This window comes from Streptomyces sp. NBC_00223 (assembly GCF_036199905.1).
GTDB lineage: Bacteria > Actinomycetota > Actinomycetes > Streptomycetales > Streptomycetaceae > Actinacidiphila.
This window is the reverse complement of record NZ_CP108109.1, coordinates 3,982,553-4,040,223: the sequence shown is the minus strand read 5'-3', so window position 1 is coordinate 4,040,223 and position 57,671 is coordinate 3,982,553. Positions and strand designations below refer to the sequence as shown.

The 57,671-nt window shown below is 72.3% G+C and carries 49 protein-coding genes, 1 tRNA gene and 2 pseudogenes (2 of these 52 running past the window's edge); 21 read left to right on the top strand and 31 right to left on the bottom strand.

Annotation, left to right across the window (positions count from 1 at the left end; all coding sequences use genetic code 11):
- Positions 1–115 carry the 5' portion of a LacI family DNA-binding transcriptional regulator gene (locus OHA30_RS17000; RefSeq protein ID WP_328914691.1) on the bottom strand. It extends 992 nt beyond the left edge of the window, so 115 of the gene's 1,107 nt are visible here — the first part of the coding sequence; its start codon is at positions 113–115; the stop codon falls past the left edge of the window.
- A 403-nt stretch (positions 116–518) separates the two neighbouring features.
- On the opposite strand from OHA30_RS17000, the gene hisC reads away from it, so the two are divergent.
- The 4 genes from hisC to cydD all read left to right on the top strand — a co-directional run bounded on the left by hisC (position 519) and on the right by cydD (position 7,929).
- Complete coding sequence (gene hisC / locus OHA30_RS16995; RefSeq protein ID WP_405785563.1) at positions 519–1,595, top strand: histidinol-phosphate transaminase; 1,077 nt, start codon at positions 519–521, stop codon at positions 1,593–1,595.
- 218 nt (positions 1,596–1,813) lie between these two features.
- Positions 1,814–3,352 (top strand): cytochrome ubiquinol oxidase subunit I, encoded by a 1,539-nt coding sequence (locus OHA30_RS16990; RefSeq protein ID WP_328914689.1) that lies wholly within the window; start codon positions 1,814–1,816, stop codon positions 3,350–3,352.
- Between the two features lie 25 nt (positions 3,353–3,377).
- The gene (gene cydB, locus OHA30_RS16985; protein ID WP_328914688.1) at positions 3,378–4,376 is read left to right on the top strand and encodes a cytochrome d ubiquinol oxidase subunit II; all 999 of its coding nucleotides are present in this window, start codon (positions 3,378–3,380) and stop codon (positions 4,374–4,376) included.
- A gap of 34 nt (positions 4,377–4,410) precedes the next feature.
- A complete protein-coding gene (gene cydD, locus OHA30_RS16980; RefSeq protein ID WP_328914687.1) occupies positions 4,411–7,929 on the top strand; it encodes a thiol reductant ABC exporter subunit CydD in 3,519 nt (1,172 codons plus the stop codon).
- Positions 7,930–7,992: 63 nt separating this feature from the next.
- On the opposite strand, the gene OHA30_RS16975 is transcribed toward cydD, so the two are convergent.
- The 3 genes from OHA30_RS16975 to OHA30_RS16965 form a co-directional block, all read right to left on the bottom strand.
- Positions 7,993–8,883: a Cof-type HAD-IIB family hydrolase gene (locus OHA30_RS16975; RefSeq protein ID WP_405785564.1), complete on the bottom strand. Its 891-nt coding sequence runs from the start codon at positions 8,881–8,883 to the stop codon at positions 7,993–7,995.
- A 583-nt stretch (positions 8,884–9,466) separates the two neighbouring features.
- Positions 9,467–9,868, bottom strand: coding sequence for a DUF6344 domain-containing protein (locus tag OHA30_RS16970; protein ID WP_328914686.1), 402 nt, complete (start codon positions 9,866–9,868; stop codon positions 9,467–9,469).
- A 208-nt stretch (positions 9,869–10,076) separates the two neighbouring features.
- Entirely contained in the window at positions 10,077–11,303 is a 1,227-nt protein-coding gene (locus OHA30_RS16965) for a helix-turn-helix transcriptional regulator (protein ID WP_328914685.1), read from the bottom strand.
- Positions 11,304–11,493: 190 nt separating this feature from the next.
- On the opposite strand from OHA30_RS16965, the gene OHA30_RS16960 reads away from it, so the two are divergent.
- Positions 11,494–12,060: a hypothetical protein gene (locus OHA30_RS16960; RefSeq protein WP_328914684.1), complete on the top strand. Its 567-nt coding sequence runs from the start codon at positions 11,494–11,496 to the stop codon at positions 12,058–12,060.
- A gap of 313 nt (positions 12,061–12,373) precedes the next feature.
- Here the strand turns inward: OHA30_RS16960 and OHA30_RS16955 are convergent, their stop codons facing one another.
- On the bottom strand, positions 12,374–13,270 hold the full coding sequence (locus OHA30_RS16955; protein WP_328914683.1) for an LLM class flavin-dependent oxidoreductase: 897 nt from the start codon (positions 13,268–13,270) through the stop codon (positions 12,374–12,376).
- Between the two features lie 157 nt (positions 13,271–13,427).
- Here OHA30_RS16955 and OHA30_RS16950 point away from each other — a divergent pair, with 157 nt between their 5' ends.
- From OHA30_RS16950 to OHA30_RS16935, 4 genes are read left to right on the top strand one after another with little or no spacing between them, the layout of a single operon-like run.
- Positions 13,428–15,032 carry a TIGR02677 family protein gene (locus OHA30_RS16950; protein ID WP_328914682.1) on the top strand — a complete coding sequence of 535 codons (1,605 nt, stop codon included), beginning with the start codon at positions 13,428–13,430 and terminating at the stop codon, positions 15,030–15,032.
- Positions 15,025–16,293: a TIGR02678 family protein gene (locus OHA30_RS16945; protein ID WP_328914681.1), complete on the top strand. Its 1,269-nt coding sequence runs from the start codon at positions 15,025–15,027 to the stop codon at positions 16,291–16,293. Before OHA30_RS16950 ends, OHA30_RS16945 begins: the two co-directional genes overlap by 8 nt.
- The gene (locus OHA30_RS16940; protein WP_328914680.1) at positions 16,290–20,405 is read left to right on the top strand and encodes a TIGR02680 family protein; all 4,116 of its coding nucleotides are present in this window, start codon (positions 16,290–16,292) and stop codon (positions 20,403–20,405) included. The genes OHA30_RS16945 and OHA30_RS16940 overlap by 4 nt, the downstream gene beginning before the upstream one ends.
- 2 nt (positions 20,406–20,407) lie before the next feature.
- On the top strand, positions 20,408–21,661 hold the full coding sequence (locus tag OHA30_RS16935; RefSeq protein WP_328914679.1) for a TIGR02679 family protein: 1,254 nt from the start codon (positions 20,408–20,410) through the stop codon (positions 21,659–21,661).
- A gap of 66 nt (positions 21,662–21,727) precedes the next feature.
- Here OHA30_RS16935 and OHA30_RS16930 read toward each other — a convergent pair.
- From OHA30_RS16930 to OHA30_RS34000, 6 genes and pseudogenes are all read right to left on the bottom strand, one after another.
- Positions 21,728–21,952 (bottom strand): annotated as a pseudogene (locus tag OHA30_RS16930) (LLM class flavin-dependent oxidoreductase); the annotation flags it as partial.
- Positions 21,953–21,968: 16 nt separating this feature from the next.
- Positions 21,969–22,592, bottom strand: a complete 624-nt coding sequence (locus OHA30_RS16925; protein ID WP_328914678.1) for a hypothetical protein — start codon at positions 22,590–22,592, stop codon at positions 21,969–21,971.
- Positions 22,589–22,915, bottom strand: a complete 327-nt coding sequence (locus OHA30_RS16920; protein WP_328914677.1) for a hypothetical protein — start codon at positions 22,913–22,915, stop codon at positions 22,589–22,591. The genes OHA30_RS16925 and OHA30_RS16920 overlap by 4 nt, the downstream gene beginning before the upstream one ends.
- A gap of 46 nt (positions 22,916–22,961) precedes the next feature.
- Entirely contained in the window at positions 22,962–23,267 is a 306-nt protein-coding gene (locus OHA30_RS16915) for a hypothetical protein (protein ID WP_328914676.1), read from the bottom strand.
- Positions 23,268–23,270: 3 nt separating this feature from the next.
- Positions 23,271–24,794 (bottom strand): putative T7SS-secreted protein, encoded by a 1,524-nt coding sequence (locus OHA30_RS16910; protein ID WP_328914675.1) that lies wholly within the window; start codon positions 24,792–24,794, stop codon positions 23,271–23,273.
- Positions 24,795–24,977: 183 nt separating this feature from the next.
- Positions 24,978–25,095, bottom strand: a pseudogene (locus tag OHA30_RS34000) (LLM class flavin-dependent oxidoreductase); the annotation flags it as partial.
- A gap of 59 nt (positions 25,096–25,154) precedes the next feature.
- Between OHA30_RS34000 and OHA30_RS16905 the strand changes: the two are divergent.
- Together OHA30_RS16905 and OHA30_RS16900 are read left to right on the top strand one after the other, a co-directional pair.
- Complete coding sequence (locus OHA30_RS16905) at positions 25,155–25,403, top strand: hypothetical protein (protein WP_328914674.1); 249 nt, start codon at positions 25,155–25,157, stop codon at positions 25,401–25,403.
- A complete protein-coding gene (locus tag OHA30_RS16900; protein ID WP_328914673.1) occupies positions 25,400–25,801 on the top strand; it encodes a PIN domain-containing protein in 402 nt (133 codons plus the stop codon). The genes OHA30_RS16905 and OHA30_RS16900 overlap by 4 nt, the downstream gene beginning before the upstream one ends.
- 214 nt (positions 25,802–26,015) lie before the next feature.
- Here OHA30_RS16900 and OHA30_RS16895 read toward each other — a convergent pair whose 3' ends face one another.
- Entirely contained in the window at positions 26,016–26,987 is a 972-nt protein-coding gene (locus OHA30_RS16895) for a MerR family transcriptional regulator (RefSeq protein WP_405785565.1), read from the bottom strand.
- A gap of 18 nt (positions 26,988–27,005) precedes the next feature.
- Entirely contained in the window at positions 27,006–28,994 is a 1,989-nt protein-coding gene (locus OHA30_RS16890; RefSeq protein ID WP_328914671.1) for an SDR family oxidoreductase, read from the bottom strand.
- Between the two features lie 259 nt (positions 28,995–29,253).
- On the opposite strand from OHA30_RS16890, the gene OHA30_RS16885 reads away from it, so the two are divergent.
- The 5 genes from OHA30_RS16885 to OHA30_RS16865 all read left to right on the top strand — a co-directional run bounded on the left by OHA30_RS16885 (position 29,254) and on the right by OHA30_RS16865 (position 33,781).
- The gene (locus tag OHA30_RS16885) at positions 29,254–30,291 is read left to right on the top strand and encodes an ABC transporter ATP-binding protein (RefSeq protein WP_328917891.1); all 1,038 of its coding nucleotides are present in this window, start codon (positions 29,254–29,256) and stop codon (positions 30,289–30,291) included.
- 4 nt (positions 30,292–30,295) lie between these two features.
- Complete coding sequence (locus OHA30_RS16880) at positions 30,296–31,207, top strand: ABC-2 transporter permease (RefSeq protein ID WP_405786087.1); 912 nt, start codon at positions 30,296–30,298, stop codon at positions 31,205–31,207.
- Positions 31,204–32,121 (top strand): ABC transporter ATP-binding protein, encoded by a 918-nt coding sequence (locus OHA30_RS16875; protein WP_328914670.1) that lies wholly within the window; start codon positions 31,204–31,206, stop codon positions 32,119–32,121. Before OHA30_RS16880 ends, OHA30_RS16875 begins: the two co-directional genes overlap by 4 nt.
- Positions 32,122–32,134: 13 nt before the next feature.
- The gene (locus tag OHA30_RS16870; RefSeq protein WP_328914669.1) at positions 32,135–32,905 is read left to right on the top strand and encodes an ABC transporter permease subunit; all 771 of its coding nucleotides are present in this window, start codon (positions 32,135–32,137) and stop codon (positions 32,903–32,905) included.
- Positions 32,906–33,073: 168 nt separating this feature from the next.
- Entirely contained in the window at positions 33,074–33,781 is a 708-nt protein-coding gene (locus tag OHA30_RS16865; protein ID WP_328914668.1) for a rhomboid-like protein, read from the top strand.
- Between the two features lie 35 nt (positions 33,782–33,816).
- Here OHA30_RS16865 and OHA30_RS16860 read toward each other — a convergent pair whose 3' ends face one another.
- The 9 genes from OHA30_RS16860 to OHA30_RS16820 form a co-directional block, all read right to left on the bottom strand.
- Entirely contained in the window at positions 33,817–34,647 is an 831-nt protein-coding gene (locus OHA30_RS16860; RefSeq protein WP_328914667.1) for an HAD family hydrolase, read from the bottom strand.
- Positions 34,644–35,927: a serine--tRNA ligase gene (gene serS, locus OHA30_RS16855; protein WP_328914666.1), complete on the bottom strand. Its 1,284-nt coding sequence runs from the start codon at positions 35,925–35,927 to the stop codon at positions 34,644–34,646. Before serS ends, OHA30_RS16860 begins: the two co-directional genes overlap by 4 nt.
- A 555-nt stretch (positions 35,928–36,482) precedes the next feature.
- Complete coding sequence (gene pheA / locus OHA30_RS16850) at positions 36,483–37,412, bottom strand: prephenate dehydratase (protein ID WP_328914665.1); 930 nt, start codon at positions 37,410–37,412, stop codon at positions 36,483–36,485.
- A 101-nt stretch (positions 37,413–37,513) separates the two neighbouring features.
- Positions 37,514–38,854, bottom strand: coding sequence for an iron uptake transporter deferrochelatase/peroxidase subunit (efeB, locus tag OHA30_RS16845; protein ID WP_405785566.1), 1,341 nt, complete (start codon positions 38,852–38,854; stop codon positions 37,514–37,516).
- On the bottom strand, positions 38,851–40,980 hold the full coding sequence (locus OHA30_RS16840; protein ID WP_328914664.1) for a copper resistance CopC/CopD family protein: 2,130 nt from the start codon (positions 40,978–40,980) through the stop codon (positions 38,851–38,853). The genes efeB and OHA30_RS16840 overlap by 4 nt, the downstream gene beginning before the upstream one ends.
- 58 nt (positions 40,981–41,038) lie before the next feature.
- Positions 41,039–41,578 (bottom strand): copper chaperone PCu(A)C, encoded by a 540-nt coding sequence (locus OHA30_RS16835; RefSeq protein WP_328914663.1) that lies wholly within the window; start codon positions 41,576–41,578, stop codon positions 41,039–41,041.
- On the bottom strand, positions 41,575–42,237 hold the full coding sequence (locus OHA30_RS16830) for an SCO family protein (protein WP_328914662.1): 663 nt from the start codon (positions 42,235–42,237) through the stop codon (positions 41,575–41,577). Before OHA30_RS16830 ends, OHA30_RS16835 begins: the two co-directional genes overlap by 4 nt.
- Positions 42,238–42,284: 47 nt before the next feature.
- The gene (locus OHA30_RS16825; RefSeq protein WP_328914661.1) at positions 42,285–43,058 is read right to left on the bottom strand and encodes a YcnI family copper-binding membrane protein; all 774 of its coding nucleotides are present in this window, start codon (positions 43,056–43,058) and stop codon (positions 42,285–42,287) included.
- Positions 43,059–43,272: 214 nt separating this feature from the next.
- Positions 43,273–44,121, bottom strand: a complete 849-nt coding sequence (locus OHA30_RS16820; RefSeq protein ID WP_328914660.1) for a hypothetical protein — start codon at positions 44,119–44,121, stop codon at positions 43,273–43,275.
- A 207-nt stretch (positions 44,122–44,328) separates the two neighbouring features.
- On the opposite strand from OHA30_RS16820, the gene OHA30_RS16815 reads away from it, so the two are divergent.
- A complete protein-coding gene (locus OHA30_RS16815) occupies positions 44,329–44,772 on the top strand; it encodes an ATP-binding protein (RefSeq protein ID WP_328914659.1) in 444 nt (147 codons plus the stop codon).
- 82 nt (positions 44,773–44,854) lie between these two features.
- On the opposite strand, the gene OHA30_RS16810 is transcribed toward OHA30_RS16815, so the two are convergent.
- Together OHA30_RS16810 and OHA30_RS16805 are read right to left on the bottom strand one after the other, a co-directional pair.
- On the bottom strand, positions 44,855–46,387 hold the full coding sequence (locus tag OHA30_RS16810; RefSeq protein WP_328914658.1) for an aminopeptidase P family protein: 1,533 nt from the start codon (positions 46,385–46,387) through the stop codon (positions 44,855–44,857).
- Between the two features lie 95 nt (positions 46,388–46,482).
- Positions 46,483–47,952 carry a PP2C family protein-serine/threonine phosphatase gene (locus OHA30_RS16805; RefSeq protein ID WP_328914657.1) on the bottom strand — a complete coding sequence of 490 codons (1,470 nt, stop codon included), beginning with the start codon at positions 47,950–47,952 and terminating at the stop codon, positions 46,483–46,485.
- Positions 47,953–48,525: 573 nt separating this feature from the next.
- Here OHA30_RS16805 and OHA30_RS16800 point away from each other — a divergent pair.
- Together OHA30_RS16800 and OHA30_RS16795 are read left to right on the top strand one after the other, a co-directional pair.
- Positions 48,526–49,212 (top strand): bifunctional DNA primase/polymerase, encoded by a 687-nt coding sequence (locus tag OHA30_RS16800; protein ID WP_328914656.1) that lies wholly within the window; start codon positions 48,526–48,528, stop codon positions 49,210–49,212.
- Between the two features lie 218 nt (positions 49,213–49,430).
- Positions 49,431–49,736 (top strand): hypothetical protein, encoded by a 306-nt coding sequence (locus OHA30_RS16795; RefSeq protein ID WP_328914655.1) that lies wholly within the window; start codon positions 49,431–49,433, stop codon positions 49,734–49,736.
- A gap of 378 nt (positions 49,737–50,114) precedes the next feature.
- Here OHA30_RS16795 and OHA30_RS16790 read toward each other — a convergent pair whose 3' ends face one another.
- From OHA30_RS16790 to OHA30_RS16780, 3 genes are all read right to left on the bottom strand, one after another.
- The gene (locus OHA30_RS16790; RefSeq protein ID WP_328914654.1) at positions 50,115–51,086 is read right to left on the bottom strand and encodes a DUF5926 family protein; all 972 of its coding nucleotides are present in this window, start codon (positions 51,084–51,086) and stop codon (positions 50,115–50,117) included.
- 226 nt (positions 51,087–51,312) lie between these two features.
- Positions 51,313–51,903, bottom strand: a complete 591-nt coding sequence (locus tag OHA30_RS16785) for an ATP-binding protein (protein WP_328917888.1) — start codon at positions 51,901–51,903, stop codon at positions 51,313–51,315.
- Positions 51,904–52,287: 384 nt separating this feature from the next.
- Positions 52,288–53,121, bottom strand: a complete 834-nt coding sequence (locus tag OHA30_RS16780) for a glycerophosphodiester phosphodiesterase (RefSeq protein WP_328914653.1) — start codon at positions 53,119–53,121, stop codon at positions 52,288–52,290.
- A gap of 469 nt (positions 53,122–53,590) precedes the next feature.
- Here OHA30_RS16780 and OHA30_RS16775 point away from each other — a divergent pair, with 469 nt between their 5' ends.
- Complete coding sequence (locus tag OHA30_RS16775) at positions 53,591–55,177, top strand: S1C family serine protease (protein ID WP_405786089.1); 1,587 nt, start codon at positions 53,591–53,593, stop codon at positions 55,175–55,177.
- A 53-nt stretch (positions 55,178–55,230) separates the two neighbouring features.
- Positions 55,231–55,317, top strand: a tRNA-Ser gene (locus OHA30_RS16770).
- A 162-nt stretch (positions 55,318–55,479) separates the two neighbouring features.
- Here OHA30_RS16770 and OHA30_RS16765 read toward each other — a convergent pair.
- From OHA30_RS16765 to OHA30_RS16750, 4 genes are all read right to left on the bottom strand, one after another.
- Positions 55,480–56,802 carry a tyrosine-type recombinase/integrase gene (locus OHA30_RS16765; protein WP_328914651.1) on the bottom strand — a complete coding sequence of 441 codons (1,323 nt, stop codon included), beginning with the start codon at positions 56,800–56,802 and terminating at the stop codon, positions 55,480–55,482.
- 136 nt (positions 56,803–56,938) lie between these two features.
- Complete coding sequence (locus tag OHA30_RS16760; protein ID WP_328914650.1) at positions 56,939–57,166, bottom strand: helix-turn-helix transcriptional regulator; 228 nt, start codon at positions 57,164–57,166, stop codon at positions 56,939–56,941.
- Positions 57,163–57,534, bottom strand: a complete 372-nt coding sequence (locus tag OHA30_RS16755; protein WP_328914649.1) for a hypothetical protein — start codon at positions 57,532–57,534, stop codon at positions 57,163–57,165. Before OHA30_RS16755 ends, OHA30_RS16760 begins: the two co-directional genes overlap by 4 nt.
- 88 nt (positions 57,535–57,622) lie before the next feature.
- Positions 57,623–57,671: the final stretch of a DUF6303 family protein gene (locus tag OHA30_RS16750; protein WP_328914648.1), read on the bottom strand. The gene runs 263 nt beyond the window's last position; the window shows 49 of its 312 coding nt (coding positions 264–312); its start codon lies off the right edge, out of view; it ends in the stop codon at positions 57,623–57,625.

Here is a 57,671-nt window from a genome sequence, read left to right as displayed (position 1 = left end):
CGTCGGAGACAGTCGTGATCGAGACGCCGGCGGCGGCGGCGACATCTCTGATCCCCGCTCGCTCCAGCCGGCGTCCGATGGGTCGGCTCGCCTGGTGATTCCCTGCTGCTGTCATGGCGTGCCGATAGTAGGGCGGTGCTGGTCCGTCCGGCTTCTGTAGGGGGAACCCCCCTGATGAACGGTTTCTGCAAGATCGAATCCTGTATGCAAGGTGGAATATGCAGGCGGCAGCCCTTGGCGCGTGGTCGATGAGGGCACGGGCGCGGCGATCTCCCGGCCATTGGCTCTGCGCCACCAATATCGCCAACTCACTCCTATGGGGGATGCGCGCCACCGCGCGCGCCACCCGGGCACGGAACGGAGCCGGCCGGGGGTCCCGCGGGATGTGCTCCGGGGGCGCCGCAAGGGGCGCTTCACGCGGTCTCCGGCCCCGGGCCGGAGAGGGTGCCGAAGGGGGTGCCTGACGGGGTGACGTACCGCACCTCCCCAGCCGGACGGCCCCCTCATAGGGTGTGGCCATGAGTACCCCGAAACTGCGCGCGGAACTGGACGGCATCCCGACGTACAAGCCCGGGCGACCCCCGGCCGCCGAGGAGGGCGTGCCCGCCTTCAAGCTGTCCTCGAACGAGAACCCGTATCCCCCGCTGCCCGGTGTCCTGGAGGCGGCCACCGCCGCCGCGGCCACCTTCAACCGCTACCCGGACCTGGCCTGCTCGGAGCTGACCGCGGAGCTCGCGGAGCGCTTCGGCGTGCCCGCCGAGCATGTCGCCACCGGTACGGGATCGGTGGGCGTCGCGCAGCAGCTGCTGCAGGCCACCTCCGGACCCGGCGACGAGGTGATCTACGCCTGGCGCTCCTTCGAGGCATATCCGATCATCACCCGGATCAGCGGCGCCCGGGCGGTGGAGGTCCCGCTGGACGCGGCCGAGACGCACGACCTGGACGCGATGGCGGACGCGATCACCGAGCGGACCCGGCTGATCTTCGTCTGCAACCCCAACAACCCGACCGGAACGGTCGTGCGGCGGGCGGCGCTCGAGCGCTTCCTCGACCGGGTGCCGTCCGATGTGCTGGTGGTACTGGACGAGGCGTACCGGGAGTTCATCACCGACGCGGACGTGCCCGACGGTGTCGACCTCTACCGGGACCGTCCGAATGTGGCCGTGCTGCGGACCTTCTCCAAGGCGTACGGACTGGCCGGGCTGCGGGTCGGCTTCGCGATCGCGCACGAGCCGGTGGCGGCGGCGCTGCGCAAGACGGCGGTGCCGTTCGGGGTGAGCCAGCTCGCCCAGGACGCGGCCGTCGCGAGCCTGCGGGCCGAACCGGCGCTGCTCGAACGGGTCGCCGGCCTGGTCACCGAACGCACCCGGGTGGTCGAGGCGCTGACCGCCCAGGGTTGGACCGTCCCCGAGACCCAGGCGAACTTCGTCTGGCTGCGGCTGGGGGAGCGCACGGCCGACTTCGCCGCGGCGTGCGAGCGGGCCGGTGTGACGGTCCGGCCGTTCGCCGGCGAGGGGGTCAGGATCTCGATCGGCGAGACCGAGGCGAACGACCTGATGCTGCGGACCGCGGAGACCTTCCACAAGGAGCTGTAGCCGGCTCGCGCGGTCTGCCCGCGCACCCTGTCCCACCTGCGTATTCGCCCTCTGACCACCCCCGGTGGCAGGGGGCGATTCGCTATGCGCGATACTACTTTGTGAATGTATTCACGTTCACAAGCGCGTCTCATGGCGTTCCTATACGTCATGACTCGTCGGGTGAAGACAGGCGAAGCCAGGCGGAAACACCGCCGCAGTGGAAAAGGAGACGGATCGTGCAGCTCGCGCTGGAGCCACTGAACGTCGCCCGTTGGCAATTCGGCATCACCACCGTCTACCACTTCCTCTTCGTCCCGCTGACGATCTCGCTGTCCGCGCTCACCGCCGGACTGCAGACCGCCTGGGTGCGGAGCGGGAACGAGAAGTATCTGCGGGCCACCAAGTTCTGGGGCAAGCTCTTCCTGATCAACATCGCCATGGGTGTGGCGACGGGCATCGTCCAGGAGTTCCAGTTCGGGATGAACTGGTCGGACTACTCGCGCTTCGTCGGCGATGTCTTCGGCGCCCCGCTCGCCTTCGAATCCCTGATCGCGTTCTTCTTCGAGTCCACCTTCATCGGCCTGTGGATCTTCGGCTGGGACCGGTTGCCGAAGCGGATCCACCTCGGCTGCATCTGGATGGTCTCGATCGGGACGGTCCTGTCCGCGTACTTCATCCTGGCCGCCAACTCCTGGATGCAGCATCCGGTCGGCTACCGCTACAACCCGAAGACCAAGCGCGCGGAACTCACCGACTTCTGGGCGATGCTCACCCAGAACACCGCGCTCGCCCAGTTCTTCCACACCATGTCCGCCGCCTTCCTCACCGGCGCCGCGTTCATGATCGGCATCGCCGCCTACCACCTGGCCCGCAAGCGGCACATCGCCGTGATGCGCTCCTCGCTGCGTCTGGCCCTGGCCGTCGCGGTCGTGGCCGGCGCCCTCACCGCGATCAGCGGCGACACTCTCGGCAAGGTCATGTTCAAGCAGCAGCCGATGAAGATGGCCGCGGCCGAGGCCCTGTGGGACGGCCAGAAGGGCGCGCCCTTCTCGATCTTCGCGGTCGGCGACGTCAACAAGGGCCACAACAAGGTCGCCATCGACGTGCCCAACCTGCTCTCCTTCCTCGCCGACGACACCTTCACCAGCTATGTGCCCGGCATCAACGACGTGAACAAGGCCGAGCAGGCCAAGTACGGCCCCGGCGACTACCGCCCCAACATCCCCACCGCCTACTGGGGCTTCCGCTGGATGATCGGCTTCGGCGTGGTCTCCATCGGGGTCGGCGCGGCCGGGCTGTGGCTGACCCGCCGCCGCTTCTGGCTCGCCCCGGATCACCGCACGGGCGAGGACGAGGTGCCGTACCTCATGCTGACCCGCGACACCCGGCTCGGCGACAAGCTCTCCCGCTGGTACTGGCGGATCGCCCTGCTCACCATGGTCTTCCCGCTGCTCGCCAACTCCTGGGGCTGGATCTTCACCGAGACCGGCCGTCAGCCGTGGGCGGTCTACGGCGTGCTCCGCACCCGGGACGCGGTCTCCCCCGGGGTCTCCACCGGTGAGGTCCTCACCTCGCTGACCGTCTTCACCCTGCTCTACGCCCTGCTCGCCGTCGTCGAGGTACGGCTGCTGGTGAAGTACGCCAAGGCCGGTCCGCCCGAACTCACCGACGCCGACCGGCGGTCCCCCACCCGGATCGGCGGCTTCGGCCCGGGCGACGGGGACGGCGGGGACGCCGACGCCGACGCCGACCGGCCGATGGCCTTCTCGTACTGATCCCCTCGCACGGAAGGAGCGCGACATGCACCTGCACGACGTCTGGTTCGTACTCATCGCCGTCCTGTGGACGGGCTACTTCTTCCTCGAAGGGTTCGACTTCGGGATCGGTGTCCTCACCAAGCTGCTCGCCCGCGACCGCACCGAGCGGCGCGTCCTGATCAACACCATCGGGCCGGTCTGGGACGGCAACGAGGTGTGGCTGCTCACCGCGGGCGGCGCCACCTTCGCCGCCTTCCCCGACTGGTACGCCACGCTCTTCTCCGGCTTCTACCTGCCGCTGCTGGCCATCCTGGTCTGCCTGATCCTGCGCGCGGTCGCCTTCGAGTACCGGTCCAAGCGGGAAGGCGAGCGCTGGCAGCGCAACTGGGAGCACACGATCTTCTGGACCTCGCTGCTGCCCGCCGTGCTGTGGGGTGTGGCCTTCGCGAACATCGTGCGCGGGGTGAAGATCGACGCGAGCAAGGAGTACGTCGGCGACCTCTTCGACCTGCTCAACGGATACGCGCTGCTCGGCGGCCTGGTCACCCTCACGCTCTTCACCTTCCACGGCGCGGTGTTCGCCGCGCTGAAGACGGTCGGGCCGATCCGGGACCGGGCCAGGGCGTTCGCCACGCGGATCGGACTGGTCACGGCCGTACTGGCGGCGGGCTTCCTGGTCTGGACACAGGCCGACAGCGGCAACGGACGCAGTCTGCCCGCGCTGATCCTGGCCGTGGCGGCGCTCTGCGGGGCGCTCGCGGCGAATCTGGCCGGGCGCGAGGGCTGGTCGTTCGCCCTGTCGGGGCTGACGATCGCGGCCACCGTCGCGATGTTCTTCCTGTCGCTCTTCCCCGACGTCATGCCGTCCTCGCTCGACAGTGCCTGGAGCCTGACGGTCGGCAACGCCTCCGCGACCCCGTACACACTGCGGATCATGACCTGGTGCGCGGGCATCGCCACCCCGCTGGTCCTGCTCTACCAGGGGTGGACGTACTGGGTGTTCCGCAAGCGGATCGGTACGCAGCACATCGCCGCGCACTGATGTTCCACGTGAAACACGAAAGGGGATGTTCCACGTGAAACCTGTCGATCCCCGACTGCTGCGCTACGCCCGTACGACACGGGTCTTCCTTGCCGGGTCGGTGCTGCTGGGCCTGACGGGGGCCGGGCTCGTCATCGCCCAGGCGGTGCTCATCGCCGATGTGGTGGTCGGCGCCTTCCAGCAGGGGAACGGTGTCGGTGATCTGCGCGGCGACCTGCTGGGACTCGCCGGGGTCGCCGTCGGGCGGGCGCTGGTCGGCTGGCTGACCGAGCTGTGCGCGCACCGGGCGGGAGCCGCGGTGAAGTCGCAGCTCAGGCAGCGGCTGCTGGAGCACGCCACCGCGCTGGGCCCCGGCTGGCTGACGGGACGGCGCAGCGGTGAACTCACCACGCTCGCCACCCGTGGCGTCGACGCGCTCGACGACTACTTCGCGCGGTATCTGCCGCAGTTGGGGCTCGCGGCGGTGGTGCCGGCCGTCGTCCTGGCGAGGATCGCTTCCGCGGACTGGATCTCGGCGCTGACCATCGCGCTGACACTGCCGCTGATCCCGCTCTTCATGGTCCTGGTCGGCTGGGCCACCCGGGAGCGGATGGACCGTCAGTGGCGGCTGCTGGCCCGGCTGTCCGGGCACTTCCTCGATGTCGTCGCGGGCCTGCCCACGCTCAAGGTCTTCGGCCGGGCGAAGGTCCAGGCGGAGAACATCCGGGCCATCACCGCCGACTACCGCCGGGCCACCCTGCGGACCCTGCGGATCGCCTTCCTCTCCTCCTTCGTACTGGAACTGCTCGCGACGATCTCGGTGGCCCTTGTCGCCGTCGGCATCGGGATGCGGCTGGTGCACGGCGAGCTCGACCTGCGCACCGGGCTGCTGGTGCTCGTGCTCGCCCCCGAGGCGTATCTGCCGCTGCGGCAGGTCGGCGCGCAGTACCACGCGGCCGCCGAGGGGCTGGCCGCCGCCGAGGAGGTCTTCGCGGTGCTGGAGACCGCGCCCGCGAGGGCCCGCGGCACGCGGCCCGCGCCGGATCTGCGGACGGCGACGATCAGCGTCGAGGACCTGGAGATCCGGCGGGACGGCCGGCTCGGCGCCACCACCTTCACACTCGCGCCCGGCGAGGCGGTGGCCGTGACCGGGCCCAGTGGGGTCGGCAAGTCCACGCTGCTCCACGCGCTTCTGGGGTTCACCGCCCCTGCCGCCGGACGGATCGATGTCGGCGGAACCGATCTCGCCGACATCGACCCCGCGTCCTGGCACCGCCAGATCGCCTGGGTGCCGCAGCGGCCGCATCTGTTCGCGGGCACGGTCGCGGAGAACGTCCGGCTGGCGCGTCCGGACGCCGGGGAGGCGGAGATACGGGCCGCCCTGGACGCGGCGGGCGCCGGCGGGTTCGCCTCCCCCGAGGACGTCATCGGGGAGGACGGGGCCGGGCTCTCCGCCGGACAGCGCCAGCGGCTCGCCCTGGCCCGCGCCTTCCTCGCCGACCGGCCGCTGCTGCTTCTGGACGAGCCGACCGCGAACCTCGACGGCGACACGGAGGCGGAGGTGATCGCGGCTCTCCGTGAGCTGGCGCGTACGCGTACGGTCCTCGTCACGGCGCATCGGCCGGCCCTGCTTGCGCTGGCCGACCGGGTGCTGGCGCTGGAGTTCGCCGCGGAGGCTGCGCCGTCGCTTGTGCCGTCGTCCGGGCCGTCGTCCGGGCCTTCGCCCGCGCGGGCGGACGAGCGCGGGCCCGGGAGTCGGGACCACGCTTCTCCGGCCGCCAGTGCTCCCGTCGTGGACGACCCCGCTCCGCGCGGCCGTACCGGCCGGGCCGCGGGCTGGGCGTCGCTCGGCGGGCTGGTGCGGATGCCCGGCTTCTGGGGGCGGTTCGCCGCGGCCTGCGCGCTGGGCGTGCTGGCCCTGATCAGCGCGGTGGGCCTGATGGCGACCTCCGGGTGGCTGATCAGCCGGGCCGCCCAGCAGCCGCCCGTGCTGTATCTGATGGTGGCCGTCACCGCGACCCGGACCTTCGGCATCGGCCGGGCCGTCTTCCGCTACGGCGAGCGGCTGGTCGGGCACGACGCGGTGTTCCGGGCGCTGGGCGGGGTCCGGGTGGCGGTCTTCCGCCGGCTGGAACGGCTGGCGCCCGCGGGCCTCGGCGGCACCCGGCGCGGCGATCTGCTGTCGCGGCTGGTCGCCGACGTGGACGGGGTGCAGGACTACTTCCTGCGGTGGCTGCTGCCCGCCGTGACCGCGGGGATCACCGTGCTGGCGGCGGCCGTGTTCACCGGCTGGCTGCTGCCCGCCGCCGGGGTGATCCTCGGAACCGGGCTGCTCGCGGCGGGTGTCGGCGTGCCCGCGCTGTCCGTGGCGGTCGCCCGGCGCACCGAGAACCGGGTCGCTCCGGCCCGTGGCGAGCTGTCCGCGCGGGTCCTCGGGCTGTTCACCGGGACCGCCGAGCTGACCGTGGCGGGCGCACTGCCCGAGCGGCGCGGCGCGGCCGCGCGGGCGGACCGCACGCTGCGGCGGATCGCCGCCCGCTCGGCCGCCGCCACCGCCCTGGGCGCCGGACTGACCGCCCTGATCAGCGGTCTGACGGTGACGGCCTGCGCCTACGTGGGCGTACGCGCGGTCGCCGGGCACGAACTGCGCGGCGTCACGCTGGCCGTGCTCGTGCTCACGCCGCTGGCCGCCTTCGAGGCGGTGGCCGGGATGCCGCTCGCCGCGCAGCAGCGGCAGCGCGCTCGCCGGGCCGCCGAACGCGTACGGGAGGTGCTGGACGCGCCCGTGCCCGTACAGGAGCCGGATGCCCCGCGCGCGGCGCCCGGGACCCCGTATCCGCTGGTCGTCCGGGGGTTGACGGCCCGTCACCCCGGGCAGCGGGCGAAGGCTCTCGACGGGGTCGACCTCACGCTGACGCCCGGCCGCCGGATCGCTGTCGTCGGCCCCTCGGGCGCGGGCAAGACCACGCTCGCGCACGTACTGCTGCGCTTCCTGGACACGGAGGCGGGCACGTACACCCTGGCCGGGCAGGACACGGCGGAGCTGGACGGTGACGACGTACGGCGCCTGGTGGGCCTGTGCGCCCAGGACGCGCATGTCTTCGACAGCACGGTCCGGGAGAATCTGCGGCTGGCCCGCCCCGGCGCCGCGGACGACGAGCTGCGCGAGGCGCTGGCCGCCGCCCGCCTGGACATCGACCTGGACGCGGCGGTCGGCGAGCACGGGGCCCGGCTGTCCGGCGGTATGCGGCAGCGCCTCGCGCTGGCCCGCGCGCTGCTCGCCCGCTTCCCCGTACTGGTCCTGGACGAACCGGCCGAGCACCTCGACCTCCCCACGGCCGACGCGCTGACCGCCGATCTGCTGGCCGCCACCCGGGGCCGTACGACGCTGCTCATCACCCACCGGCTCGCGGGCCTGGCGGGCGGGGCGGTCGACGAGATCGTCGTCCTGGACCGGGGCCGGGTCGTGCAGCGCGGTACGTACGAGGGGCTGGCCGCGGTGGACGGGCCCTTCCGGCGGACGTTGGAGCGGGAGCGGGTCGCCGACGGAGGGGCGGTGCGGGTCGCCGTGTGAGCGCGCGGTGGGCCCACACGGCGGCGGGCTCGCCCGGGCGGTGGGCTCACCCGGCGCGTGGGCTCAGCGGAGGTGGGCGGCGACGACGCGTTCGATGACGTCGGCCACGCCGTCCTCCTCGTTGGAGCCAGTGCGGTAGGCGGTGGCGGCCAGCACGTCCGGGTGGGCGTTGGCGACGGCGTACGACGTACCCGCCCAGTCCAGCATCGCCAGGTCGTTGGGCATGTCGCCGAAGGCCACCACCTCCGAGGCGGTCACCCCGCGTTCCGCGCAGCACTTGGCGAGGGTGGTGGCCTTGCTGACGCCCGCGCCGCTGACCTCCAGCAGCGCGGTCTCGCTCGACCGGGTGATCTCGCCGTGCCGGCCCGCGACGGCGAGCGCGGTGGCCAGGAAGTCGTCCGGGTCGAGGGAAGGGTGCTTGGCCAGCATCTTCAGCAGCGGCTGGTCGCGGTCCTCCGCGAGCAGGTCCTCGATCGCCGCCTGAGCCCCCGGGCCGTCCGGCTCGAAGGGCTGGTACCCGGGCTCGCGCCGGAATCCGAACGCGCGCTCCACGGCGAAGGTCGTGCCGGGCACGGCTTCCCGCAGCGCGTGCGCCACGGCGAGCGCGTCCCGTTCGGGCAGCGGGAACGCCTCGATCAGCGTGCTGGTGCGCAGGTCGTACACGGCGGCGCCGTTGGCCACGATCGCCAGGCCGTGCCCGGCGAGGTGCGCGGCGACGACCCCCATCCAGCGGATGGGTCGGCCGGTGACGAAGAACACGTCGACCCCGGCGGCTTCGGCGGCGGCCAGCGCGGCGATCGTCCGCTGCGAGACGGTCTTGTCGTCACGCAGCAGGGTGCCGTCGAGGTCTGTGGCGATCAGTCGTGGCGCGGGGTCGATGAAGGCCGGGCCGGGCAGGGCGTGCGGGTGCCCGGTGGGCTGGGAAGGGTCGGCTGGCGCGTGGGCTGAGGTCACGGCCCCATCCTCCCGCACGGCAACCTTGTTCCTCCGCGGGGTGCGTCCCTCCGCGGGGTGCGCGGGCACGGGCTCGACGACCCTCGTCCGGTGCGGACGGGGCCGTGCGGTGTGCGGGCGCGGTGGTCGTGCCGCGCGGGCCTACGGGTGCGTGCGCGTTGCTCGTGCGTGCGGGGCCGGGGCGCGCGTGCCCTGCCGGTGGGGCCGGGACGTCGGCTGCGGCGCGGTGTCGGGGAGCGGGCGCGGTACGGTCACGCGCCTGGTGTCCGCGCGGTGGGCGCGGGGTCGGCTCCTGGCGTTGCGGACGCTGCCGGCGTGCGGGGCACGCAAGTGTGAGGGGGCCTGCCGGGGTGCTTCGTACGGTGGGGCTGGGGCTGTGGCTGTCTCTGTACGGCTGGGGCTGTGCGGTCCGTGCGGTCTGCGGGATCTGTGCTGTTGGTGCGGGGTTCTCCGGCGGTACGGGTCTGTCGTCGTCGAGGCGAGGGGCCTCGGGGTCGTACCGCTGTGCGGGGTGGGGCTGTTACGGCTCCGACGTTTCCCACGTCGCTACGGCTGGTGGTGCGCAGCCGCGAACGCCCGGCGTTCAGGCGCACAGGGCCATACGGTCGCGACGGGCGGGCGCGGGGATCACGATGCCGTCGGTGAGGTCGTCGGCCGGGATGCTGCGGGCGCTCGGTGAGGCGCCGTGGGCTTCGGCGCGGATGCGCTGCTTCATCGTGGGCGGCAGCTTGCGGTCGCGCTCGCGGCGCAGCGGTGCGTAGGCGCGGGGTGCGGGGATCCGGTACGGGCTCCCGGCGCGGCGACCGGCGACCGGCGCGACGCCCGTGCCGTCCACGATCCGAGCCGGAACGTCGGCGGCGGCCTGAGCCTGCGGGCCGACGGCGGCGAACTTGGCCGGGGTGGCGAACCCCAGCGCGGCGATGCACTTGAGCAGCACGCTGATCAGCGCGCTCCAGAACGTCCTGACGTCTGCGGTGGCAGCCATGACCTGTGACCTCTCGCTTCTTCGTGATGCGGTGAGCTGACAAGTCCGATCATGCGGACGCGAGCACGAAATGTGCTGATCCGCACCTCGAAATCGGCGATATTCACATCAACGCCACTCGGGTGGCGCAACCGGAGCGTCTTCGCGCCCGGGCGGACCCCCGGGCAGACCCCCTCCTCTCGGCAGCGGAAGATCCGGGCAGGAGCTGTCAGCCCCCGGTGCTCAGGGGTCTGCCGGTCGCTGAGCGATGCCGTGCGGCCTCCCCCGTCTGCGCGGTGCTCCCGCCCTCTCCCGGATCGGGCGCGGTCAGCAGGGCGGACAGCTCGCGGCGGCTGCGTACTCCTACCTTGTCGAACGCCGCCGTCAGGTGGTCCTGCACCGTGCCCGGCGCCACCGACAGTGTTTCCGCGATGCCCCGGGTGCTGCTGCCGCGCAGCATCTCCTTGACCACTTCCTGTTCCCGGCGCGTCAGCCCCCACAGCATCAGCCGCAGCGGCGTCAGCTGGCCGGGCAGGGCCGCCGAGGCCACGACCGACACCCGCCCGTCGGGCCGGCCGTCCAGCAGCGACGCGTAGAGCATCAGCCACCCACGCCTCGGGACCAGGACCCGGGTGTACGCCGACTGGTCCGGCGCGGTACGGGCGAGTTGCGCCAGCATCTGGAGGGCGGTCGCCGCGGGCGCGGGGGACGCCAGGACCCGGACCGTCCCGTCCGGTGCGACGTGAGCCGCGTCCACTCCCACGCCCGGAGGCCGGTCTTCCGGGCGGTTCCGTACCGGGACCGGCCGCTCCACGGCGTCGCAGAGCGCGGCGAGCAGTTCCTCGCCGCGCCTGTCCGCGCCGACCGGCTGGTTCATCGGACCGAGGATCACCAGGGCGGGCCTCTGCGAGGGGTCCGTCTCGCCGTCGGGTCGGTACGAGGTCCGCAGGGCCGAGGCGATCTCGCGGGCACAACGCTCGACCAGGCGGACTTCCTTATCGGTGAATGGCGGGCGGTCCTGCCCGCGCAGCAGGACCGCGGTGCCCCAGCGTCCGCCGAACGCGTCGAAGTTGATGCGCAGTTCGTCGCCGAACCCGTGAACGGCCAGCAGCCTGCGGTAGCGGTGACTGCGCTCGGGCCGTCCGTGCGTGGCCCGGTGCAGGGTGTCCACGGTCCTCCCGTCCGCGCGCAGCCGCGCGGAGGTCAGTACCTCGTCCGCGCGTAACTCGATCCGGATGGCAGTCGGCAGACTGCGCAGGTCCAGCCCGTACGACCTGGTCGAGGTGGGGAACCCGGTGACCGGGTCGGCGGTGTGCCAGCAGCTCGCGTCGGCCCCGACCGCGCCGCCGAGTACATCGCCGAGCTGTGCGAACAGGGCGTCGGAATGCAGCCCGGCACCGGCCATGTCCCGGATGCCGTCGACGACGGAGTGCGTCGCTTTCCCATGATTGATCATGCACAGATCATATGAACGGCCCCTGGCGTGGATATCCGAGATTTCTGGGATTGGCCGGTTCCCGAACTCCTGTGACGATGAGTGAGTCAGGAGGAACCAGAGGCGAGTGAGGTCAAGTTCTCGCTCGACCGGCATCGGCAACTGTCCATCACTCGCCCCGCGCGACGGGGCGACGAGCACGAGGAGAAGCATGTCCGTACTCGCTTGGGTCAGGTCCGCCGCACGACACCGCAAGACCGCGGTCACCACCGCGGTGCTCACGGTGGTGGCCGCGTCCGTCGCGGTCACCGCCGGCTCGCCGGCCGGGGCCGTAACGCAGGCCACCCACACCGGTCTCACCTGGCGCGTGCTCGACCAGCGCGCCAATGGTGAGGTGCACGTCGGTGGGGACAGCCTGTCCGACGCGTACACCGGCGACACGCCCGCGTCCGCCTCGCTGCCGGTGCTCTGTCTCTACGTCAACGGCAGCGCGGCACCCTCCGACATCACCCCCGACTTCTACGACGGCTGGGCGCGCGGCTGGGTGGGACTGACCCCCGCGGTCTCCGGCACCTCGCTGAACAGCCGGGCAGCGGCGGACGCCCTGTGCGCGGCCAACTTCGGCGCCGGATGGCGCGAGGCGGAGTTCCACGACGGCCGTTACGGTTCGGGGCTGGCCTCGGCCGGCGGGTGGTCGTTCTGGGCGAACGGGGCGATCCCGTCGGGCACCCGCTTCTGGACCGCCATCAGCGACCAGCCGGCGAATCCCTGGAACTGACCGTGCGGCTCGGGGAGGCGCCGCTTCGCCGAGCCGGCAGCGCGGCTGCCCGGCTGCCCGGCAGCCCGGCGGGCTGACGTGCTGACGGCTTGATGTTCTGACGGAGGGGGTATCCGTCAGGACTCTCTCCGCCGCCCGCGGAAGGGGACGGCGCCGACCGACCCGGGGTCGGTCGGCGCCGGTCGGGCGGGCTGGGCTGGTCGGGCGGGCTGGGCCGGTCGGGCGGGTCGGGCAGGCTGGGCCGGTTCCGCGACGACCGTGCCGGGGACTCGGGGCCCCTGGCCGACCGCGGCGGGAACCACCTGCTCGACCCTCAGCCGAGTTGGGCCGCCGCCTCGGTGGCGATGCGTTCGAAGACCTTCTGGTCGGTCGCGAAGTCCGAGTCCGGGATCGGCCAGTGGACGACGATCTCCGTGATGCCGGCCTCCCGGTGCTGTCCGGCGAAGTCCACGAACGCGTCCAGGGATTCCAGCGGACGGTTCGGCTGCGGGGTGAAACCGGTGAGCATGATCTTCTCCAGCTCCTCCGCGTCCCGGCCGATCTCGGCGCACGCCGTGCCGAGCCGTTCGACCTGGCCGCGGATCGCCTGGAGCGACTGCTCGGGCGTACCCGTCTCGAACAGCTTCGGGTCGCCCGTGGTCACCCACGCCTGGCCGTAGCGGGCGGCGAGCTTCATCCCGCGCGGTCCGGCGGCGGCCACCGCGAACGGCAGCCGGGGCCGCTGCACACAGCCCGGGATGTTGCGGACCTCGGAGGCGGAGTAGAACTCGCCCTCGTACGAGACGACGTCCTCGCGCAGCAGCCGGTCCAGCAGCGTGACGAATTCCGCGAACCGGTCGGCCCGCTCGCCCGGCGTCCACGGCTCCTGCCCGAGCGCCGTGGCGTCGAAGCCGGTCCCGCCGGCCCCGATCCCCAGGCTGACCCGCCCCCCGCTCACGTCGTCGAGCGTCAGCAGGTCCTTCGCAAGCGTGACGGGATGCCGGAAGTTGGGCGACGTCACGAGGGTGCCGAGCCGGATCCGCTCCGTCGCGGCCGCGGCGGCGGTCAGTGTCGGAACGGCCCCGAACCAGGTGCGGTCCCGGAAGGTGCGCCACGACAGATGGTCATACGTATACGCGCCGTGCAGCCCCAGCTCCTCAGCCCGCCGCCACACCTCCCGCCCCTCGTCGGCCCAGCGGTAGATCGGCAGAATCACAGTGCTCAGACGCATGCCCCCGACCATACGGTGAGCCCGGCGGCGTCTGCGCTGTCGTCACCCCGTAAGGGGCCGCTCCGGGGCGGGGCGAGGATACGTGGACGGCGGCAGTGGCGTCAGCCGTTCGGCGGAGTGGGCCAGAGGGCAGCCCGGGTCCTGCACAATGGTGAGCGTGAGCAGCACCGACCGTCCGCACGCGCATCCGCCGGCCGCCGGTGCCGGTGAGGAGGGCGGGCGGTACCAGCCGTTCGCACACCTCAACACCGAGTACTGCGCCCTCTACCGCCAGGTGATGGGGTCCTTCGTCCTGGCCAAGCAGGAGTTCACGGTCCATCTGAGGCCGGAGGACGTGTACCTGGGGCTGCCGGCGGAGGGTCGTCCTTCGCTGGACGCGGTGGCGACGGCGCTGGAACGGCTCGCCAGATGGGGCAACCTGCGGGCCGACCCGGACACCAGCCGCGTGACGGCTCTGGAGGACTTCTACCGGGCCCGGCACATCTACCAGCTCACCCGCGAAGGTGAAGCGGCCGAGGAGGCGCTGGCCGCCTACGACTCGGCGCTGGGCCGCCGCGGTGAGTTGCAGGCGGTGGCGCTTGCCGACATCGCGGTGCAACTGCGGGCGCTGCTGGCGATGGCCGGACGGGCTGAGAAGGACCCGACGCTGGTTCACCTCTCCCTGCTGGCGCTGGTCGACCGCTTCGCCGGGCTGGCTGAGAACGCCCGGGCGTTCATGAGCTCGCTCCAGCGGACGGTCGATCTGCACGAGGCCGAGGTGGAGGTCTTCCTCGCCTACAAGCAGCGGCTGATCGAGTACCTGGAGAGGTTCATCGAGGACCTGGTCACCCGGGGCGCCGAGATCGCCGGCCTGCTGGGGGAACTGGGCGGGCCGCCGGACGGCCCGGTCGGGCCGCTGCTGCGGCTGGCCGCCGAGCGTGAGACGTCCGACGCGGCCCCTGACCTCGCGGCCGAGGCCCTGGCCTCCGCCGAGGTCCGCTGGCAGGGGCGCTGGGAGGGGCTGCGGGCGTGGTTCGTGAGCGTGCCGGGCCGCAATTCCCAGGCGAAGCTGCTGCGGACGGCCGCACGCCAGGCGATCCCGCAGCTGCTCTCCGTGGTGAGGGCGTTGAACGAGCGCCGGGCCGGCCGCTCGGACCGCTCCGTCGACTTCCGGGAGCTGGCATGCTGGTTCGCCGAGGCCCCGGATGACGCGGCCCGGCACCGGTTGTGGCGTTCCGCCTTCGGCCTGTACTCCGCACGGCACCTGACGATCGACCAGGACTCGCTGGCCGCACAGGAGTCGGAGCCGGTGCCGTCCGCCACGTCGTGGTACGACGCGCCGGGCGTGCGGATCAGCCCGCACCTGCGCCGTACCGGCTCGTACGAGCGGCGCGGCCGGGCCAGGTCCGTACAGGATCGGTCACAGGCCAAGGCGTACCTCGCGGAACTGGCGCACAAGCAGGCCGAGCAGACCGCGGCGGCCAGGGCGCGGCTGGCGACCTCGGGCACCGTACGGCTCAGCGAACTCGGCGAGCTGGACCGGGACGCCTTCCGGCTGTTCCTGCTGCTGCTCGGCGACGCCCTGGCAGGGTGGCGGCCCGGCAGTGACACGGTGTCGGCCACCACCAACGACGGGACGATGGAGATCAGGCTGACGAGAGCGCCCGGCGAAGGGGCGGCCGAGATCCGCACCTGCGACGGCGTCCTGCGGGGACCCGAGCACTACGTGGAGATCGTGGACCTCACGGCGGTACCGCAGGCGGTCGGTGCGGGTCGTGAGTGACGACCGGCTGGGCGCCGCGCTCGCCGCGCAGCGGGCCGAGGAGATCCGACGGGGTGCGCGGGCGCTGCTGCGCCGCCCGCTGCTGCGCGCCGGCAGCGAGGAGTTCCGGACGGTCCGGCAGCACGCCGCCGAGCTGCGTACGTGGTTCGAGCGCAACACGGGCTGGGTGCTGCTGGTGGACGCGGAGGTGGCCCGGCTGCGCCGCGAACCGGGAAGGGACACCGACCCCACCCACCCGGCTCGGGACCAGCGCACCGGTCTGCCCTTCTCCCGGCGCCGCTACGTGCTGGTCTGCCTGTGCCTTGCGGTGCTGGAGCGCGCGGAGCACCAGATCGCACTCGGGCGGCTGGCGGAGCAGGTGGTCCTGGCGGCGGCCGATCCCGCGCTGGTCAAGGCAGGAGTCGTCTTCACCCTGACCGACCGGGAGCAGCGCACCGACCTGGTGGCGGCGGTCCGGCTGCTGCTGGACTGGGGCGTGCTGGCCAAGGTCGCCGGTGACGAGGACGCGTTCCTCAAGTCGGCCGGCGACGCCCTCTACGACGTGGACCGCCGGGTGCTGGCCGGGCTGCTGGTCTCCCGGCGCGGCCCGAGCACCGTGCGCGCGGCGGACTTCGAGGAGCGCCTCGCCGAACTGGGCGCCGAGGTGCTGCCTGACAGCGACGAGCTGCGCAACCGGGCGCTGCGGCACACCCTGACCCGGCGTCTGCTGGACGATCCGGTGCTGTACTCGGACGAGCTGTCCGACGCCGAGTGTACGTACCTGACCACTCAGCGGGGCGCCCTCACCCGCAGGATCAGCGAACTGACCGGGCTGGTGGCGGAGGTGCGGGCCGAGGGCGTCGCCATGGTGGACCCCGACGACGAGCTCACCGACCTGCGGATGCCCGAGCAGGGCACCGACGGCCATGTCGCCCTGCTGATCGCCGAGCACCTCGCGGGCCGGGGCGGCACCGTGGCACGGGACGAGTTGCACCTCCTGGTGACCGGCTGGGCTCTGGAGCACGCCGGGTTCTGGCGGCGCAGCGCGGGCATTCCGGGCGCCGAGGTCGAACTGGTCGAGCAGGCGGTGGCCCGGCTCACCGCTCTGGGCCTGGTGTGCGAGGACGGTGCGGGCGCGGTCCGGGGCCGTCCGGCGCTCGACCGCTACCGGGTGGGCGAGACCGTTCTCCTGGAGCCGGGGCAGAGCGCCCCTCGGAGGAAGCGGCAGAAGCCCGCGAAGAGCACGAAGCCGGGGAAGAACACGGAAGGCACGAGGACGTGACGAGTTCAACAGTCGGGACACCGCTGCCCACCCCCGCCTGCTCCCGCTGGCAGCCGCAGCGGATCGGTCTGGTCGACCTCTTCTACTACGACGTGGAGGAGTTCCATTTCCGGGACGGCCGCCTGCTGATGCGGGGGAACAACGGCACGGGCAAGTCCAAGGTGCTCGCCCTGACCCTGCCGTTCCTGCTGGACGGCGACATGGCCTCGCACAGGGTGGAGCCGGACGCCGACCCGAAGAAGCGCATGGAGTGGAACCTCCTGCTCGGCGGTGAGCACCCGCACCCCGAGCGGCTCGGCTACACCTGGGTCGAGTTCGGCCGCCTGGACGAGGACGGTACCGCCCGCTACACCACCCTCGGCTGCGGTATGAAGGCTGTGGCCGGTCGCGGTATCGCCCGGCACTGGTTCTTCGTGACGGACCAGCGGGTCGGTGCGGACCTGCGGTTGCTGGACTCCACCGGCGCCGCGATAGGCCGTGAGCGGCTGGCCGACGCGCTGGACGGCCGGGGGCTGGTGTACGACTCGGCGCGCTCCTACCGCCGGGCGGTGGACGAGGCGCTGTTCGGGCTGGGCGAGCAGCGGTACGCGGCCCTGGTGGACCTGCTGATCCAGCTGCGCCAGCCGCAGCTGTCCAAGCGGCCCAGCGCGAAGGCGCTCTCCCAGGCGCTCACCGAGTCGCTGCCGCCGATGGACCAGGCGGTCGTCGCGGATGTCGCCGAGGCGTTCCGCTCCCTGGACGAGGAGAAGGACCAGCTCGCGGTCATGGCGGCCGCCGAGCGCGCCGCGGCCGCCTTCCTCCAGCACTACCGCCGGTACGCGCGGGTCGCCGCGCGCCGCAAGGCCCGTGCGCCGCGGACCCAGCACTCCCGTTACGAGGCGCAGCGCGCCGAACTCAACGCCGCCGAGCAGGAGTTCGAGGTGGCCGGAGCCCAGCTCGCCACGGCCGACGCCCGGGCGGAGGAGCTGGAGCACCGACGCGTCGCCCTGCGGGCCCACGACGAGGCGCTGCGGGCAGGGCCCGAGATGCGCAGTGCCCGTGAGCTGGAGAGGACCGCCGAGGCCGCCCGCCGTACCGCGCGGGACGCGGAGCGCGCCGAGTCCGACGGCCTCCGGGCGGAGAGCGAACTGGCCAGGGTCGCTCACCGCCTCGGCGCGGCCCGCTCCCGTGCAGACGCGGCCGACCGGGCCTCGCGGACGACCCTCGACGGTACGGGTGAGGCGGCGGCGGTCGCCGGGCTGGGGCGCGAGCACGCCGACCGGGTGGTGTCCGAGCTCTCCCAGGGAGGGGAGCCGGAGACCGCGCGGCACGCCGCGAACGAGTTCACGGACCGCCGGCTGCGGTCGATCGCGCTGGTCGAGAAGGAGGCGGCCGTCGCGCAGGAGGCGTGGCAGGAACTGGACCGGGCCCGGCGTCGGCTGGAGGACGCGGACGGTGAGCTGGCCCGGCGCGCCGACCTGCGGGCCGAGGCCGAGGAAGGGGCGATCGGGGCGGGCCAGGAGTACCTGGCGGCGGTCCGCGCGCACTTCACCGCATGCTCGCTGCTGCGTCCGCCGCACATCGAAGGCGTGCTCGACGAACTGGCCCGGTGGGTCGAGACGCTGGCCGGCGCGGACCCCGCACGGGCGGTGGCCCACCAGACGGCTGCGGAGGTCGGCGCGAAGACGGCACGGCGGCTGGCCGAGCTGGAGAGCGAGCAGCAGCGGGTGGGTGAGCACCGCGGCCGGCTGCGGGCGGAGCTGGCCGAGCTGAGGGCGGGCGGCCAGCGAGGCCCGCTCCCTCCGCACACCCGCGCCGCCGAGGCCCGGCGGGACCGTCCGGGCGCGCCGCTGTGGCGGCTGGTGGACTTCGCCGACGACTCCCTGACCGCGGGCCGGCGGGCCGGACTCGAGGCGGCACTGGAGGCGTCCGGCCTGCTCGACGCCTGGGTCGGCCCGGACGGGGCGGCGGTCCACGTCGGCAGCGGCGACACCCTCGCGACCGCGGGGGCGCCGGTGGACGGTCCTTCGCTGGCCGAGCTGCTGCGCCCCGCGGTGGACAGGGCGGACCCGGCCGCGTCCGGGCTCACCGACGAGATCGTCGTCCGGCTCCTGGCCGGAATCGGCTTGGTGGGCCCGGACGACCCGCTTCCCGACTCCGGCACATGGCTCGGGCCCGACGGCCGCTTCCGCCTCGGTGCCCTCACCGGCGCCTGGTCCAAGCCCGCCGCCGAGTACCTGGGCGAGGGCGCCCGCGAGCAGGCCCGGCGGGCCAGGATCGCTGACGTCGAGGCGGAAACGGCACAGGTCGAGGAACGGCTCGCCGAGCTCGCGGCCCGCGGCGAGATCCTGGAGGCGCAGCTGCGCACCCTCGCGGAAGAGCAGGACCGGCTGCCCGACGACTCCGCCCTGCGCGACGGGCACGCCGCCGTGACCGCCGCCCAACGCGAGTACGCCCGGGCCGCCCAGCGGCGCGAGGAGACCGGTCAGGCGGCGGAAGAAGCGGCTGCCGGGGCGGAACGGGCAGCGGGCGAACTGCACGCTCTCGCCGAGGAGCTGGCCCTCCCGAGCGGCCTCGGCGCCCTGCGCGAACTGCGGGACGCCGTCGCCGGCTACCGCGAGAGCCTCGCCTCGCTGTGGCCGGCGGTACGGGAGGCCCGTTCCGCGCTCGCGGCCGTCGCCGCCGAGGAAGCCGACCACGCCCGGGCAGCCGAGCATGCCGAGGAGCTGGCCGAACGCTCCCGCACCGCCGCCCGTGAGGCAGTCGCCGCTCAGGAGCGCCACGAGACCCTGACCGCGACGGTCGGAGCGGCCGTGGCCGACTTGCAGCGCCGGCTCGACGAGGTGGCCGCCGCACTGCGGGACTGCGACGAGGCCGAGCGCGCCACCCGTCGGAAACATGACGACGCCACCCGCCGCCAGGCCGCAGCCGACGCACTGCGTACCCGTGTGCGTATCGAGATCGAGGAGACGGTACGGACACGGGCCGAGGCCGTCGACACGCTCCGCCGCTTCGCGGCGACCGGCCTGCTCGCCGTCGCACTGCCCGACCTGGAGATCACCTCCGACTCCTGGGCGCCCGATCCCGCGGTCCGCCTCGCCCGCGCCGTGGAACGCGAACTGGAAGCCGTGGACGACTCCGACCCGGCCTGGGACCAGGTGCAGCGCAAGATCACCGAGGAGCTCAAGGACCTCTCCGACGCCCTTTCCCGCCACGGCCACTCGGCCGCCGCCAGGATGCTGGAGGACGGCCTTGTCGTGGACGTCGTCTTCCAGGGGCGCGAGCGTTCCGTCCCCGAACTGGCCGCCGCCCTGGCCACCGAGGTCGACGACCGCAGCCAACTGCTGTCCGCCCGTGAGCAGGAGATCCTGGAGAACCACCTGATCACCGAGGTCGCCGGCACCCTCCAGGAGCTGGTCAGCGCCGCCGAGCAGCAGGTGCTGCGGATGAACGAGGAGCTCAGGGACCGCCCGACCAGCACCGGCATGCGGCTGCGGCTCGTCTGGCGGCCCGCCCGCAACGCCCCCGGAGGACTGCGGGCCGCCCGCGACCGCCTGCTGCGCCAGTCGTCGGACGCCTGGACGGCCGCCGACCGCGCCGCGCTCGGCGAGTTCCTTCAGGCCCAGATCGAACGCGCACGTACCGAGAACCCGGCAGGCACCTGGCTGGAACACCTCACCGACGCGCTCGACTACCGTGCCTGGCACGAGTTCGGCATCGAACGCCACCAGCACGGCAAGTGGCAGTCGGCCACGGGGCCGGCGTCGGGAGGCGAGCGGGTTCTGTCCGTCTCCTTGCCGCTGTTCGCCGCAGCCTCCTCCCACTACGCCTCGGCGGGCAACCCGCACGCCCCTCGCCTGGTCACGCTCGACGAGGCGTTCGCCGGTGTGGACGACGACTCCCGGGCCAAGTCCCTCGGCCTCCTGGCCGCGTTCGACCTGGACGTGGTGATGACGTCCGAGCGCGAATGGGGCTGCTACCCGCAGGTTCCCGGCCTGGCCATCGCACAGCTGTCCCGGGTGGACGAGATCGCCGCCGTCCTGGTCACCCGCTGGGAGTGGGACGGCGCGCGGCGCGTCCGGGTCCCTGAACCCGCGGTGCCGGGCCAACGCCAGGACGGACAACAGGCCTGACCATGGACCTGCCGCGCCTGCGACGTCTGCTCGGCGTTCCGGAGACCGCCTGGCTCGTGGAGCGCGTCCGGGACCGCCTGGCCGCCGGACGCCCGCTGGACACCTCGGCGACACTCAGGCCCGCGACCCCCGAGCAGCGCCGCGCGGCGGAGTCGCTGCTGGGCCGCCGACTGCGGTCGGGCGTCTCCCTGACCGTGCCCTTGGCGGAGGTCGATCGCATCTTGCGCGAATCCCTCGCCAGCCCGGACGGTCTGGCAGCTGCGGTCGTCGCACTCACCGGGCCGGTCGCGGACAAACGGGCGCAGGAGGCCGCGCTCGCCGCTTCCTGGCGGCAAGCGCTGGCCGAACTGGACCAGCCCACCGTCACGGGCCGGTCGGCGCTGGCGCCCTGGCCGGCCATGGTGGCGTCGACCGGTCTCCTCAAACGGCTCTCCGGCGGCGACCCCGCGACCGCGCGGCGACTGGCCGCCGACGCCGTACGGGTCCTCACCCGGCTCCCGGCCGACGGCCTCGCCCTCCCGGTGCTGGCCGCCCGCACCGTCGGCGACGCCCACGCACTGGACGACGGGCGCCCGCTCGTTGCGCTCGTGCTGTCCGCCGTCCGCTACCTCGCCGACCTGCCCGCCGCGGCTACCGCCGAGCCCGATGGCCGGCGGGCCGCCTGGGCCGCCGTCGGGGTCGCGCGGGACGTCCTCTCCTCACGCGTCCTCACCTTGGGCCTGCCCGGCTCCGACAGCGGGGCCCTCGGCCGGATGCTCGCTGCTGCCCGCGACGAGGGGGAACCTGCGGTCCTGACGCTGCGCCAGCTGACCCGCCGGGTTCCCGACCTGGGAGTCCACGACCACCTGGTGCGGGTCTGCGAGAACCCGGCGGTGCTCGCCGCGGCGGCCGACGAACTCGGCCCTGGCTGCCCCCCGCTGATCTGCACGGAGGGTGCCCTCTCCGCCGCGGCGCGCAGCCTGCTGCGGCACCTCCTCGACGGGGGCTGCCGCCTGGCCTTCCACAGCGACTTCGACTGGGGCGGAGTCCGCATCGCCACCAGCCTTCTGCGCCTCTTCGACGCCACACCGTGGCGCTACGACGCCGCCTCCTACCTGGCCGCCGTCGACCGAGGCCTCGGCACCCCGCTCACCACCGGCTCCCCGGCCCGCACCCCATGGGACCCGCCCCTCGGCGATGCCCTCGGGCACCACCGCGTCCGAGTCGAGGAGGAACACCTCATCGACGAACTGCTCGGCGACCTGCGCGCGCAGTAGCGGCCGGTCGTCCGGGGACACGCGGACCCTCGCAGGTCAGGTCGTGATGCGTGAATGAGGCTTGACCGACGTCACGAGGGTGCCGAGGCGGATCCGCTGCGTCGCGGCCGCGGCGGCGGTCAGTGTCGGAACGGCTCCGAACCAGGTGCGGTCCCGGAAGGTGCGCCACGACAGATGGTCATACGTATACGCGCCGTGCAGCCCCAGCCCCTCGGCCCGCCGCCACACCTCCCGCCCCTCGTCGGCCCAGCGGTAGATCGGCAGAATCACAGTGCTCAGACGCAGACTCATGCGCCCGAGCCTACGGTTACCCGATGAAGCGGAAGGTGGAGGTCACCGCGTCGAAGATGTCGTGCAACGCTTCGGCCAGGTCGAGGACGGGGGAGGCGCCGGAAATCACGACGACCTCCTCCGGGCGGCCGGGGATGGGGACGTAGGTCTGGGTGAGGGCCATCCTGATCGTGCGGGAGTCGCCCTGCTCCACGGGCACGTCCTCGACGCCGTAGGTGCGGGCGCACAGGCCGACATCGGGGATCTCCACGGTGGTCACCTTGCGCCAGGCGTCGCCGTTGCGCCGAGGTGTGATTGTCTTCATGCTGGCTGCGATGGCCCGCGGGTCGGTGGACAGCGCCACGCCCTGCGCGTCCGCGGCGCCAAGGACCGTCACGGTCACTGTCGCGGTCAGCGGCACCCCCTCGAAGTTCTCGGCCATGCAGCCCAGGTAGAGAGCCCCCGAGTCGTAGGCGTCCCGCGCCATCCGCCGCAGCAGAGTGGCGAGGTCGTTGCGGTACGGGGCCAGCTCCGGCAACGCCCGCGCCCGTTCGTCGACGAGCCGACGAACGGTCGCCTCGCGTCCCTCGGGGCGGATGTCGAACTCCCACCAGGACTCGGGCACGGCGAGCGACACCCCGACCGGCGGCGCGGCGGTCACTGCGCGTCCCCGTCGCCGACGGCGGGCGCCTGGGTGGACTGTGCGAGTTGTCGCGCGAGGTCCGTATCGACCTTCCGCATCTCCCGCACCACCGTGTTCGCCATCTTTTCCAGCCCTGTCAACTGCTTGTGGATGTCCCCGCGCCCGTCTTTCCAGTTGTGCTCGAAGTGGTCGAGCGCATCCACCACGGACCCGTCTCCCATGTCCTCCTCGAACGCCCGGAACACCGCCTTCGTCCCGTCCAACCGCGCCACGATCGACCCGAGCCGCTGCGCGAAGTCCTCCAGCAGATTGATGGGAACCGCCAGGCGATCACTCGTCATGAGTTCTCTGCACCTCCCCGGTTAATTCGTTCGACTGCGTTGTGTATCAGGAGAAGAATTTAACGATCTCAGCAGGGGCGGCACCCGTTTTACGCCACCGGCTGAGCAGGTGTGCGGAAGCCATGGTGAATTTTTCTGCTTCTACCGGGTCATCGACCGGGTTTTCCACGTTTCCCGTTCCGGCGCGTAGCATCATGTCTCCTATCGGATTCCCTTGTCCATCGCAGACTTGTACCGTTCCTGTGGCTTCGTCGAGCAGCAGGAACGACGGCACATCCTGGCCGTATGTGGCGCTGTAGACATGGGCGCTCTCCGAACTCTTCACGAGAAGAAGTTGAAACGAATGGGGCATACGTCATTCCTCCGCGCTGGGGCGTCGCCCGAAACCATCGCGTGCGGCCGCCGCCGGGTCCCAGGTATGTCCGGCGTCGATTGTAGCCCGATGGGCGGCCTGGTAACTCTGACTGCCTGTCTCTCTCATATAGTTCGACTCGTGCAGTTCGTGGCGCAGCAGATCGATATCGGCAGGGTGCGGGCTGCCGTTCTTGAGGCGAATCCACGCCTCGGCGATTCTGGGGTTGGCGTCGAAACGCGCTACAGACGCGTGACCATAGCTGTCCAGCAGATGTTCCTCGTTGAAAAGGTGGTCCTTGATCTGCTGAATGTCCATAGGAGTGAATCCGTGTTCCGCTGCCGTCGCGGCCACGGACCCGACATCGTCGGTCGCCCGGATGGAGTCGTAGGCGTCGTCCGCCCACTCGGTGAAGAAGTCCGCGTCTCCCCGCACGCGTCGCAGTTCCCCGCCGGTTTGCAGGACCCGATCGACCGCGGTAAATCCTTGGCGGCCGGCCCGCAGGGCAGACGGGATCTCGCCAAGGGCACGGAAGGCAGCGGCCATGGTCTTGAGCCCGGCGCTCATGCTCTTGACGCTTTCGGCGCCGATGCGCAGCAGGCCGCCGGCCTTGTACAACTCGCTCAGCCTGCCCAGCGAGGTGAGGCCCTTGGTCATGGGGATGCAGTCGAGGGCGGCGAAGAGGACGGCCCATAAACTGGCTTTGCCCTGGATGTATTGGGAGACGGTGTCGGCCAGCACGATGAGGGCGGCTGCGACCACCAGCCAGGCGAGCGGGCCGCCGAGGATCATGACGACGATGCCGAGGATGGCGACGATCCAGCGGCAGACGGTGACGATCTCGTCCCAGTGGTCGGCGACCCAGTGGACCGCCTTCTCCCACCAGTGCCGGTTCTTGATCCCGGCGTCGGATGCCTCGTGGAGTTTGGTGACGGTCCGGCGGGCGGCGTCCTCCCGCATCGAACGGGCCTGCTCCGCCAGCCTTTTCGCCGCGTCCAGCGCGGACTGCGCGGAGGTCACGGCCTGCTGGGCGTGCGCCTGCCGGGCCTTGGCGGCGGCCAGGTCGCGGGTGGACTGACGGACCTTGTCGGAGTCCGGCGGTGGGACCGACGCGCCCGGGTGCTTCGAGGGGTCGTACGTGTCCGCCGTCGACGTAGCCGTGTGCACCCAGTCCTGCGCGCCGCTCAGACCACTTTGCGCCGACGTCAACTGCGCGTGCGCGGTACGCCCGTCGGACAGCGCCCGGTCCGCCTGGTACTGGGCGTGTTCCAGGTCCGGCCAGTACGCCTCCAGCGCGTCGGCGGCCAGCCGGTACGAGGTGTGCAGTTTGTCGAGGTTCTTCGGGGCCGACCCGAACTCGTCCCGGAACGCGTCCGCCGACAGCCCCGCCCAGGCCAGGATCGCGTCCTCGGACTGCATCCCTTTCACCAGCCGTAGCGCCGATTCCACATCGTCGGCGAAGTCGTGCAGCTGGATCGACAGCGCCTTCACCCGCGACGGATCACCCGGCGTCGGGTCACGGTCCATATCGAGTACATGCCAGTCCCCCGGCCGCCCCATCCGTCTCCCCCCGGGTTCCCACTCGCTCTCACGTCAACGACGCGCTGACCATCGTCAGCAGTTCCCCCACCGCGCCGACAGAGCGCTCCCGGTTCCCCTGGCCACAGCCCGCTCAGAAACCCCCGCTCAGCCCGTGATGCGCGAACTAGGGTTGACCGACGTCATGAGGGTGCCGAGCCGGGAGCCGTTCCGTCGCTGTGGCGGCGGTCAGCGTCGGAACGGCCCCGAACCATGTGCGGTCCCGGAAGGTGCGCCACGACAGATGGTTGGCCCGGACCTCCGGCCGACCATTTCCCAGGTGATTGCATATCGGAGTATGCTACCTCCATGGCTGACACGACGCGGATCACGGTCACACTGCCGACAGAGCAGGTCGCGGAGCTGAAGAAGCTCACGGACAACGTCTCCGGCTACGTGGCCGAGGCGGTGGCGCGCCAGATCAGACACCAACTGCTCGGGGCTGACCTGCGGGACCACGAAGCCGAGCACGGAGCCTTCAGCGACGAGGAACTGGCCGAAGCCCGTGCCCGTATCTTCGGCACGACGGACGCCGTGGGTGGCGCGAGCGCCGCGTGAATCAGCACATCGAAACGGTGGTTCTCGACAGTGAGGGCCTGTCCGCGTGGATTGTTCAGGACCGGAAATTCCTCGCCCTGCTCAAGATCTTCCACGAGATGGGCGCGGACTTGGTGATCAGCGCGAACACCATCGTGGAGGTCAGTCACTCACGCGTGAACATGCCGCGCCTTCAGTGGGCTCTGTCCAGGGTCAAGGTGGAGCCGGTGACCGAGCAGACGGCCAAGGCCGCGGCGAAGCTGCTCAAGGCTGCCGGCCTTCACGGCCACAAGTACGCGATCGACGCGACAGTCGCTGAAGCGGCCCTACGGCAGATCGGCCCCGTCGCCATCCTCACGTCCGATGTCGACGACATGACTCGGCTCTGCGGCCAGCACATCGGAATCATTGGCATCTGACCGCCATTTCCGCAGGCCGGGCCGCGATGCGCGAACGAGGGTTGACCGACGTCATGAGGGTGCCGAGCCGGGAGTCGTTCCGTCGCCGTCGCAGCCGCCGTTACCTCCGGTCCGGGTGCTGCGGGCGGTGGGCCCAGGGGGAACGCCGGCCGGCTGCCGGCGAAGGGCCGGTGAAGCAGAGCCGGAGGGGCGTGGTGGGCCTGCGGCCTGGGGGTCAGGGGTGGGGGGTGGTGAGGGCGTTCATACGGCGGGCGGCGACTTCGCGGTCGGCGGCCGCCGCGACGAAGGCCGGGACGTGTTCCGGCCCGACCAGGGCCCGGACGGCGGTCACCGTGCGGGCCGGCAGCAGGACCGGCACCTCGGCGGAAGCGGAAGCGGAGGCGGAAGCGGTCGCCGGGGCCGGAGCCACGTCCGAAGCGGGGAGGACCGCGGCGCCGAGATGGCGCCGTACGTGCTCCGTGGCCCGCGCCCGCATGGCCCGGGCCAGCTCCGCGTCGACCGTCTGCTGGGCCAGCGGCCGCAACCTCCGTACCAGGTCCGCGGCCTCCGCCGCCTCCGCGTCGGTCGGCGGGTGCTGGAGGAACCGTTGGAAGACGTATTCCGTGGTGAACTCCAGGAACCGCTCCGAGATGTGCTCGACCTGCCCTCGCAGCTCGCGCAGATGCCCGGTGATCGCGGCCAACGGCACCCCGGCGGCGTGGAGTTCGACGGCGACGGCCAGCTCCTGCGGGCTCGGCACGAGGAATTCGTCGTCGCTGCCGGGCACCGCCTCCAGGATGCCGAGTCGCAGCGCCTCCTCCACCGCCGAGAGGTCCAGGACGCCGCCGAAGGACTCCATCAGCTCGGGCAGGCCGATCCGCGCGGGTGTCTCGTCCGACCAGGGCCGGTCCACCTCGCCGACCAGGCCGAGCACACCGCCGAGGCCGGTCCCGGCGTCCCACGCGGCCAGCAACTCCTTGATGCTGGCCAGCGTGTAGCCGCGTTCCAGCAGGTCGGCGATCTGCCGCAGCCGGGCGAGATGCGTGTCGCCGTAGACATTGGCCCGGCCGCGGCGCTCCGGCTTGGGGAGCAGCCCGCGGTCGGTGTAGGCGCGGATCGTCCGGACCGTGGTGCCGCTCAGGTGCGAGAGGTCCTCGATCCGGTACACGCGCTGCTCGGCGGCGGCGGTCACGCCTTCACTCCTCATGGGTCAGGTGACGGTGGGTCAGGAGGCCGCGGTACGTCGCCGTGACGCCTCGGCCGCGGCGGTACGGCTGCGGTCGGCGCGGGACCGGAGCGGCGGGTCGATACGGGCCAACGTCCGCAGCGCGCCGGGCGAGAGCCGGGACAGCAGCCGAGCGCCGCGTGCCTCGGGAGTGACTGGTACGACGGCGGTGTCGTGCCGCACCGCCCGCAGGATCGCCCGGGCGACCTTCTCCGGCGGGTAGTTGCGCAGCCGGTAGAGCTTGGCGCTCCTCTCCCGGCGGCGCTCCTGCTCCTCCTCGTCGACCCCGGTGTGCCGGGCGCTGCCGGTGATCGGCGTGTTGACGATGCCGGGGCAGATCGCGCTCACCCCGATGCCGTGCGGGGCGAGTTCGGCCCGCAGGCACTCGCTGAGCATCAGCACGGCCGCCTTGGACGTGCTGTACGCGGGCAGCGCGCGGGACGGCTGGAAGGCGGCGGCCGAGGCGGTGTTGACGATGTGGCCGCCGCGTCCGCGCTCCACCATCTGCCGGCCGAAGAGCCGGCAGCCGTGGATGACGCCCCACAGATTGACGTCGAGCACCTGCTTCCAGTCCTCGGGGGTGGTGTCGAGGAAGGGGCCCGCGAGACCGATCCCCGCGTTGTTCACCACCACGTCGGGCACGCCGTGGCTCTCCGCGGTACGCGCGGCCAGTTGCTCCATCGCCTCGGCGTCCGAGACGTCGACGGCCTCCGGCCAGGCACCGGACGCTCCGGCCCGCAGCGCCGCCTCGGCCGTACGGGCGGCGCCCTCGGCGTCCCGGTCCACCACGACGACCCGGGCGCCCGCCTCCGCGAACGCCAGCGCGGTGGCCCGCCCGATGCCGCTGGCCGCACCGGTGACCAGCACCAACTGCCCGCCGAACCGCTCCCGCGCGTCGGCGAGCGCCTTCCCCAGGACGGCGCCGACCTCGACCGAGGAGCCTGCCCCCGAGCCCCCGGAGGCCCCCGACGCCTCGGAGGACGCGGCAGCCGCCGAGACCCCCGAAGCCGAGACCCCCCAATCCGAGGCCGCCGAAGCCGACGCCCCTCCCTCCACCCCCGCCGCGAACTCCGCGACCCACTCCGCCACCTGCTCCGGCCGCGACCGCGGCACCCAGTGCTTGGCCGCCAGCCTCCGCCGGGTCAGCCGCGGCGCCCACCGGTCGAGGTCGTCGTAGAGCCGCTCGGACAGAAAGGCGTCGCCGGTCGGCAGGATGAGCTGAACGGGCACGTGCGCGTGGGCGTCCGCGCGCGGACTCCCCAGCCGCTGTCGGACGTTGTCCCGGTAGAGCCAGGCGCCGTGCGACGCGTCCCGCGGCAGCGACGCGGTCGGATAGTCGTCGGAGCGGACCTTCTCGGCGCGGGCCAGCAGCTTGGGCCACTGCCTGCCGAGCGGGCCGCGCCAGGCCAGTTCGGGCAGTACGGGGGTGTGCAGCGCGTACACGTACCAGGACTTGGCGCCCTGGCCGAGCAGTTGGGCGGCCAGGCGTGGGGTGGGGTGCCGCACGCGGTGGCGGATCCAGTGGCCGAAGTGGTCGAGGGACGGCCCCGAGATCGAGGTGAACGACGCGATCCTGCCCTCGGTGGCGGCCACCGTGGCGAACTCCCAGCCTTGCACCGATCCCCAGTCGTGGCCGACCAGGTGCACGGCCCGGTCCGGGCTGACCGCGTCCGCGACCGCGAGGAAGTCGGCGGTGAGCTTCTCCAGCGTGAAACCGCCCTTCAGCGGCGCGGGGGCCTGGGAGCGGCCGTGGCCCCGTACGTCGTAGAGCACCACGTGGAAGCGGTCGGCGAGCAGCGCGGCGACCGCCGACCAGACCTCCTTGCTGTCCGGGTAGCCGTGCAGGAGCAGCACGGTCGGCAGCGACGCGTCCCCGTACTCCGCGACGCACAGCCGCACCCCGCCGCCGCCCACGACGAACCGCTCCCGCGCCTGCCCGGGCCCGTCGTCCCCGATGCCGTCCCCGACACCGTTTGCACCGCCGTCCATGCCGCCACCCCGTTTCCCGCCCCTGGCCGGAGCCCGGTCGGAACCGTCGTCGACCCGGGCCCGGAACGCTGACATCAATCAATGTGACAGCGGCTGATGAGAGGGTCAAGGCCCCCTGTCCGCCCCTGTGGACAACCGTCGCCGACTGGGCCGTCCGAGGGGCTACCCCTACGGGTGGTCAGCCCCAAGGCGTACTCCGATCCGCGACTCCGGGTGGACGCCGCGACGTGGTGGGCGCCACTACGGTCGGAACGTGACTGTGATCGCTACCGAAAGTCTGAGCAAGCGGTACCCGAGGGTGACCGCTCTCGACCGGCTGTCCGTGGACATCACGCCCGGTGTGACCGGGCTGGTGGGTGCCAACGGGGCCGGCAAGTCGACCCTGATCAAGATCCTGCTGGGGCTGTCCCCGGCGACCGAGGGTCGTGCCGCCGTGCTCGGACTCGACGTGGCCACGGCGGGCGCGGAGATCCGCGGCCTCGTCGGCTACATGCCCGAGCACGACTGCCTGCCGCCGGACGTGTCCGCGACCGAGTTCGTCGTGCACATGGCGCGGATGTCCGGGCTGCCGCCCACCGCCGCCCGCGAGCGCACCGCCGACACGCTGCGCCACGTCGGGCTCTACGAGGAGCGGTACCGCCCGATGGGCGGCTACTCCACGGGTATGAAGCAGCGGGTCAAACTCGCCCAGGCGCTGGTCCACGACCCGAAGCTGGTCCTGCTGGACGAGCCGACCAACGGCCTGGACCCGGCCGGCCGCGACGAGATGCTCGGCCTGATCCGCCGTGTCCACACGGACTTCGGCATCTCGGTGCTGGTCACCTCCCATCTGCTCGGCGAGTTGGAGCGCACCAGCGACCACATCGTCGTCATCGACGGCGGAAAGCTGCTGCGGGCCTCGTCCACCAGCGACTTCACCCAGGCCACCGCCTCCCTCGCCGTCGAGGTCACCGACCGGGAGCAGGAGCTGCTGGCGGCCCTGACCGGCAAGGGCCTGACCGCGCAGGCCACCGGCCATCTCCTCCTGGTCGACATCGCGGGCGACGAGACGTACGACACCGTCCGCGACGCGGTCGCCGGTCTCGGCGTCGGCCTGGTCCGGATGGAGCAGCGCCGCCACCGCATCGCCGAACTCTTCACAGACGACGACCCGACCTCCGCTGCCCCGCCCGCCGACGGCCCCGACCCTCACCCGCAAGGCCCTCACCCGCAAGGTCCCGACCCCCAGGGCCCCAACCCGCCCGCCCGTACCCCGAGCCGGACCCAGGAAGGAGACGGCCGTGACGCAGCAGCCTGACGTGATCACCCCCGTCGGCGCCCCCTCCGCCGGCTCGCCCCCCGACGTCATCCACAACATCGGCTACCGCAAGTACCAGGGCCCGCGCCTCGGCCGCGCCTACGCCCGGCAGTCGCTGTACGTGCAGAGCCTGCGCGGCGCGTACGGCCTCGGCCGCAGCGCCAAGTCCAAGGTGCTGCCGATGATCCTGCTGGGCGTGATGTGCGCGCCCGCCCTGATCATGGTGGCTGTCGCCGTCTTCACCGACATGAGCAGACTGCCGGTCGACTACACGCGCTACGCGGTGATCCTTCAGGCGGTGATCACGCTCTTCGTCGCCTCGCAGGCCCCGCAGTCCGTCTCGCGCGACCTGCGCTTCAAGACCACCCCGCTGTACTTCTCGCGGCCGATCGAGCGGGTCGACTACGTCGCCGCCAAGTACGCGGCGCTCACCACGGCGCTCTTCCTGCTGACCGCCGTGCCGCTCGTCATCCTCTACGTCGGCGCGCTGCTGGCGAAGCTCAGCTTCGGCACCCAGACCGCCGGGTTTGCGAAGGGCCTGGTGTCCGTACTTCTGCTCTCCCTGCTCTTCGCGGGCATCGGCCTGGTGATCGCGGCCGTCACCCCGCGGCGCGGCTTCGGCGTCGCCGCGATCATCGCGGTGTTCGTCATCACCTACGGCGCGGTCTCCAGCGTGCAGGCCGTGGCCGACTCCCAGGAGAAGTACCACGTCATCGGCTGGCTCGGCCTCTTCTCGCCGATCACGCTGATCGACGGCGTGCAGAGCTGGTTCCTCGGCTCGACCTCCGCCTTCCCGCACGCCGCGGGACCGTACGACGCGTTCAACGGGATCATGTACCTGCTGGCCGTCGCCGCCATCGTGGCGGGCAGCTTCGGCCTGCTGATGCGCCGTTACCGGAAGGTGGGCCTGTCATGACGACGATCGGCATCGAGGCTGTCTCCCGCTGGTTCGGCAACGTGGTGGCCGTCAACGACATCACCATGACGATCGGCCCCGGTGTGACCGGCCTGCTCGGCCCCAACGGCGCGGGCAAGTCCACCCTCATCAACATGATGGCCGGGTTCCTCGCCCCCTCCGACGGCGCGGTCACCCTCGACGGCACCGCCATCTGGCGCAACGAGGAGGCGTACCGCGAGATCGGCATCGTCCCCGAACGCGAGGCGATGTACGACTTCCTGACCGCGCGCGAGTTCGTGGTCGCCAACGCCGAGCTGCACGGGCTGCGCGATCCCGGGGCGGCCGCGCAGAGGGCGCTGGCCACCGTCGAGATGGAGTACGCGCAGGACCGGCGGATCGACACCTACAGCAAAGGGATGCGGCAGCGCGCCAAGATGGCGTCCGCGCTGGTCCACGAGCCGTCCGTGCTGCTGCTCGACGAGCCGTTCAACGGCATGGACCCCCGGCAGCGGCTGCACCTGATGGAGCTGCTGCGGCGGATGGGCGCCGAGGGCCGGACCGTGCTGTTCTCCTCGCACATCCTGGAGGAGGTCGAGCAGCTCGCCCACCACATCGAGGTCGTGGTGGCGGGACGGCACGCGGCGTCCGGCGACTTCCGCAAGATCCGCCGCCTGATGACCGACCGTCCGCACCGCTACCTCGTACGGTCCAGTGACGACCGGCAGCTCGCGTCCGTGCTCATCGCGCACGCGTCCACCGCCGGGATCGAGCTGGACTGGAGCGAGAAGGCCCTGCGCATCCAGGCGATCGACTTCGCCGGCTTCACCGAGTTCCTGCCCCGGATCGCCCGCGACCACGGCATCCGGCTCTACGAGGTCTCGCCGTCCGACGAGTCCCTGGAGAGCGTCTTCTCCTACCTGGTCACGGCGTAAGGAGCCGACCGACATGTCCCTCACCACCGCGCTCCCCAAGGCGCCGCCGGCCTCCGGACCCGTCTTCTACCACCCCACCGTGGCCCGGCTCACCTATCGCGCGCTGCTCGGCCGTCGCCGCGCCCTGCTGCTCTTCGCGCTGCCGCTGCTCCTGCTGGTCATCGCCGCCGCCGTCCGCGCGCTCAGCGGCGCCGACGACTCCACCGCGAACAATCTGCTCCAGGGCTTCGCGCTCAGCGCGATGGTGCCGCTGGTCGGCGTCATCGCGGGCACCGGCGCGATCGGCCCGGAGATCGACGACGGCGCGATCGTCTATCTGCTGGCCAAGCCGGTCCGACGGTCGACCATCGTCTTCACCAAGCTGCTGGTCGCCATAGGCGTGACTGTCGCCTTCTCCGCCGTCCCCACCCTGATCGCCGGGTACATCCTCAACGGCAACGGGCAGAACCTCGCGGTCGCCTTCGCGATCGGCACCGTGGTCGCGTCCGTCGCCTATGCGGCGATATTCCTGCTGCTCGGGGTGCTCACCCGGCACGCGGTCGTGGTCGGTCTGGTCTACGCCCTGGTGTGGGAGACCGTGATCGGCGGCTTTGTGTCGGGCGCGCAGACCCTCAGCGTCCAGCAGTGGTCGCTGGCCGTCACCCGGACGATCGCCCATGGCGACCTGGTCACCTCGGCGGTGTCGCTGCCGACCGGGATCGTGCTGCTCGCGGGGGTCACGGTCGCCACGACCTGGTTCGCGGGCCACCGGCTGCGGACCCTCAAGCTCGCCGGGGAGGAGTGAGGCCCCGGCAGCGCTGAGCCCCGCCGCCCCCGACTTCCCCCGGGGGCGGCGCACGGGCCCGCCTCTCCCGCCGCGCCGCCACCCCGCACCGCCGCCCCGGCCACCCGCCCCCGGCCACCCGCCCCGGCCCACGGGCGGCACACAGCCTCGCGGTGAACACTGGTGGGGATGGCACCGGAAATACCGGAGACCTCCCCGCCCCCACCGGGCCGCGCGGTCCTCCCCTCCGCCCTGTACCGCCGCTTCGCCTCCGCGGACCCGCGGCGCCTGATCACGGGCTGGGTCCGTGCCACCCCCGGTACCCACATCTGGCTGCTGATCCTCGCGATCACCAGCGGGATCGCCGCCGGGATGTCCCCGCATCTGCGGTCGTATCTTCTGCACCACCTCAGCACCAACCTCGTGGAGCTGCGCAGTCACCCGATCCGCGTACTGATCGCCAGCGCGCTGTGGATCGAGACGCCGTCCGGCTTCGCCTTCTACGCCGTGCTCTTCGAGCTGGTGCACGCCACCGCCGAACGCTGGCTCGGCACCCTGCGCTGGCTGCTCGTCGCGGCGATCGCGCATGTGGGGGCCACGGTGGTCAGCCAGAAGGCCGTGCTCTTCGGCATCCGCGACGACCGGCTGCCGCGCTCGCTGGCCCACACCGTCGACATCGGGGTCAGCTACGGGCTCGCGGGCGTCATCGGCGTCCTCGCCTACCGGGTGCCCCGGCCGTGGCGCTGGGGCTATCTGGCCGGGGTGCTGATCTTCTTCGGGACGCCGGTGCTCAACAACGGCACGTTCACCGATCTGGGCCATCTGACGGCCGTGCTGATCGGCCTGTGCTGTTACGGGCTCACGCCGCCGGGCCGCAGCCGCCTGCCGTCGCTGTAGGCGGCGAGGCCGCAGCCTGTGAGCGGGCCGGCCGGTCAGAGCGGTCCGAAGACCCGTTCCAGCACCAGCGCGATGCCGTCCTCGTCGTTGGACGCCGTGATCTCGTCGGCGACCGCCTTGAGTTCGGCATGGGCGTTGGCCATCGCCACGCCGTGCCCGGCCCACTTCAGCATCGCGATGTCATTGGGCATGTCGCCGAAGGCGATCGTCTCGGCGGCCGTCACCTTGAGCCGCCGCGCGGCCAGCGCGAGCCCGGTCGCCTTGGTCAGCCCGAGCGGCAGCAGCTCCACGATGCCATCGCCCGCGACCGTCACGCCCACCAGATCACCGGCGACGGCCCGCGCCGCCCGGGCCAGACCGTCGTCACCGAGTTCGCGCCGCTGGATGTAGAGCTTGTTGATCGGCTCGGCCCACAGCTCGGCGGGGTCCGCCATGAGGACGACCGGCAGCTCGGGGTGGTAGACGTACCCCTCGCCGATCAGCACGTCGCCGCTGAGGCCGTCCCGGCTCGCGGCCACCGCGACCGGCCCGACCTCCGCCTCGATTTTGGCCAGCGCCAGCCCGGCAAGCTGCCGGTCCAGGGTGATCGAGGTCAGCAGCCGGTGCGCGCCCGCGTCGTAGAGCTGCGCGCCCTGGCCGCAGACGGCGAGGCCGTGGTAGTCGAGGTCGGCCAGCACATGCCGGGTCCAGGGCACCGACCGCCCGGTGACGACGATGTGCGCGGCGCCCGCCGCCGCCACGGCCGTGAGCGCGTCCCGTGACACCTGCGAGACGGTGCCGTCCTCGCGCAGCAGGGTGCCGTCCAGATCGGTGGCCACCAGCCGGTACGGCAGCGGATCCGGAACGGCCCCCGCGGCGCCGGTCACTTGGCGGCGGAGACGGGTTCGAGCACTTCCCGCCCGCCCAGGTACGGCCGCAGCGGCTCGGGCACCCGCACCGAACCGTCGGCCTGCTGGTGGTTCTCCAGGAGCGCCACGATGGTCCGCGGCACCGCGCACAGCGTGCCGTTGAGCGTCGCCAGCGGCCGGGTGCCGTTCGCGTCGCGCAGCCGGACGTTCAGCCGGCGGGCCTGGAACTCGGTGGTGTTGGACGTCGAGGTCAGCTCGCGGTACTTGCCCTGCGTCGGAATCCACGCCTCGCAGTCGAACTTGCGCGACGCGGACGACCCCAGGTCACCGGAGGCCAGCTCGATCACCTGGAACGGCAGCTCCAGCGAGGTCAGCCACTGCTTCTCCCACTCCAGCAGCCGCCGGTGCTCGGCCTCGGCCTCCTCCGGGGAGGTGTAGACGAACATCTCCACCTTGTCGAACTGGTGGACGCGGATGATGCCGCGGGTGTCCTTGCCGTACGAGCCCGCCTCGCGCCGGTAGCACGGCGAGAAGCCCGCGTAGCGCAGCGGCAGCCGGCCCGCGTCGATGATCTCGTCCATGTGGTAGGCGGCGAGCGGGACCTCGGAGGTGCCGACCAGGTAGAGGTCGTCCTTCTCCAGGTAGTACACGTCGTCCTCGACCTGGCCGAGGTAGCCGGTGCCCGCCATGGCGGCGGGCTTGACCAGCGTCGGGGTCAGGACGGGGATGAAGCCGGCCGCGGTGGCCTGCGCGATCGCCGCGTTGACCAGGGCCAGCTCCAGCAGCGCGCCGACGCCCGTCAGGTAGTAGAAGCGCGAGCCGGAGACCTTGGCGCCGCGGTCCATGTCGATGGCGCCCAGCCGCTCGCCCAGGTCCAGGTGGTCCTTGGGGGCGAAGCCCTCGGCGGCGAAGTCGCGGGGGGTGCCGTGCCGCTCGACGACGACGAAGTCCTCCTCGCCGCCGATCGGAGCGTCGGGGTGGACGAGGTTGCCCAGCCGCAGCAGCAGCTGCCTGGCCTCCTCGGCGGCGTCCTGCTGCTCGGTGTCGGCGGCCTTGACCGCCTCCGCCAGCTCCTTGGTGCGCTTGAGCAGCTCGGCCTTCTCGTCGCCCTGCGCCTTCGGGATCAGCCGGCCCAGCTGCTTCTGCTCGGCGCGCAGCTCGTCGAAGCGGGTACCGGAGGACCTGCGCCGTTCGTCGGCGGAAAGGAGGGAGTCGACGAGTGCGACGTCCTCTCCACGGGCGCGCTGGGAGGCGCGCACACGGTCGGGGTCCTCACGAAGCAGGCGAAGGTCAATCACGGTCACAGGCTACCGGGGCGGGGCCATCGAGCGCGACAACTTAAGGGAGTAATGCGCAATATGTCCACTTCGAGTGAAAAGCAAGGGAAATCCGTAAAGCGAAGTGAATAGCCTCTCGTCAACGCTATTGGGTTGATACCTCCTCCGGGTCATCCACCCTGTGGAGAACCGGAGTTGATCAACAGCTTCATGGCTGTTCGGGGGCAACATTGGGGAAAGTTATCCACAGGTGGGACCGCAATTTCCGCACCTTGTCCACAGGGTGTGGGGAAGATCTGTGGAGAAGTGTGGAGATCGTTTCCAGGGCCGGATGATCGGCTATGGATTCCCCATCCAAACCCGTTCCACACTCCCTTTCGAGTGAGAAGTGTTCCCTCGGGAGGATGGACCGTGGGAATTGGGGTGACGCGGGGTGGACTGTGTCGCTCCGGGGGGACCTGGTGTCTGTGTACCTATTTGTCGACTAGGTCGGGTTCTACTGTCGACTTGTCCCCAGTTACCCACAGGGCGCGCGCCAAGCCTGTGGATAACCCGGTGGACAACCGCGCGGACCGCTCAGCCGCGGCCGTCGAGCGCCCGGTTCAGCCAGTCCGCGGCCTCGGTGAACTCCTCGTCGCCGGCCCCCCTGGCCACCGAGGGAGCCACCGCGTCGGCCCGGGGATACGAACCGAGGAATCGTACATTCAGACAGCGCCGACGCAGCCCCATCAGGGTCTCCCCGACCCGGCGGTCGGTGAGATGGCCCTCGGCGTCCACCGAGAAGCAGTACTGACCCAGGCCGCGGCCGGTCGGACGGGACTCGATCCGCATCAGGTTCACCCCGCGGATCGCGAACTCCTGGAGCAGTTCGAGCAGCGCGCCCGGGTGGTCGTCCCGCAGCCAGAACACCGCCGAGGTCTTGTCCGCGCCGGTCGGTGCCGCGAGCCGCGCAGGGCGGCCGACCAGCACGAACCGGGTCGTCGCGTTCTGCGCGTCGTGGATCTCGGTCGCCAGCGGCTCCAGACCGTAGGTCGGCGCCGCGAACTCGCCCGCGAAGGCTCCGTCGAAACGGCCCTCCTGGACCAGCCGCGCGCCGTCCGCGTTCGAGGCCGCCGACTCCCACACCGCGTCGGGCAGATGCTCGGCCAGCCAGTTGCGCACCTGGACCTGGGCGGCCATGTGCCCGGTCACCGTCTTGACCGCGCTCAGCTCCGTACCCGGCCTGACCAGCAGCGCGAAGGCGATCGGCAACAGCACCTCGCGGTAGATCATCAGCGGCTCGCCGAACGCCAGCTGGTCGAGGGTGGCGGTGATGCCGCCCTCCACCGAGTTCTCGATCGGTACGAGCGCGCCGCCCGCCTGCCCGTTGCGCACCGCGTCCAGCGCCGCGGGCACCGACACCATCGGGACCAGCTCGCGCGTGGCGGCCTCGGGCAGCGTACGCAGCGCTGCCTCGGTGAAGGTGCCCTCAGGTCCCAGATACGTGTAGCGACTCGCCGCAGACATGCGTTCAGCCTAACGGCCCGCGCGGGGTGGGCCGCACGGCCGCTTCCCGGCGGCCGCACCTCACCGAAGCCGCCCGCACCCCGGCGGGAGGCCCCCGCCGCTCACCCCTCCAGCAGCCGCTGCCCCACGTACTCGCCCGGCCCGACCCCGCCCGGCACCGCGTACAGACCGCCGGCCTCGTGCCGCAGGAAGCGGGACAGCCCGTCGGCGCCGTCGAGCTTGCGCTGCACGGGCACGAAACCCCTGGCCGGGTCGGCCTGCCAGGCCACGAAGAGCAGCCCGGCGTCCGGGGCGCCGTCGCCGCCGATGCCGTCGTGGTACGAGAACGCCCGCCGCAGCATCGCCGCGCCGCCGTTGGAGGCGGGCGCCGCGACCCTGATGTGCGCGTCGGCCGCGATGGCGAGCGACCCGTCCGGGTTGAACTTCTCCAGGTCGGGCGGGGTCGTCTCGATGCCCCCGGACAGCGGCGCCCCGTCGGACTTGCGCCGCCCGATCACCTTCTCCTGCCGCTCCACCGGCAGATGGTCCCAGGAGTCGAGCAGCATCCTGATCCGCCGGAAGACGGCGTACGACCCGCCCGCCATCCACTCGGGGGAGCCGGACATACCCGCCGCCGGTACGAAGATCCGCTGATCGAAGTCGGACTCGGTCGGCTTGGGGTTGTTCGTGCCGTCGATCTGGCCCATCAGATTGCGGGCGGTCATCGGCCGCGCGGTCGCGCCCGGGGTGCGGTTGAAGCCGTTCATCTGCCAGCGCACGGAGGCGGTGTCGCGGGCGGACTTCTGGATCACCCGCAGCGCGTGGAAGGCGACCAGCGCGTCGTCGGCGCCGATCTGCACCCACAGATCGCCGTCGCCGCGCTTCGGATCGAGCGCGTCGCCCGGGAAGACCGGCAGCGGCGCGAGCGCCTCCGGCAGCCGCGAGGTCAGCCCGGTCCGGCCGAAGAAGCTCCGCCCGAAGCCGAAGGTAACGGTGAGCGAGGACGGCCCGGCGTCGTCGGCCACCTGGTCGTCGTACGACGCCGGGGTCAGCGGCCGGTCGGCCCGGGTCATCTCGCGCGCCGCGTCCGACCAGCGCCGCAGCAGCGCGGCGGCCGCCCGGCGGTCGGCGCCGGGGGCGAGGTCGAAGGCGACCAGATGCCCCCGGGCCTGCGCGGGCTGCGTGATCCCGGCCTGCCGTACGCCTTCGAACGGGACGCGGCCCGCGCCCACGGAGGTCAGCGCGGTGGGTTCGTCGCGCACGGCCAGCGCCGCGCCGAAGCCGCCGGCGCCGACCGCCAGCCCGGCCGCGCCCGCCGCCCCCGCCGTCCCGAGCAGCCGCCGCCGGGAGAGCGCGGGACCGTCGCCCGGCCGCTCGGCGGGGGTGCTCTCCGGCTTCCCGGTGGTCTCCCGCTTCCCGGTGGTCTCCGGCTTCCCGGCGGCTTTCCTGTCCACAGCGCTCACGACGTGATCCGTACGTTCTTCGTGACCGTCACCTCGTCGATGTCCGAGGTGCGGACGGTGACGGCCAGCTGCCAGGTGCCCGGCAGCGGCAGCTGGACCTCGGCCGCCATCCAGTGCCCGAGGGTCATCCGGTGCACCAGGACCGGGATCGGGCCGAGGTGCTTGTCCGGGAGGGTGAGGGACACCCGCAGCTCGGGGACGTTGACCGGGTTGCCGTCCGGGTCCGTCAGCAGCACCAGCAGCTGATTGGGGGTGCCGGCCCGGCCCGGGTCCACGGTGACCCCGGCGGCGCCCTTGCCCTTCGGGCCGCCGGTGTCGTACGGGAGGGTGACCGCGATCTGCTGCGGGGCGCCGGAGCCGGGGGAGGCCCCGACCCCCGCGTCCGGCAGGGCCTTCTGCTCCTCGGCGGCCCGCCCAGGCTGCGAACCCGACAGCGTCGTGGTGACCGCGAGCAGTACCACGGCGACGGCCGCCTCCGCGAGCACCGAGCGGCGCAGCGCACCGCGCGCCGGGTCCGCCTCGCGCACCTTGCGGGCCTCGGCGTTCCGGCGCGCGGTCTGCTGCCGCCGCAGCTGGGCGGCCCGCGCGGGATCGGCCGCCTTCTCGGACCCGGACCCCTCCGCGCCCTCAGCCCTCTCCGATTCGGTGCCGTCCGAGGCGGCCGCGCCGACCGGCTCCCGTACGGCCGTACGTTCCGGCGCCGCCGCCTGAGCACCGATCCGCGCCGAGGACGAGGCCGCCGACGAAGCCGACCCGGAGGAGGACCCCGCCCGTACCCCCGACGGCACCGCCAGCGCCCCCGTCCAGCGCCGTGAGAACCACGCGATGACGACCAGCCCGCCCACCAGGCCGATCTTGATCAGCAGCAGCCGCCCGTACGACGTGTCGGTGAACGCCCGCCAGGTGCCGATCTGCCGCCACGCCTGATACGTGCCCGTGGCGACCAGCAGGGTGATCGAGGTCAGGGCCAGCAGCGAGAAGCGGTGGACGGCGAAGCGCTCGACCGGCCGGTCGGCCATCGAGGGCGCCCACAGGGCGACGAGCAGGGTGATCAGGCCGCCCATCCAGATCGCCATGGACAGCAGATGGATCACGTCCACCGGCATGGCCAGCCTGCGCTGGATGCCGACCGAGGCGTGCTCGGCCATCGCCCAGGTGGCCGCGATGCCGACCGCCACGACCGTGCCGCCGATGCCCAGACCCCAGGCCAGATCGGCGCGTTCCGCGGAGTCCTCGCGCTTGGCGTAGCTGCCGAAGAGCACCGCGAGGAAGACCGCGGCGGCGGCGAGCAGCAGCAGCCGGGAGAGCAGGGCGGCGCCCGGTCTGGTCTCCAGCTGGTCCCGCATCACCGCGAGATCGAAGACCTGGCCGAGCCCCTTGCCGTTGACATAGGGGCCGCGCAGCATCAGCAGGGCGATGGTCGAGACGACCAGGGTGGCCCAGCCGCCCGCGGCGAGCCGGCGCATCGGCCGCAGCATGGCACCGCGCGGCCAGCAGACCGAGAGGAAGACCGAGGCGCCGACCAGCAGCGCGAACCCGCCGTAGGCGAAGTAGCGGCCGATCCCGTAGAGCGTGCCGGCCGTCCCGCCGCCTGCCGCGGCCGCGCCCGACAGGTTGACCGCGGTCTTGGAGGGCGCGCCGACCGAGAAGGTGAAGGCGCCCGAGACCGGGTGGCTGTCCTGCGAGATCGCCCGCCAGGCCACGGTGTACGTGCCGTCGCCGAGCCCGGGGCGCAGCGCCACGGTGGCGGTGGATCCGGAGTCGGTGCCGCTCACATGCCCCGGGGCGCCGACGGCGACGTTCGTCCCCTGCGGGTCGAGCACCCGCAGCGAGTCGTCGGAGAGCAGCACCCCCTCGGAGAAGGTGAGCACGATACGGGACGGCGCCGTCTTGACCACCGAACCCCTGGCGGGGTCCATGCCGATCAGCGCGGCGTGCGCGGACGCGGGCGCGGCCGTGCCGAGCAGCACGGCGAGCAGCGTCCCGAGCAGGGCGGCGAGCCCGGCGAGCCGGCGCCGGACGCGGCGGCGCGCGGGCGCGCTCCCGCCGGTCGTCGGCGTGCCCGGCAGGGGGAGCCCCGGCCGGGCCGTCCGGGGCGGCGGCGGTGAATCCGGTGTCTTCCGCATGGTCGGCGCTCTCGGCGTCGTCGGTATCGGCACGTACAACCGCTTGTTCATCGGCTTGTCAGCCCTTCGGACGGTACGTCGTCGGGCGCACGGGCACGGTGACCGTCATCGTGGCGGGCGTGGCGTGTGCGAAGTGGAGGGTCAGGGTCACCGTGTCGCCGACGAGTGGCTTGTGGGTGAGGTTCTCCAGCATCAGATGGTCGCCGCCGGTGCCGAGCGCGAGTGTGCCGTGCGCCGGGACGGTCAGGGAGTCCACCTGTCGCATGGTCGTGCCGGTGGTGGTGTGCAGGGTGGTGTGTGCGGCCAGCGGGCTGGTCACGGAGGTCAGTTCGGCGTCGGTCCCGTCCGGGTTGGTGACGGTGAAGTAGGCGGCGGCCATGTCGGTGAGCAGCGGCTGGGGTAGGTAGCCCCCGCTCACGGTCAGATGCGCGGCACTCTTCCGGTCGGCGGCCGTACGGGTCGACGTACGGGCCGAGGTGCCGGTGGAGGAGCACCCGGTGAAGGCCAGGGCAGCGCCCACCGTGACGACCGCGCCCGCGCTCAGCGCGATCCGCCGCCGTACGGGCCGCCCCGCGGACCTGTCTCCGGGCCCGCTCACGGCTTCTCGCTCCTGATGATCTTCGGCAGGTCGTGCGCGTACTGCTCGGCGGTGGTGCCGGACATGTAGAGCACATGCGCCTTGTCGTCCTTGGGCCAGAAGGCCAGCACCTCGGCGCCGTGGGTCACTGTGACGCTGCCGTCCTTCTCCTTGACCGGCGCGGAGATGCCCACGCCGACCGAGCGCGCCGCGGCCTCGATGGTGGCGAACTTGCCGGTCAGCCCGATGAAGCTCGGGTCGAGCGCCTTGAGCCACTCGGTGAGCCGGGCCGGGGTGTCGCGCTCGGGGTCGGTGCTGACGAAGACCACCCGCAGCTTGTCCTGGTCGGCCCGCGGCAGCTCGGACTTGGCCAGCGCCAGATCGCCCATCGTGGTCGGGCAGACGTCGGGGCAGTGTGTGTAGCCGAAGAAGAGCAGGGTGGGCCGGCCCGCGGTCTGCTTCACCAGGTCGAACGGCTTGCCGTGGTTGTCGGTCAGTACGAGGTCCGGCTTGGTGAAGGGTGTGTCGAGCACGGTGCCGGCCCCCTGGGACCCACCCGAGACCGCGGCCACGGCGGCGGCGTCGGAGGAGTCGGAACCGCCGGAGGCGCCGCAGCCGGAGAGCAGCAGGGCGGAGGCGGCGGCCAGGGCGACGGCGCCGAGTTTGACGGTGGTGCGCATGTGAGAGGTCCTGTTCGATGAGCCGCGGCCGCCCGGATGGAGCCGGATCAGGCCGAGGCCGACGATCCGCCGGAGTCCGACGAGCCGCCCGTGCCGCGGCGGCGCCCGGCGAGCACGCCGAAGCCGACGCCGATCACACCGACGACGATTCCGACGATGCCGAGCGTGCGGGCGGTGCCGTCGCTGCTGTCGGCGGAGGCGGCCGCAGGCTGCGCGTCCTTGGCGTCGGTGGCCGGGGCCGCGGCGGGGGTCGTAGTAGCAGGGGCGGCGCCGTCGTCGGAGGGGGCGGCCGTCAGCTTGATGGTCGGCGCGGGGTGCTCAGGCTCGGACTGGCCGGCCTGGGCGATGTCGATCCAGCGGACGATGTCCCCGTTGTCGTACGTCTGGAGCGCCTTGAAGGACAGCGAGTCCGCGTCGGCGGGCAGCGGTCCGAAGGAGACCGGGAACTGCTGGAACTGCCCGGGCTCGATCTTGCCCCCGCTCCAGGTGATCTTGGTGACGGCCTCGTCGATCGTGCCGTCGTCCGACTTGATCGGCGTGGCCAGCTTCGACTTGACGACCTTCGCGGTCCAGCCGGGCACCGGCTGGATCGAGACCGAGGCGATCGGGTGGTCGGCCGGCAGATTGACCTCCACCTTGATCGTGGACGCGCCGTCCTCCTCGTTCGGCACCTTGAAGGCGACCGTGCTGTAACTGCCCTTGGCCGCCGTGTTGGGCTGCACGGTGACATGGGCGAAGGCGGGCACGGCGGCCAGCAGGACGACGGAACCGGCGAGTGCGGCGACGGTCGCGGCACGGCCGCGCATACGAGAGCTGCTCATGGCAGGGGTCTTCTCCACAGTGAGTGGTGCGCTGACGTTGGCGGGTTTCCCGCGCGCGTCCAAGGGCGCGCGGATGCCTTCCCCGAACGCGCGGGAGCGCGTACAGCCGTGGAGAGGCCATGGAGAGGCCGAGGAAGAGCCACGGTTGTGTACGGGGAGGCGGCCGGGCGGCCCGCGCGTGCGTCAGCGCTCCCCACGGGGAGCCGACGCGGCGTCAGGCCGCGAGTACGACCACGGGAGGACCACGCCTGGCCAGACAGTGCCGCAGCCAGACCGTACGGTGCCGGGCCGCCGCCTCCGGTGTCGCGCACCGGACCCGCAGCCGGACGTACGGAGCCCCGGCCGCGAGCGCGGCGAGCAGGGCGGCGGCGTACGCCCGGCGCAGCAGGAGGGCGGGCGTCAGCGCGGTCAGCCCGGCGGCGCCGCGTACCGACAGCCGGATCAGCCGCCACAGCGCGGCCTCGCCGCGGCGCAGCAGCCAGCCCGCGATCACGGCCGCGAGCAGATGGCCGAGCAGCATGGGCAGCGTGCACAGCGACAGGGCCAGGGCTTCGTGGCCGCCGACAGGCGCCGGGACGCCGAAGCCGGGGTCGCCCGGCATCCGCATGCCGGGCATGTGCATGGGCGAGCCGATCGCGGACGGGCCGAGTCCGGCCCGGGCCACGATCTCCCGCGCGGCCTGCGGGGAGAGCCGTCCGGCCTGGCCCTCGCCGCACACCAGCCGGGCGGCGGTGGCCATCAGTCCGTGGTCGGCGTCGGGTCCGGCCGGCGCCGCCGTGAGGGTGGCGCACATCTGCCCGACGTTGAAGACCGTGTGCAGGGCGAGCTGTCCCGCCGCGAGCAGGGCCGCGATCCCGGGCAGCGTCCGTTCCCGTCCGGCCAGCGGGGCCACCACGGCGAACACCGCCAGCCAGCCGACCACCAGCGACGCGCCGGACACCGTACCGCCGGACGCCATGGTGTGCCCGGCGGCGGCCAGCACGACGCAGACCGCGGTGAACACCGCGGCCCGCAGTAGTCGCATACCGGTGCCTGCGCGCACGGAAGTGGCGGGAGAAGCCATGACGGCGGCCATCTTCTCACCGCGCGTTTCCGTGCGGAACAGGGGGTGTCCGGCTCGTGGCGATGTGCCCGCGCAGTTTCCCTTTACACCCGTACGCCGTGACCGGGCATCCGCCGAATGAGCGGCATCACGTCAACACCACGCTTACGGAGTGTCGATCGCGGCAATACGTAACCGTATGTCGAGCCGCAGCCAGGAGGCTGGAGCATGAGCATCTGGTGGTCACTCCATTTGCGGCGCGAGGCTGCGAGCGTTCCGCTCGCCCGGAAGCTGCTGCTGGGGACGATGGAGAACGCCGGGGTCGATCCCGACATCTGCTTCGATCTGTCGGTGGCGCTCTCCGAGGCCTGTGCGAACGCCGTGGAACACGCCGGTACGGCCACCGGCTACAGCGTCACCGCGGAGATCGACGGTGACCGCTGCCGTATCGAGGTGGCCGACTCAGGACCGGGGTTCTCCCGCGACCGCGTCCGCCATCCGCCCCGGCCGCTGACCCCGATGGGCCGGCACGCCGAGGACGGACGCGGACTCTTCATGATCGAAGCACTCGTGGACCATGTCCACTTCCACGACCGGCCCGGGCACGGCACGGTTGTGGCGTTCGACAAGGTGCTCAAGTGGCGTGAGGACGGGCTGCTCAGGGCGTCCTGACGCCGCTGGACGACGGTCGGCGGGTCTCGCCGCGGTCCGCGCGGGCCCGCCGTGTTCCTCGTGCGGGCGGGCCCGACCGGAGCTATCCGCGCAGGCCCGCCATCCACGCCTCGACCTCGTCGGCGCCGCGCGGGAGCGCGGCCGACAGATTGCGGCAGCCGTCCTCGGTGACGAGGATGTCGTCCTCGATCCGCACACCGATGCCGCGGTACTCCTCCGGCACGGTGAGGTCGTCCGCCTGGAAGTACAGGCCGGGCTCCACGGTGAGCACCATTCCGGGCTCCAGCGTGCAGTCCACGTACGCCTCGGTCCGCGCCCGCGCGCAGTCGTGCACGTCGAGGCCGAGCATGTGCCCGGTGCCGTGCAGCGTCCAGCGGCGCTGGAGGGCGAGTTCGAGCACCCGCTCGACCGGGCCGTCCAGCAGCCCCCACTCCACCAGCCGCTCGGCCAGCACCCGCTGGGCGGCCTCGTGGAAGTCGCGGTAGGCCGCGCCGGGTTTGACGGCGTCGATGCCCGCCTGCTGCGCGTCGTACACCGCGTCGTAGACCTTCCGCTGGAGCGGCGAGAAGCGGCCGTCGATCGGGAGGGTACGGGTGACGTCGGCGGTGTAGAGGGTGCGGGTCTCCACGCCCGCGTCGAGCAGCAGCAGGTCGCCGGGGCGGACCGGGCCGTCGTTGCGCACCCAGTGCAGGGTGGTGGCGTGCGGGCCGGCCGCGCAGATGGAGCCGTAGCCGACGTCGTTGCCCTCGATACGGGCGCGCAGGAAGAAGGTGCCCTCGATGTACCGCTCCGAGGTGGCCTCGGCCCGGTCGAGCACCTTGACGACGTCCTCGAAGCCGCGGGCGGTCGAGTCGCACGCCTGCTGGAGCTCGGCGATCTCGAACTCGTCCTTGACCAGCCGCAGTTCGGAGAGGAAGACGCTCAGCTCCTCGTCCCGCTCGGCGGTCACCTTGTCGGTGAGCGCGGCCTCGATTCCGGCGTCGTAGCCGCGGACCACCCGGACCGGTCCTGTGGCCTCGCGCAGCTTGGCCGCGATCTCGCGGACGTCCTGGCAGGGCAGCCCGAGCAGTTGCTCGCCCTCGGCCAGACTGTTCCTGCGGCCGACCCACAGCTCGCCCTGGCCGTCGAGCCAGAACTCGCCGTTCTCCCGGTTGGAGCGCGGCAGCAGATACGCGGTCGCCTCGTGGCCGCCCCCCGCGAGCGGTTCGAGCACGAGCACGGCGTCCTGCGTCTGGTCACCGGTGAGGTGGGCGTACTCGCTGGCGGCGCGGAACGGGTACTCCGTGTCGTTGGCCCGCACGCGCAGATTGCCCGCCGGTACGACGATCCGCTCGCCGGGGAAGCGGGCGGACAGCGCGGCGCGCCGGGCGGCGGCGTACGGGGCCTGCGCGATCGGTTCGAGGCCGTGCAGCTCGGTGTCGGCCCAGCCGGACTTCATGACGGCGGCCAGTTCGTCGGACACCGCGGGGTACAGCCCGTTCTTGCGCTTCTTGACGGGCTTGTCCGTGGTCTCGGTGGTCTCGGTGGTCTCCGGCGCCGATTCCGAAGCCTTCTGCTCGTCCCGCGTGTTCTGCTCGACCTGCCGGGCTTCCTGCGTGTCCTCGACCTCCGCCACGTCCTGCCTCCCTCTCGCCACTCGATGAACCTTTCGTCCCATCGTATGTGTGCGGGCGGAAGAGGGAAGACGGCCGCCGGACGGCCCTGTGGACATCAGTCGAAGCGCACGACCAGCAGCACCAGGTCCTCCACCCCGTCGGTCCTGTCCAGGCCGTCGGGCAGCACGGTGCGCACCAGATGGTCGGCGAAGTGCTCGGGGTCCTCCCGTACGGTCCGCGGCGCGCTCTGGGCGGCGGCGTGCAGCCGGGCGAAGGCCCGGTCGGCGGGCTCGCCGGTGCGGTGCAGCAGGCCGTCGGTGTAGAGCACCAGGGTCTCGCCCGGCCGGGCGCGCAGCTCCACGCTGGGCGCCTCCCAGCAACTGAGCATGTTCAGCGGCGCGGACAGCGTGGTCTCCACGAACTCGCAGCGCCGGTCGCCGACCACCAGCGGCGGGCAGTGCCCGGCCCCGGCGAGCGTGAGCTTGCGGCCGCCGCCGGACAGCGCGGTCGCGTAGCCGAACAGGGCCGTCGCCGAGCGGGCCGGTTCGGTCAGCCGCATCAGCAGCTCCAGATCGGACAGCACGGCGACCGGGTCCTCGCCCTCCATCACCGCGTACGCCCGCAGGCTGGCCCGCAGCCGTCCCATGGCGGCGACCGCGCCGGGCCCGGCCCCGGTCACCCCGCCGACGGCCAGCCCGAGCGCGCCCTCGGGCAGCGGCAGGGCGTCGTACCAGTCGCCGCCGCCGCGCGGTCCGGTCCGGTGGCGTACGGCCATCCGCACACCGGGCACGGCCGGCAGCCGGGCGGGCAGCAGTTCCGCGGCGAGGGCGGCGGTGGTGCCCCGGGCACGGCACAGGTCGAGACAGCGGGCCAGGTGCTCGGCGGCGAACCGCAGATAAAGGGCCATCAGACGGCGCTGACGGTCGGCGGGTTCGGTGGGCTCGTCGTAGAACCAGACGGCCGTGCCCAGCCGGCCCCCGCTCTCGGCGGCGACCGGCAGCGCGTAGCTCGCGCCGAGGCCGAGCTGGGCGGCGACCTCGCGGTGCCGGGGGGCGAGGCCGGGTTCGTGCAGGAGGTCGCGGTGGACCGTTTCGGCGGCCGTCGGATCGGCGGGATCGGCGGCGGTCGGATGGCCGGGAATATGCGGAACGGTCTCCAGGGCGCCGAGGTCGCTGTGCCCGAGCCCCAGGCCGACGGTGGTGTCCGGGCCCAGGCCGTCGACGGGCTCCAGCGCGATCAGGCCGCGCCGGGCGCCGACCAGGGTGGCGCCGGCCCGCAGCACCTCGTGCTGGGCGTCGTGCAGATCGTCGGTACGGGCCAGCCGCTCGGTCAGCTCGTGCAGCAGCGACAGATCGCAGACCCAGGAGGCCAGCCGGTCCTGGACGGCAAGGGTGTGAGCGGGGGTACCGCGGGCAGGAAGAACGGGGGCGCGCGAACCGGACGGCGGGACCACGGGCGTGGCCGGGGCACGCGGAACCAGCGAGGCCACCGGTACTCCGATCACGGCCGCAGAGGCGCCAGTGTGCGCCTGAGCGGAAGGAAGTGGCTCTGTTCCGGCCACTTTTCCGACGTGGGCGGGGCTCATGACCGGGGGCTTCCGGCCGGGGACCAGCAGGCGGGGCAATCAGCGCTTTTCGTCCGCAATGCGCGGAGCATCTGGATGAATAGCATCGCAAACCCCCATGTCGTGCTGCGCCGCTATCAAGGACCCCACTTCTACACGCACGATCGTGGGCATGTCCAGGATTGTCCTGGTACCGGGAATGGTGTCGGAGTCTTGCGGTCCGGGGCCACTCCCCCGTAGCTTGGCCGGAAACCGCCACCCCCGGTTCATGCGCGCTGTCGACTGATCCCAGCCAACAGCGCGTCATATCGCGGGTGATGGGTAGGAACCCGAAGTCCGGCTCAAGCGTCGTAGTACGTAAGCAGTTGACGGCCGACCCAACCCCGAGTGGCGAGGGGTGCTTCGCCCAACGGGAGTCACGGAAGTGGCTCGCGAGCAGGGCACCACGAACCAAGAAGCGCCATTGCGCGCCACCCTCCGCCACGTTCCACGCTCGGCTGGCAGCGTGATGCGCTGCCTCGTATGCGGTGTGCTCGACAGCTACGTTGTGTAATGGGCAGATCCCTGGGCGTTAACGGAAAGGAACGAGCGCTGATGCGCGAGATCCTCGGAAGGCGACGCAAGCTCTCACTCCAGCGAAAGGGGCGGACCGCGTTGCTCAACGCGGCGCTCACCTACGCCGAACAGTGGAAATGGCGTGTGGTACCCGGCGTCGGATACGACAAACGCACCACCTGGCGGGCCGCGGGCGCACAGCCGTGTGCCTGCCCGCGTCCCAACTGCCCGGTGCCCGGGGTCCACCCGCTCGACCCCGGGCTGCTCGCCGCCACCCGTGACCCGAGGATGATCCGCTGGTGGTGGAGCGAGCGGCCGGACGCGCCGGTCGTGCTCGCCACCGGCGACCATGTCTCGGCCGCGAGCCTGCCGGCGGTCGCGGGCGCGCGCGCCCTTGAGGTGATCGAACGCTTCGGCGTCCGGCTCGGCCCGGTGCTCGCCACCCCGACCCGCTATGTCTTCCTGGTGGCGCCCTACTCGCTGGCCGAGCTCGGCGAACTCCTCGACAGCCAGGAGTGGGTGCCGACCTCGTTGCGCTACCACGGTGACGGGGGATACGTGGCCCTGCCGCCGTCCAGCAGCAGCGCGGGTCAGCTGCGGTGGGTACGGCCGCCGGTCGCCGAGTCGGGTGGGGCGGCGCCGTGGCTGCCGCGGATCGACATGCTGGTGGACGCGCTGGTCAGGGCGGGGCGGACGGCCCCGGACGGGGACCGGCTCACGTACTGAGCGCGGGCGGGGGCGCGCGCGGGGACTTCTCTTTTCGGGGGACGCCGGGGGCGGCGGGGACGCCGGGGGCGGCGGCGGAGCTCTTCGGGGGACGTCGGGGCCACGGACGGGCGGTTTCGGGGCGGGCCGGGTGGCGGTGACGGAACGACATGTTCCGGAACGCTATGTTCGGGTGCGGGGGAATGGTCGAGGTCAACTGTCGAGGTCAGGGGGACTCCTTGAAGACGCAGAAGTCGCAGCAGGGGTCTTCGTGGGCGCCGTCCTCGTGGGCGCCGGGATCGTCGTCGGCGCTGCGGTCGTCGTCCGTGCTGCGGTCCTTGCGGGCGTCGCGGTCTTCGCGATCGTCGTGGGCTCCGGACGACCAGGAGCGGGTCCGGGCGGCCGGACTGCGCCGGGTGGCCCTCGCGAGCGTCGCCGCGCTCGCCGTCGTCCTTCCGCTGGCCGCGGTCAGCGGTGGGTCCGGGCATGTCGGCCCGCATCGGGCGGATGTCGGGCACAGCGCGACGTCGTCGAACGACGACTGACGGTATCGGTGCTCCCGGGGTCGCACAGCCGTGGATTCCATTGGCCGGACCGCCTCATGGGCATGGAAAGGCCCGGTCGCTGGCGACGGGGGATGCACCAGCGACCGGGCTGTTCAAACGGTAACAAGACTTCGTCCGAACGCAAATTCCCTCGATCGGGGGGTTCTGCCGATTCCCGGCGATTCCCCGGGAGTTGTGATCGGAATCACCGGGCGGCCGCTCGGCCGGCACCCCTGTCCAGGGGTGGGTCCGGAGCGGCCGCGGTGGCCGGGGTTCTGACGGGGGGTCCGTCGGGGTTCGCGTCGGTGCTTCCGACGGGGTTTGCGTGGGGGTTCGCGTCGGTGCTTGCGTCGGTGCTCGCGTCGGGCCGGGACCGGCTCAGCTCAGGGTGATCTGCCGGTTGGTGAAGCCGCTGCGGGCCCGGCGCTCGTCCCCCGTCAGCGGGTCCGTACGGGTCAGGGTCTCGGCCAGCCGCTCGCCGAAGGCCGCGGCCGGCTTCTCGACGTCGTCCGCGGTCATACCGACCGGCAGGTCCCACACCGGGACCACCAGACCGTGCGCGCGGAAGGAGCCGACCAGCCTCGTACCGTCGCCGAGCGAGGACGCACCCGCCGCGTGCAGCCGGGCCATCGCGTCGAGCAGCGCCTCCTCCGGGTGCGGCATGACCCACCGCAGGTGGTTCTTCTCCGGGGTCTCGCACCAGTAGGCCGCGTCCACGCCGGTCAGCCGTACGGTCGGGATCGCGGCCTGGTTGGCGCGCTCCAGGGAGGCGGCCACCTCGCCGGTCGCGGTGTCCACGTTCTCCAGCCAGAACTCGAAGCCGCTGTGCACCTCGGGCTCGAAGGGCGCGGACAGGTCGAGCAGGTCCTGGAGGCGCGGTCCGTCCTGCGCCGGGCGGCGGCCCTCGACCGCGTTGCCGGGCTCGGCGGTCAGGGCGCGGGTGAGGGTGTCGGCGAGGTCGCGGCTGATGTCGCCGGACGACGCGTCGTTCTGCAGGCCGAGCAGGACGGCGCCGGTGTCGCGGCGCAGCCCGGGCCAGGCCATCGGGAGCACGGTGCCGAGGGTCACCGACGGCACGCCCTCGGGAAGCGCGTCCTTGAGGGCGAGCGGCACGGTCGCCGCGGGGACGAGCTCGCGCAGCGCCACCCAGTCGCACTCGCCGGGCAGGCCCTCGAACGGACGGCGTACCAGCTCGGTGACCGCGTGGGCGGCCTCGCGGCCGTGACACGCCTTGTACCTGCGGCCCGAACCGCACGGGCAGGGTTCGCGCGCGCCGACGACAGGAATGGCGGCGCCGGTTGCGGCCTTCGGGCCCTTGGTCGTGGTGGCGGTCGCGCGCTTCTTGGCCATGGCTCGGTCTCTTCCGGTGCGGCGGTATTCCGGCCGCGAGCCTAGCGCCCGGCGGGCTGGTGGGAGGACCGCGACGGGCGGGGGCGCGGCGCCGGCCCCGCGGTCGTAGCCGGGACAGGGCTTGGGCCCGGGCGCTTGCCCGGGTGGGGGGCTCGTGGGGCCTGGCCCGGGTGGGTGTTCGGGCGCCGGCCCGGTGGGCGCCCACCGTACGTACCCGGGCGCGCGCTCAGCCGAGGTCGTCGAGCGATTCGGCGAGGTCCAGCGGGAGATCGAGCGGCACCCCGATGGGCAGGCCGATCCCCGTGCCCATCACGTCGTCGCGCCGGGCGTGCCGGCCCCGAACCGCGAGCACCGCCCACACCGTGACCTCGCCGGGCGCGGGATCCCGCACACCCCAGCGCAGCGCCAGGCTGCCCACGATGCCCAGGCCCCGGCCGCCGTGCGCGGTCAGGGAGGGGCTGGAGGGCCGCGGCCGGGTGGGGCCGCCGCCGTCGGTGACCTCCAGGACCAGCGTCCCGTCCTCGTCGATCGCCCAGGCGGCCCGTATGCCGCGCTCCACACGCCCGGCGGACCCCTGCGCGCCCGCATGACCGGTCCATCCGCCGTCCCCGCGATCACCCAGCGGGCGGGCGTGCCGACAGGAGTTGCTGATCAGCTCGGAGAGGATCAGCACGGCGTCGTCGATCACCGGCTCCGGCACGCCCCGCGCGGACAGCTCCTCGCGCAGCCTTCTGCGCGCGTCCGCGACACCCGTAGGACCATGCGGCAGGGCCATGGTTGTGGACGTCGGCACTTCTTGCGCCACCATCACCGACACCCCCGAGACCTCCTTCACCCCACGCCACAGGGTGGATGCCCCTTGGGACTCGACCGGAAACAGGCCAACCGCGATCTATTGCCGCACTCCACGCGCTCATACGTGATACGCCCATGCCCGTGGCACGATCCGGCGCGTTCGGAACCCGGTCGGCAGGGTCCGTGTGCGCCGGCGCACTACCTGTAAGGGGCGTACGCCACTTCCGCCCCAGATGTCTCAGCGGTCACTCGGCGGCTCGGCGTGGCTCGAAGTGATCCCTCCGGGCCGGGCCCGGGGCCGGCTCGCGGGCCTGCGTTTCCCGGCGGTCCGGCGGGGTCGAGGGGCGGGCGGTCGGCGGGGTCGGCGGCGTCGGTGAGCTTCCCGCCGCCCGGCGTTCTCCGGCGCTCAGCGCCCCAGCTGGGACAGCACCTGCGCCGGACGGTTGGTGATGATGGCGTCGACCCCGAGCCGTACGCACAGCTCCACGTCCTCCGGCCGGTCCACCGTCCAGACGTGCACGCGGTGACCCGCCCGGTGCAGCCGCGCCACGTACCCCGGGTTGGCCCGCAGGATGCGCATGCTCGGCCCCGCGATCCCCACGCCCGCCGGCAGCCGCCCGTCCCGGTGCCGCGGCGACACGTACTGCATCAGGTAGACGGTCGGCAGCGCGGGCGCGGCCAGCCGTACCCGGCGCAGCGAGCGCGAGGAGAAGCTCATCACCCTGACCTGCGAGGACTCGCCGGGCGCGGGACGGTCGAGGCCGAAGCGCCGCAGCTCCTCCAGCAGGCGTTCCTCGACCTGGCCCGCCCAGCGGGTGGGGTGCTTGGTCTCGATCGCCAGCTCGACCCGGCGTTCGGTGTCCGCGACCAGCTCCAGCAGCCGGTGGAGGGTCAGCACCCGGCTGCGCTCGCCCGGGTCGAAGCGCTCGGGCGTCTCGGGGTCGGAGTGCTGCCCCTTCCAGGAGCCGAAGTCCAGCGCGGCGAGGTCGGCCAGTTCGAGCGAGGAGACGGCGCCGCGGCCGTTGGACGTACGGTTGACCCGCCAGTCGTGCACGCACACCAGCTCGCCGTCCGCTGTCAGCCGTACGTCGCACTCCAGCGCGTCAGCGCCGTCCTCGATGGCTTTCCGGTACGCCGCGAGCGTATGTTCTGGTACGTCCTCGGAAGCGCCCCGATGGGCGACGACCTGGACAGGCCGCCCCGTCGGGCCCGAATCCGGGACCACGCGCGCATACGTCACCGGGCCATGGTGCCACCGTTACGCCGTTCGCCGGTGGTACGGGGACCGGCACACGGGTGCGGGCGTCGCACCGGACGTCGCACAGCTACCGCTTACGGCGGTCCGACACGCCGTGGGAAATGCTGTGCCCACGACGTGATTTGTCCTTCGTCCTTCATTCTGGTTGTGTGCCCTGACCCTGAGGAGAATCGCTGTGAGCACCGAGAACGAAGCCGGGTCCGCCGTGCCGGCTGCGGAGTCGGCGGCCGCGCACGAGGGTGCCGCGCCCGACGGTGCCTCGGCGGCCCCGGCTCCCTCCGCGCCCCCTGCGCCCCCCGCGCCGCCGATCCCGTCCGACGCTCCGGCCGTTCCGGCGGCCCAGCCGTCGGAGCCCGCGCCTGCTGCCGCGTCCGAGTCGGCGTCGGCTCCGGCTCCGGCTTACGCGGAGGAGTCGCGGACCGAGGTGCTGCCGACGCAGGCGCCGCCGCCGGTGGGGCCGCCGTCGCCGTACGGGCCTCCGCCGAGCGAGCTGGCGGGCGCGGGCGCCGCGCCTTCTCCGTACGACGCGCCGAAGTACTCGCCGTACGAGGCGCCGCAGCAGGTCGCGCCGGCCCTCCCGTCGTACGACGCGCCGCAGGCCCCCGTGCCGGTCGCGCCCTCTGTCGCGCCCCCTGCCGCTCCCGTCACCCCTGCCGCCTCGGCCGCCTCGGCTGCCTCTTCCGCCTCGCCGGAGGGCTATGCGCCGCAGACGGCCGTCTTCGCGGCCGAGCAGCCGCCGGCGTACGGGCAGGCGTCGACCCCGGCGCAGCCTCCGGCGTCCCAGCTGAGCGACCCCTTCGCGGTCCCGGTCACTCCGGCGTACGCCTCCCCGCACCCGCAGCCGGGCACCCCCGGTGGCCCCGGCGGACCGGTGTGGGGCGCGCCTGTGCCCGCAGGGCCGCCGTCGAACGGTGGCGGCGGCGGCAAGCGCCGCGGGATCGGCGGCCTGGTCGCCGCGGTGCTGGTCGCCGCGCTCGTGGCGGGCGGCGTCGGCGGCGGTGTCGGCTACGAGATCGCCCACCACAACATCGACAACTCCGGGTCCACCACCGTTTCCGCGCCCAACAACACCAAGGCGCTGAACCGCTCCCCCACCTCCGTGGCGGGCATCGCCAACAAGGCGCTGCCCAGCGTCGTCACCATCAAGGCGAGCGGCAGCCAGGAGAGCGGCACCGGCACGGGCTTCGTCTTCGACACCCAGGGCCACATCCTCACGAACAACCACGTGGTCGCCCCGGCCGCCGACGGCGGCAAGCTCACCGTCACCTTCTCCAACGGCAACACGTACGACGCCTCGGTCGTCGGCCGCGCCCAGGGCTACGACGTGGCCGTCGTCAAGCTGAAGAACGCCGGCAACCTCAAGCTCACCCCGCTGCCGCTCGGCAACTCCGACGACTCCGCGGTCGGCGACACGACCATCGCCATCGGCGCGCCCTTCGGCCTGTCCGGCACGGTCACCACCGGCATCGTCAGCGCGGTCCACCGCCCGGTCGCCTCCAGCGACGGCCAGGGATCGAGCGCGTCCTACATGAGCGCCATCCAGACCGACGCGTCCATCAACCCCGGCAACTCCGGCGGCCCGCTCCTCAACGCGAACGGTGCGGTCATCGGCATCAACTCCGCCATCCAGCCGGCCGGCAACAGCGAGCCGGGCAGCCAGGGCGGCAGCGTCGGCCTCGGCTTCGCCATCCCGATCAACCAGGCCAAGCGCGTCGCCAACCAGCTGATCAAGACCGGCCAGCCCGTCTACCCGCTGATCGGCGTCAGCCTCGACACCCAGTACGACGGTGACGGCGCGAAGATCTCCACGACGTCCGGCGCCATCACGGCGGGCGGCCCCGGCGACACGGCAGGCCTCAAGGCCGGCGACATCATCACCAAGTTCGACGACACCCTGATCGACAGCGGCCAGACCCTGATCGGTGAGATCTGGCAGCACCAGCCGGGCGACAAGGCGACCATCACCTACACCCGCGGCGGTTCCGCCCACACCACCGACGTGACCCTCGGCAGCCGCACCGGCGACTCCGACAACTGACCCGTTACGCTATCCCCCTGCGGCGCCCCACCCCTCGCGGCGAGGCCCGCGGGGGAGGCTTGCCCGAGCGGCCTAAGGGAACGGTCTTGAAAACCGTCGTGGCAGCGATGTCACCGTGGGTTCAAATCCCACAGCCTCCGCTGAGGTAACAAACACGCAGGTGAGGGCGGGTCCCGGAACTCCGGGACCCGCCCTCACCCGTCTGTCTGTCCCGCCCGTGTGCCATCCCGACCCGCCGTCGACCAGTGCGTGTGGCCAACCTGTGGCCAAGTTCGGCGGGGGAGATGCATCTCTACGTTCCGTTATCCGTGCTGGTCGTCGAGGGCTTGGGTGATGAGTTCGTTGGCACGGTGCTGAACGCCGCGGAGGATCTTCGCGTAGAAGCGGAAGAGGACGGCGACGCTGTGTCCGGCGCGCCGGGCGACCTCGACGGGGTCCACCCCCGCCTTGATCCACAAGGACACGCCCGCCTTGCGAAGGCAGTACGGAACCTCGGCGAGCGGCGTCTCCACGTCCTCGGCCGAGAGCACCTTCTCCCGGGCGGCCTGCCACAGTTCGCTGTACTCGGTGGAGCGGACACGTCCGCCGCCGGCCGCTCGGAAAAGGCGCCCGTCGGCCGCGGTGCCGTGTATCCGGATGTGCTCGCGCAGCATACGGACGAGAACCGGCGGAATCGGCACCGATCGCGTGGCCTTGCGGGCGCGCCGTTTGAGACCGCGAAGCTCGTACGGTTGCCCGTCGTCCGTCCAGCCCGACCCGGCTTCCGGCCGGGACTCGCCGAGGACGAGTTCGCCCCAGGAGTCCTCGTCGTCCTCGCTCGGCAGCAGGCATGCCTTGCTGCCGAGCGCCGCCGCCTCGGAGGGACGCATGGCGGCGTAGTAGAGGCAGCCGAAGAACGCTTCCAAGTGCTCGCCCCGCGCTCCCTGCGTGGCCACGGCCGCGATGAGGGAGCGTGCGAGACCCGGTTCGGGAACGTATCGGAAGTCGACCTCGTCGTCCGTCTCCGGCGGGTCCCAGTCGATCCGGGAGAGCGGGTTGACCGTGAGGAGGTCCCGCTCGACGGCGTACCGGAGCGCGTTGTTGAAGGTTGTCCGACGCCGTCGGAAGGTGTTGTCGGCGGCAGCCGTCCCGTCGAGTTTCAGCGACAGCGCGGTCAGCGCGGCGCGCATTTTTTCGGAGGTGCCCAACTCCCTCATCTTGAGGGAGTTCTTCGCGATCCATTCCAGCGATGCCGCGTCCTCGGCGGGAACGGGTTGCGCGTCCTTGCGGGCGACCACCCCGTTCTCCGTGCGGCACATCTGGAAGGCCCAGGTGCGTAACGCTCTTCTGAGCAACAGGCGGTCCGGCATCGCCTTGTGCGAGGAGACGAGGGCGACGGTGATGATCGTCAGCGCCTCCGCGATGGCGGCACGGTGCTTGGCCGCGGCCCGCGGCCACTTCATGAGGGCGTAAGCGCACGCGTGCTCGTACCAGGTCGGTGACTTCAGCTCACGAAGTTCGCTCGCCGGGAGCCCGGTCTCGGTGTCGAACTGCTCGCCCGCGCGCAGCGCGGACATGAGCTGGGACCGCCGGGCGTCCGCGAGCGTGTATGTCCGGAACGGCGCCTGGTGCTTGTGCTCTCCCACACGCCAACGAAGCTGAAAGGGGGCGCTCTTGCTGTTGCGGTCTCTGATTCCCCAGATCCGCACGTCGTAGGTCAACATGACGCTCCTCCGCAGGGGTGCGCGTTCCACGGGGGGAACGCGCACCCGGGATCTGGATTCAGTCGGACAGGTCCTGGCAGGCGTTCGACCACCACGCGTCGAGGTCGCTGCGGCGCACACGGATCTGCCCGTTGGGGAGCCGCACGCACCTGGGCGCCTTGCCGCGGGCTCGCATGCGGTAGAAGGCGGACCGGGACATGCCGATCTCGTCGAGGACTTCGGGGAGCTTGAGACTCGGGCAGCGACCGGGTGTGCGGCGATCCGTGCTGTGCGGGCGCCTGTTCACGACTGCTCCCGGACGTCGGCGGCGGCGCGGGGGAAGTGGGGGTAGGTCCGGATGATGGTGTCGACGCGGGGGAAGACGGCGTAGATACGCACGGTGGTCCCGTCGACGGTGGTCTCGCATTCCAGGATTTCCCTGGTGCTGAACAAGCCGTGCGTGACGGAGTCGGTGGGGAGGCTGAGCGTTTCGCGCCACGTTTCCCAGGCGCTGGGGGTGTCGAGCTGGACGTCGATGCGGTCCGGGGTGGTGCTGTGGGACACGACGTATGCGCCGGGGAGGCCGGGGTGGAGTTCGGCGATGCGGAGCAGTGCGCGTAAGGCGTTCGTCTGGGCCGCGAAGGGCGTCGGTTTCGGACCGGTGGTGTCGGGCATGCTGGGGGCACCTCCTGTGCCGTGTTGGCGGGGCGGGAGGCCGGAGCAGCGGGTTTCCTTGGCCGGTTGGCCGCTGCTCCGGGTCGAGTCAGGTGTCGCCGTCGGTGGGGTGGGTCGGGGCGACGGTGGCGGTCGCG

Bases quoted from the DNA above. Each gene is read 5' to 3' on its own strand.
- hisC (WP_405785563.1), top strand. From the start codon at position 519: ATGAGTACCCCGAAACTGCGCGCGGAACTGGACGGCATCCCGACGTAC.
- cydB (WP_328914688.1), top strand. From the start codon at position 3,378: ATGCACCTGCACGACGTCTGGTTCGTACTCATCGCCGTCCTGTGGACG.
- OHA30_RS16970 (WP_328914686.1), bottom strand. From the start codon at position 9,868: ATGGCTGCCACCGCAGACGTCAGGACGTTCTGGAGCGCGCTGATCAGC.
- OHA30_RS16965 (WP_328914685.1), bottom strand. From the start codon at position 11,303: ATGATCAATCATGGGAAAGCGACGCACTCCGTCGTCGACGGCATCCGG.
- OHA30_RS16960 (WP_328914684.1), top strand. From the start codon at position 11,494: ATGTCCGTACTCGCTTGGGTCAGGTCCGCCGCACGACACCGCAAGACC.
- OHA30_RS16955 (WP_328914683.1), bottom strand. From the start codon at position 13,270: ATGCGTCTGAGCACTGTGATTCTGCCGATCTACCGCTGGGCCGACGAG.
- OHA30_RS16935 (WP_328914679.1), top strand. From the start codon at position 20,408: ATGGACCTGCCGCGCCTGCGACGTCTGCTCGGCGTTCCGGAGACCGCC.
- OHA30_RS16920 (WP_328914677.1), bottom strand. From the start codon at position 22,915: ATGACGAGTGATCGCCTGGCGGTTCCCATCAATCTGCTGGAGGACTTC.
- OHA30_RS16915 (WP_328914676.1), bottom strand. From the start codon at position 23,267: ATGCCCCATTCGTTTCAACTTCTTCTCGTGAAGAGTTCGGAGAGCGCC.
- OHA30_RS16910 (WP_328914675.1), bottom strand. From the start codon at position 24,794: ATGGACCGTGACCCGACGCCGGGTGATCCGTCGCGGGTGAAGGCGCTG.
- OHA30_RS16905 (WP_328914674.1), top strand. From the start codon at position 25,155: ATGGCTGACACGACGCGGATCACGGTCACACTGCCGACAGAGCAGGTC.
- OHA30_RS16895 (WP_405785565.1), bottom strand. From the start codon at position 26,987: ATGAGGAGTGAAGGCGTGACCGCCGCCGCCGAGCAGCGCGTGTACCGG.
- OHA30_RS16890 (WP_328914671.1), bottom strand. From the start codon at position 28,994: ATGGACGGCGGTGCAAACGGTGTCGGGGACGGCATCGGGGACGACGGG.
- OHA30_RS16875 (WP_328914670.1), top strand. From the start codon at position 31,204: ATGACGACGATCGGCATCGAGGCTGTCTCCCGCTGGTTCGGCAACGTG.
- OHA30_RS16870 (WP_328914669.1), top strand. From the start codon at position 32,135: ATGTCCCTCACCACCGCGCTCCCCAAGGCGCCGCCGGCCTCCGGACCC.
- OHA30_RS16865 (WP_328914668.1), top strand. From the start codon at position 33,074: ATGGCACCGGAAATACCGGAGACCTCCCCGCCCCCACCGGGCCGCGCG.
- pheA (WP_328914665.1), bottom strand. From the start codon at position 37,412: ATGTCTGCGGCGAGTCGCTACACGTATCTGGGACCTGAGGGCACCTTC.
- OHA30_RS16840 (WP_328914664.1), bottom strand. From the start codon at position 40,980: ATGCGGAAGACACCGGATTCACCGCCGCCGCCCCGGACGGCCCGGCCG.
- OHA30_RS16830 (WP_328914662.1), bottom strand. From the start codon at position 42,237: ATGCGCACCACCGTCAAACTCGGCGCCGTCGCCCTGGCCGCCGCCTCC.
- OHA30_RS16825 (WP_328914661.1), bottom strand. From the start codon at position 43,058: ATGAGCAGCTCTCGTATGCGCGGCCGTGCCGCGACCGTCGCCGCACTC.
- OHA30_RS16820 (WP_328914660.1), bottom strand. From the start codon at position 44,121: ATGGCTTCTCCCGCCACTTCCGTGCGCGCAGGCACCGGTATGCGACTA.
- OHA30_RS16815 (WP_328914659.1), top strand. From the start codon at position 44,329: ATGAGCATCTGGTGGTCACTCCATTTGCGGCGCGAGGCTGCGAGCGTT.
- OHA30_RS16805 (WP_328914657.1), bottom strand. From the start codon at position 47,952: ATGAGCCCCGCCCACGTCGGAAAAGTGGCCGGAACAGAGCCACTTCCT.
- OHA30_RS16800 (WP_328914656.1), top strand. From the start codon at position 48,526: ATGCGCGAGATCCTCGGAAGGCGACGCAAGCTCTCACTCCAGCGAAAG.
- OHA30_RS16790 (WP_328914654.1), bottom strand. From the start codon at position 51,086: ATGGCCAAGAAGCGCGCGACCGCCACCACGACCAAGGGCCCGAAGGCC.
- OHA30_RS16755 (WP_328914649.1), bottom strand. From the start codon at position 57,534: ATGCCCGACACCACCGGTCCGAAACCGACGCCCTTCGCGGCCCAGACG.